48 protein-coding genes are annotated in these 52235 nt (G+C 70.4%); 21 read left to right on the top strand and 27 right to left on the bottom strand.

Going from position 1 to position 52235, the window contains the following annotated elements; all coding sequences use genetic code 11:
- Positions 1-197, top strand: a 197-nt coding sequence (locus KBY47_RS30000; protein WP_247695452.1) for a cell wall metabolism sensor histidine kinase WalK, incomplete at its 5' end; no start/stop codon positions are given.
- Here the strand turns inward: KBY47_RS30000 and KBY47_RS30005 are convergent.
- From KBY47_RS30005 to KBY47_RS30030, 6 genes are all read right to left on the bottom strand, one after another.
- Positions 194-1153, bottom strand: coding sequence for a formylglycine-generating enzyme family protein (locus KBY47_RS30005; protein ID WP_210926613.1), 960 nt, complete (start codon positions 1151-1153; stop codon positions 194-196). The genes KBY47_RS30000 and KBY47_RS30005 overlap by 4 nt on opposite strands.
- Positions 1154-1160: 7 nt before the next feature.
- Entirely contained in the window at positions 1161-2639 is a 1479-nt protein-coding gene (locus KBY47_RS30010) for a sulfatase-like hydrolase/transferase (protein ID WP_247695453.1), read from the bottom strand.
- A 74-nt stretch (positions 2640-2713) separates the two neighbouring features.
- Positions 2714-3715, bottom strand: a complete 1002-nt coding sequence (locus KBY47_RS30015) for an aliphatic sulfonate ABC transporter substrate-binding protein (RefSeq protein ID WP_210926617.1) — start codon at positions 3713-3715, stop codon at positions 2714-2716.
- A gap of 20 nt (positions 3716-3735) precedes the next feature.
- Complete coding sequence (locus tag KBY47_RS30020; protein WP_210926628.1) at positions 3736-4548, bottom strand: ABC transporter ATP-binding protein; 813 nt, start codon at positions 4546-4548, stop codon at positions 3736-3738.
- On the bottom strand, positions 4545-5432 hold the full coding sequence (locus KBY47_RS30025; RefSeq protein WP_210926630.1) for an ABC transporter permease: 888 nt from the start codon (positions 5430-5432) through the stop codon (positions 4545-4547). The genes KBY47_RS30020 and KBY47_RS30025 overlap by 4 nt, the downstream gene beginning before the upstream one ends.
- The gene (locus KBY47_RS30030) at positions 5419-6684 is read right to left on the bottom strand and encodes an ROK family transcriptional regulator (protein ID WP_210926632.1); all 1266 of its coding nucleotides are present in this window, start codon (positions 6682-6684) and stop codon (positions 5419-5421) included. The genes KBY47_RS30025 and KBY47_RS30030 overlap by 14 nt, the downstream gene beginning before the upstream one ends.
- Positions 6685-6988: 304 nt before the next feature.
- Between KBY47_RS30030 and KBY47_RS30035 the strand changes: the two genes are divergently transcribed.
- Entirely contained in the window at positions 6989-8335 is a 1347-nt protein-coding gene (locus KBY47_RS30035) for a family 43 glycosylhydrolase (RefSeq protein WP_210926634.1), read from the top strand.
- Positions 8336-8351: 16 nt separating this feature from the next.
- Here KBY47_RS30035 and KBY47_RS30040 read toward each other — a convergent pair whose 3' ends face one another.
- The 3 genes from KBY47_RS30040 to KBY47_RS30050 form a co-directional block, all read right to left on the bottom strand.
- The gene (locus tag KBY47_RS30040; protein ID WP_374103130.1) at positions 8352-9740 is read right to left on the bottom strand and encodes an MFS transporter; all 1389 of its coding nucleotides are present in this window, start codon (positions 9738-9740) and stop codon (positions 8352-8354) included.
- A complete protein-coding gene (locus KBY47_RS30045) occupies positions 9737-10219 on the bottom strand; it encodes a MarR family winged helix-turn-helix transcriptional regulator (protein WP_210926636.1) in 483 nt (160 codons plus the stop codon). The genes KBY47_RS30040 and KBY47_RS30045 overlap by 4 nt, the downstream gene beginning before the upstream one ends.
- Positions 10220-10306: 87 nt before the next feature.
- Complete coding sequence (locus KBY47_RS30050; protein ID WP_210926637.1) at positions 10307-10630, bottom strand: MmcQ/YjbR family DNA-binding protein; 324 nt, start codon at positions 10628-10630, stop codon at positions 10307-10309.
- A 148-nt stretch (positions 10631-10778) separates the two neighbouring features.
- Between KBY47_RS30050 and KBY47_RS30055 the strand changes: the two genes are divergently transcribed.
- From KBY47_RS30055 to KBY47_RS30065, 3 genes are all read left to right on the top strand, one after another.
- Positions 10779-11447 (top strand): class I SAM-dependent methyltransferase, encoded by a 669-nt coding sequence (locus KBY47_RS30055; protein WP_210926639.1) that lies wholly within the window; start codon positions 10779-10781, stop codon positions 11445-11447.
- Positions 11448-11508: 61 nt separating this feature from the next.
- A complete protein-coding gene (locus tag KBY47_RS30060; protein ID WP_210926641.1) occupies positions 11509-12432 on the top strand; it encodes an alpha/beta hydrolase in 924 nt (307 codons plus the stop codon).
- Between the two features lie 61 nt (positions 12433-12493).
- Positions 12494-13237 carry an SDR family oxidoreductase gene (locus KBY47_RS30065; RefSeq protein ID WP_210926643.1) on the top strand — a complete coding sequence of 248 codons (744 nt, stop codon included), beginning with the start codon at positions 12494-12496 and terminating at the stop codon, positions 13235-13237.
- Positions 13238-13254: 17 nt separating this feature from the next.
- On the opposite strand, the gene KBY47_RS30070 is transcribed toward KBY47_RS30065, so the two are convergent.
- The 3 genes from KBY47_RS30070 to KBY47_RS30080 all read right to left on the bottom strand — a co-directional run bounded on the left by KBY47_RS30070 (position 13255) and on the right by KBY47_RS30080 (position 16451).
- Positions 13255-13659 carry a DUF302 domain-containing protein gene (locus tag KBY47_RS30070; RefSeq protein ID WP_210926645.1) on the bottom strand — a complete coding sequence of 135 codons (405 nt, stop codon included), beginning with the start codon at positions 13657-13659 and terminating at the stop codon, positions 13255-13257.
- Between the two features lie 76 nt (positions 13660-13735).
- Positions 13736-15121, bottom strand: coding sequence for a rhodanese-like domain-containing protein (locus tag KBY47_RS30075; protein ID WP_210926648.1), 1386 nt, complete (start codon positions 15119-15121; stop codon positions 13736-13738).
- A 91-nt stretch (positions 15122-15212) separates the two neighbouring features.
- Positions 15213-16451 (bottom strand): FAD/NAD(P)-binding oxidoreductase, encoded by a 1239-nt coding sequence (locus tag KBY47_RS30080; RefSeq protein WP_210926649.1) that lies wholly within the window; start codon positions 16449-16451, stop codon positions 15213-15215.
- 231 nt (positions 16452-16682) lie between these two features.
- On the opposite strand from KBY47_RS30080, the gene KBY47_RS30085 reads away from it, so the two are divergent.
- The 3 genes from KBY47_RS30085 to KBY47_RS30095 are packed head-to-tail and all read left to right on the top strand — an operon-like array spanning position 16683 to position 18285.
- Positions 16683-16943, top strand: coding sequence for a type B 50S ribosomal protein L31 (locus KBY47_RS30085; protein ID WP_210926652.1), 261 nt, complete (start codon positions 16683-16685; stop codon positions 16941-16943).
- A gap of 44 nt (positions 16944-16987) precedes the next feature.
- Positions 16988-17110, top strand: a complete 123-nt coding sequence (gene ykgO, locus KBY47_RS30090) for a type B 50S ribosomal protein L36 (RefSeq protein ID WP_210926655.1) — start codon at positions 16988-16990, stop codon at positions 17108-17110.
- 59 nt (positions 17111-17169) lie between these two features.
- On the top strand, positions 17170-18285 hold the full coding sequence (locus KBY47_RS30095; protein WP_210926658.1) for a MerR family transcriptional regulator: 1116 nt from the start codon (positions 17170-17172) through the stop codon (positions 18283-18285).
- A 48-nt stretch (positions 18286-18333) separates the two neighbouring features.
- Here KBY47_RS30095 and KBY47_RS30100 read toward each other — a convergent pair whose 3' ends face one another.
- Complete coding sequence (locus tag KBY47_RS30100; protein ID WP_210926660.1) at positions 18334-19524, bottom strand: fumarylacetoacetate hydrolase family protein; 1191 nt, start codon at positions 19522-19524, stop codon at positions 18334-18336.
- Between the two features lie 34 nt (positions 19525-19558).
- Positions 19559-21295 (bottom strand): IlvD/Edd family dehydratase, encoded by a 1737-nt coding sequence (locus KBY47_RS30105; RefSeq protein ID WP_210926662.1) that lies wholly within the window; start codon positions 21293-21295, stop codon positions 19559-19561.
- A gap of 76 nt (positions 21296-21371) precedes the next feature.
- On the opposite strand from KBY47_RS30105, the gene KBY47_RS30110 reads away from it, so the two are divergent.
- Entirely contained in the window at positions 21372-22115 is a 744-nt protein-coding gene (locus KBY47_RS30110) for a FadR/GntR family transcriptional regulator (RefSeq protein ID WP_210926664.1), read from the top strand.
- Here KBY47_RS30110 and KBY47_RS30115 read toward each other — a convergent pair.
- Positions 22086-23120 carry a LacI family DNA-binding transcriptional regulator gene (locus tag KBY47_RS30115; RefSeq protein WP_210926667.1) on the bottom strand — a complete coding sequence of 345 codons (1035 nt, stop codon included), beginning with the start codon at positions 23118-23120 and terminating at the stop codon, positions 22086-22088. The two genes, KBY47_RS30110 and KBY47_RS30115, sit on opposite strands and share 30 nt — an antisense overlap.
- A 299-nt stretch (positions 23121-23419) precedes the next feature.
- On the opposite strand from KBY47_RS30115, the gene KBY47_RS30120 reads away from it, so the two are divergent.
- From KBY47_RS30120 to KBY47_RS30135, 4 genes are read left to right on the top strand one after another with little or no spacing between them, the layout of a single operon-like run.
- Positions 23420-24736, top strand: a complete 1317-nt coding sequence (locus KBY47_RS30120; protein WP_210926669.1) for an extracellular solute-binding protein — start codon at positions 23420-23422, stop codon at positions 24734-24736.
- Positions 24733-25635: a carbohydrate ABC transporter permease gene (locus KBY47_RS30125; protein WP_210926671.1), complete on the top strand. Its 903-nt coding sequence runs from the start codon at positions 24733-24735 to the stop codon at positions 25633-25635. The genes KBY47_RS30120 and KBY47_RS30125 overlap by 4 nt, the downstream gene beginning before the upstream one ends.
- A 1-nt stretch (position 25636) precedes the next feature.
- Positions 25637-26533 (top strand): carbohydrate ABC transporter permease, encoded by an 897-nt coding sequence (locus tag KBY47_RS30130; protein WP_210926674.1) that lies wholly within the window; start codon positions 25637-25639, stop codon positions 26531-26533.
- A 34-nt stretch (positions 26534-26567) separates the two neighbouring features.
- A complete protein-coding gene (locus KBY47_RS30135) occupies positions 26568-28934 on the top strand; it encodes a glycoside hydrolase family 3 N-terminal domain-containing protein (RefSeq protein ID WP_210926677.1) in 2367 nt (788 codons plus the stop codon).
- Positions 28935-28939: 5 nt separating this feature from the next.
- Here the strand turns inward: KBY47_RS30135 and KBY47_RS30140 are convergent, their stop codons facing one another.
- Positions 28940-29770 (bottom strand): alpha/beta fold hydrolase, encoded by an 831-nt coding sequence (locus KBY47_RS30140; RefSeq protein WP_210926679.1) that lies wholly within the window; start codon positions 29768-29770, stop codon positions 28940-28942.
- Positions 29771-30010: 240 nt separating this feature from the next.
- Here KBY47_RS30140 and KBY47_RS30145 point away from each other — a divergent pair, with 240 nt between their 5' ends.
- Entirely contained in the window at positions 30011-30217 is a 207-nt protein-coding gene (locus KBY47_RS30145) for a hypothetical protein (protein WP_210926681.1), read from the top strand.
- A 451-nt stretch (positions 30218-30668) separates the two neighbouring features.
- On the opposite strand, the gene KBY47_RS30150 is transcribed toward KBY47_RS30145, so the two are convergent.
- Complete coding sequence (locus KBY47_RS30150; RefSeq protein ID WP_210926683.1) at positions 30669-31706, bottom strand: M48 family metallopeptidase; 1038 nt, start codon at positions 31704-31706, stop codon at positions 30669-30671.
- Positions 31707-31955: 249 nt separating this feature from the next.
- On the opposite strand from KBY47_RS30150, the gene KBY47_RS30155 reads away from it, so the two are divergent.
- On the top strand, positions 31956-33044 hold the full coding sequence (locus KBY47_RS30155) for a hypothetical protein (RefSeq protein ID WP_247695454.1): 1089 nt from the start codon (positions 31956-31958) through the stop codon (positions 33042-33044).
- A 132-nt stretch (positions 33045-33176) separates the two neighbouring features.
- Here the strand turns inward: KBY47_RS30155 and KBY47_RS30160 are convergent, their stop codons facing one another.
- A complete protein-coding gene (locus tag KBY47_RS30160; protein ID WP_308405341.1) occupies positions 33177-34148 on the bottom strand; it encodes an amidohydrolase family protein in 972 nt (323 codons plus the stop codon).
- Positions 34149-34263: 115 nt separating this feature from the next.
- On the opposite strand from KBY47_RS30160, the gene KBY47_RS30165 reads away from it, so the two are divergent.
- Positions 34264-34899, top strand: a complete 636-nt coding sequence (locus KBY47_RS30165; RefSeq protein WP_210926688.1) for a TetR/AcrR family transcriptional regulator — start codon at positions 34264-34266, stop codon at positions 34897-34899.
- Positions 34900-35004: 105 nt separating this feature from the next.
- On the opposite strand, the gene KBY47_RS30170 is transcribed toward KBY47_RS30165, so the two are convergent.
- The 7 genes from KBY47_RS30170 to KBY47_RS30200 all read right to left on the bottom strand — a co-directional run bounded on the left by KBY47_RS30170 (position 35005) and on the right by KBY47_RS30200 (position 44716).
- Positions 35005-36489: a sulfatase gene (locus KBY47_RS30170; protein ID WP_374103131.1), complete on the bottom strand. Its 1485-nt coding sequence runs from the start codon at positions 36487-36489 to the stop codon at positions 35005-35007.
- Between the two features lie 314 nt (positions 36490-36803).
- Entirely contained in the window at positions 36804-38774 is a 1971-nt protein-coding gene (locus KBY47_RS30175) for an acetoacetate--CoA ligase (protein ID WP_210926690.1), read from the bottom strand.
- Complete coding sequence (locus tag KBY47_RS30180; RefSeq protein ID WP_210926693.1) at positions 38771-40375, bottom strand: bifunctional 3-(3-hydroxy-phenyl)propionate/3-hydroxycinnamic acid hydroxylase; 1605 nt, start codon at positions 40373-40375, stop codon at positions 38771-38773. Before KBY47_RS30180 ends, KBY47_RS30175 begins: the two co-directional genes overlap by 4 nt.
- Before the next feature lie 19 nt (positions 40376-40394).
- The gene (locus KBY47_RS30185; RefSeq protein WP_210926695.1) at positions 40395-41333 is read right to left on the bottom strand and encodes a fumarylacetoacetate hydrolase family protein; all 939 of its coding nucleotides are present in this window, start codon (positions 41331-41333) and stop codon (positions 40395-40397) included.
- Between the two features lie 25 nt (positions 41334-41358).
- Positions 41359-42513, bottom strand: coding sequence for a VOC family protein (locus KBY47_RS30190; protein ID WP_210926697.1), 1155 nt, complete (start codon positions 42511-42513; stop codon positions 41359-41361).
- Positions 42514-42861: 348 nt separating this feature from the next.
- A complete protein-coding gene (locus tag KBY47_RS30195) occupies positions 42862-43875 on the bottom strand; it encodes an amidohydrolase family protein (protein ID WP_247695455.1) in 1014 nt (337 codons plus the stop codon).
- 175 nt (positions 43876-44050) lie between these two features.
- Positions 44051-44716, bottom strand: a complete 666-nt coding sequence (locus KBY47_RS30200) for a GAF and ANTAR domain-containing protein (RefSeq protein ID WP_210926719.1) — start codon at positions 44714-44716, stop codon at positions 44051-44053.
- Between the two features lie 288 nt (positions 44717-45004).
- Here KBY47_RS30200 and KBY47_RS30205 point away from each other — a divergent pair, with 288 nt between their 5' ends.
- On the top strand, positions 45005-45250 hold the full coding sequence (locus KBY47_RS30205; protein WP_210926700.1) for a DUF5133 domain-containing protein: 246 nt from the start codon (positions 45005-45007) through the stop codon (positions 45248-45250).
- An 80-nt stretch (positions 45251-45330) separates the two neighbouring features.
- Here KBY47_RS30205 and KBY47_RS30210 read toward each other — a convergent pair whose 3' ends face one another.
- The gene (locus KBY47_RS30210) at positions 45331-47052 is read right to left on the bottom strand and encodes a SpoIIE family protein phosphatase (RefSeq protein WP_374103132.1); all 1722 of its coding nucleotides are present in this window, start codon (positions 47050-47052) and stop codon (positions 45331-45333) included.
- A gap of 622 nt (positions 47053-47674) precedes the next feature.
- On the opposite strand from KBY47_RS30210, the gene KBY47_RS30215 reads away from it, so the two are divergent.
- Entirely contained in the window at positions 47675-48208 is a 534-nt protein-coding gene (locus KBY47_RS30215; RefSeq protein WP_210926704.1) for a 2'-5' RNA ligase family protein, read from the top strand.
- A gap of 169 nt (positions 48209-48377) precedes the next feature.
- On the opposite strand, the gene KBY47_RS30220 is transcribed toward KBY47_RS30215, so the two are convergent.
- Entirely contained in the window at positions 48378-49142 is a 765-nt protein-coding gene (locus tag KBY47_RS30220; protein ID WP_210926706.1) for an SDR family oxidoreductase, read from the bottom strand.
- Positions 49143-49263: 121 nt separating this feature from the next.
- Here KBY47_RS30220 and KBY47_RS30225 point away from each other — a divergent pair, with 121 nt between their 5' ends.
- The 3 genes from KBY47_RS30225 to KBY47_RS30235 all read left to right on the top strand — a co-directional run.
- A complete protein-coding gene (locus tag KBY47_RS30225; RefSeq protein ID WP_308405344.1) occupies positions 49264-50052 on the top strand; it encodes an HAD family phosphatase in 789 nt (262 codons plus the stop codon).
- 162 nt (positions 50053-50214) lie between these two features.
- A complete protein-coding gene (locus KBY47_RS30230; protein ID WP_210926708.1) occupies positions 50215-50877 on the top strand; it encodes a ScbR family autoregulator-binding transcription factor in 663 nt (220 codons plus the stop codon).
- 518 nt (positions 50878-51395) lie between these two features.
- Positions 51396-52235 (top strand): carboxyl transferase domain-containing protein (locus KBY47_RS30235; RefSeq protein ID WP_374103133.1); only part of this gene is annotated, 840 nt, incomplete at its 3' end.

Consider the following 52235-nt stretch of genomic DNA (forward strand, 5'->3'; position numbering starts at 1 on the left):
TCTCCCCCGAAGACCTGCCCCGCGTCTTCGAACGGTTCTGGCGCGCCGAGGCCAGCCGCAGCCGCACCTACGGCGGCTCCGGCCTCGGCCTGGCCATCGTCGAGGCCATCGTCCACGCCCACCACGGCGAGGTCGGCGTGGCGTCGGAGCCCGGCGCCGGGACCACCGTCACCATCCGGCTGCCGCGCACTTGCTAGACCTGCGGCAGCGCGTCGTTGGCACAGCGGAACCCGAGGTTGCCCGACGACGACTCCGGGGTGTTGGAGGAGCGGGCGGCGACCCGGTAGCGGTTGCAGTAGGAGTCGTGGCAGAGGTAGGAGCCGCCCCGCAGGACCCTGGTGGTGCCGGTCTCCGGGCCGCGCGGGTCGGCCGACGGGGACCGGGCGTAGTAGGTGGGCGAGAACCAGTCGGAGCACCACTCCCACACATTGCCCGCCATGTTCCACAGGCCGAAGCCGTTGGGGCGGTACGACCGCACGGGCGCGGTCGTCACATGGCCGTCCTCGGCGGTGTTGGTGTGCGGGAAGTGGCCCTGCCAGATGTTGCAGCGCCACCGCCCGCCGGGGGTGAGGTCGTCGCCCCAGGCGTAGCGGCGGCCCACGAGTCCGCCGCGTGCCGCGTACTCCCACTCGGCCTCGGTGGGCAGGCGCTTGCCCGCCCACCGGGCGTAGGCGGAGGCGTCGTCGAAGGAGACGTGGACGACGGGGTGGTTCTGCCGACCGTTGATGTCGGAGCGGGCGCCCTCGGGGCGGCGCCAGTGGGCACCGCGCACATTGATCCACCAGGGCGCTCCGGCGGCGTTGCCCAGGACGTCGGCCGAGGGCGCGTCGACCACCAGGTGGAAGACCGCCGAGGAGCCGTACCGTTCGGCGTCGGTGACATGGCCGGTGGCCTTGACGAACGCGGCGAACTGGGCGTTGGTGACAGCCGTCTCGTCGATGTGGAAGGGCTTGAGGCGCACAGGGTGCACGGGTGTCTCGCCGTCGGCCCGGTAGCCCTCGTCGAAGGCGTCGCCCATGGCGAACTCGCCGCCCGGCAGGCGGACCTGCCCGCGTGTCGAGCGCTCGCGCAGGACGGCGGCGGGGGTCGGTGGCGCCACCGTGGAGGGCGCGGCGGCGGCCGGGGTGCAGCAGGGGCGGTGTTCGCCGGTCATGGTGCGCTCAGTCCTCGGCGGAGGTCAGATAGGTGGACTCGTCGAGCCCGCTCAGTGTCGGGTCGTGTCCCACCTGGCCGACGTCGTACATCGATGTCATCCAGTGGTAGAAGTTGTCGCCGCGCGCCCGCAGCACCTCGTACAGGCGGCGCGTCATCCGGGCGCGGACCTCGGCCAGTTCGGGGTGGTCGTGGACGTTCTGGAGTTCGTCGGGGTCGGTCCGCAGGTCGTACAGCTCGTTGACGGAGTCGGGGTTGACGACGAGCTTGTACCGGTCGTCGCGCACCATGCGCTGCGGGTACGGGAAGTGGTGGCCGTGGAACTCGCAGACGATGTCCTCCTCCCACTCCACCTCCTCGCCGCGCACCAGCGGCAGCAGGCTGCGCGAGTCGACCGCGGGCTTGGGGTCGATGCCCGCCAGGTCGAGGATGGTGGCGGTGCAGTCGAGCAGGCTCACGAACTCCGGGCGTACGACGCCGCCGGGCGCGCCGGGGACGCGGAGCAGGCCAGGGGTGCGGTAGATGTCCTCGTACATCGCCGGGCCCTTGTCGTGCAGTCGGTGGGAGCCGGTGAACTCGCCGTGGTCGCAGGTGAAGAACACCGCCGTGTCGTCGACGAGGCCGAGGCGTTCCATGGCCCGCACGACCCGGCCGATCTGCGCGTCGATGAGGGCCACATAGCCCCAGTAGACCGCGATGAGCTTGCGGGTCACCTCGATCGGCATGGTGTCGAAGGTCCAGTGCGCGCTGTAGTTGCGCTGCACCGGCGGTTTGCCGTGGAAGGTCTCCGAGACGGACCGCGGCAGTTCCACGTCCTCGGGGTCGATCAGGTCGAAGTACTCGTCGGGGAGGATGTAAGGCAGGTGCGGTCCGAAGAAGTGCAGCGCCAGGAAGAACGGCCGCTCGTGCTGACGGCTGTCCTCGGCGTACTGCTCCAGCTGTTCGATGGCACGGCTGGCGAGATAGTGCTCGAAGGTAGCCTCGACGGGCTGGTGCAGCCGGGCGGCGAGCAGGTTGCCGGGACCGCCGTTGGGCAGGGTGCCACGGATACGGTCGCTGATCTCGTACGGCGGCAGGTTCCGCTCGGCGAGGTAGGCGAGGTAGTCCGGGTGGTCCACCGGGTTGTGCCAGCCGGGGAGATGAGGGCCGTCGAAGCCGTAGTCGGTCGCGGTCCGGCGGTTGCCGACGTGCCACTTGCCGATGAGGCCGCAGTTGTAGCCGTTCTCGCGGAGCGCCCGCGAGAAGGTGAACTGGTCCTCGGCGAGGTCCTCCAGATAGCCGACGTTGCGTTCGTGGTTGGCGAGCAGTTTGTGTCGGAAGGGTGCCTGTCCGGTGAGCAGGCTGGCGCGGGCCGGGGTGCAGATCGCGGTGGGGGTGTACCAGCGGTCGAAGCGGGTGCCCGTGGCGGCGAGTTCGTCGAGGTGGGGGGTGCGGGCCAGCCGGTTGCCGTAGGCGCCGAGCGTGTCCACCCGGTGCTGGTCGGTCATGAGGAAGAGGATGTTCTTCCTGGACGCGCCGGGCCGGCCGGGCGTACTGGCCCGGCCGGGTGTGCGGGACGAGGTCACTTGCCTGCTCCCGTGAAGAGGTCGCCGGTGTAGTAGGTCTCGGGGTCGACGGGCTCCTTCAGCTTCCCCGTCTCGACGAAGTAGTCGTTCATGCCGGTCAGCCAGGTGGCGATGGTGCCGTCCCGGGTCAGGGAGTCCAGTTCCCCGACGCTGAGCAGCTTGTTGTTGGCGGCGTCGGCCCTGACCTGCTCGACGGGGACGTCGAGCTTGTCGGCCGTGATCTCGATAGCCTCGTCGGTGTGCGTGGAGCGGAAGGCGATGGCCTCGCGCAGCACGGCGAGGACTTTCCCGGCCTTCTCCGGCTGGTCGGCGACCACCTTGTTGCTGGCGACGAACGCGGTGGGGAAGGAGACGTCGTCCTCGAAGTCGGTGTTCTTGGCCAGTTCCCGCATGCCGGGCACCTGCTTCTTGATCGTCGCCGCGGCCGGGTACCAGAAGCCCGCGGCGTCGATCTGCTTGGCGGAGAAGGCGGAGACGATCGTCGACGGGTCCATGGGGACGACCTCGAGGTCGTCCTTGGTCATCCCCGCCTTCTTCAGGGCGAGCGAGAGGATCATGTCGCCGGAGGTGCCCTCGGGAACGGCGACGGTCTTCCCCTTGAGCCCCTGCATCGAGGTGATGCCCGGCTGGGCGATGACCCGGTCGGAATTGCCGAGCGTGTTGATCGCGACGACCTTGGCCTGGCCGGAGGCGGGCAGCCACATGGCGCCCGGGCCTATGTAGCCGAAGTCGAGGTTGTCCGTGCCGAGGGCCTGGATCTGGAGGGGCCCGTTGGTGAAGACCTTGCTCTCCGCGGTGAGACCGTGCTTCTTCCACAGGCCCTTGGCGTCGGCGATGGCGATCAGGCTGGCGCCGTTGAAGTCGTTGATGTAGCCGAAGCGCACCTTCTCGCCCGAGGCGCCGGAGGAGCCTTCGCCTCCGCAGGCGGCCAGGAGCGCCATCGTGGAGAGGCCGACGAGGGCGACGGAATGGTTTCTGCGGGTGGCGCGTGGTGGCATGACGGGGTGTCCCTTCCGGGTCATGTCGTTGCGGGGCTTGCGGCGAGGGCGGTGGCCGTGCGGCCTTCCTGGTGGTAGACGGAGTGCCAGACACGGTTGCGCAGGGCGGCGAACCCGGGGCTGAGGCGGAACTCCTCGTTGCGTTCGACGGCGGGGTCGACCTCGACGACGTCGTAGACGCGCCCGGGGCGGGCCGCCATGACGATCACCCGGTTGGCCAGGAACACGGCCTCGTCCACGTCGTGGGTGATGAACAGCACCGTGCGCTTGTCCCGGCTCCAGGTCTCCAGCAGCTGCTCCTGGAGCTTCACCCGGGTGAGCGCGTCAAGGGCACCGAACGGTTCGTCCATGAGGAGGATCGAGGGATCGACGGCGTAGGCGCGGGCGATGGCGCAGCGCTGGCGCATGCCCCCGGAGAGCGTCTTGGGCAGCGCGTCCGCGAACCGCTCCAGCCCCACCAGTTCGATGAAGTGCTCCGCCCGCGCCCGGCGCTCGGCCCTCGGGACCCCGGTCGTCCGCAGCCCGAACTCCACGTTCTGGCGGACGGTCAACCAGGGGAAGAGGGCGTACTGCTGGAAGATCACCCCGCGTTCGGGGCCCGGCCCGGACACGGGTGCCCCGTCCACCAGGGCACGGCCGGCCGTGGGTATCTCCAGCCCGGCGAGGATGTTCATCAGGGTGCTCTTGCCGCAGCCCGAGGGGCCGACGACGGTGACGAACTCATGGTCCGCGATGTCCATCGACACGTCGTCGAGGGCGGTGAAGGTGTCACGGCCCAGGGCGAAGGTCTTGGTGACGCCCTGGAGGGAGATCTTGGCGGGCTTGCTGGTCATCGGCGTTCCTGCCATCCGGTGAGCTTGCGTTCGGCGAGGAGGAGGACGCGGTCCATGAGCAGACCGAGGACCCCGATCGAGATGAGTCCGACGAAGATGGTCGGCAGGTCGTAGTAGAGCTGGGCGTTCTGCATCCGGTAGCCGAGGCCCTGCTGGGCGGCGATCAGCTCGGCGGCGACCAGCGTGGCCCAGGCCGAGCCGAGCCCGACCCGCATGCCGACCAGGATGAACGGGGTGGAGGCGGGCACGACCACCCGGGCGAAGATCGCCGCGTCCTTGGCGCCCAGCACCCGCGCCGCGTTGATGAGCGTGCGGTCGACGTTCACCACGCCCTGGAAGGTGGAGATCACGCAGGCCAGGAACGCGGCGAGGAAGATCACGAAGATCTTCGGGGTCTCGTCGATCCCCATGACGACCACGGCCAGCGGGATGATCGCCAACGGCGGGATGGTGCGGAAGAACTGGATCCAGGGCTCGATCAGCCCGCGCAGGACGCCGTACCAGCCCATCAGAAACCCGACCGGTACGGCCGCGGCCGTACCGAGGGCGAAGCCGATGAACACACGCGTCAGACTGGCGAGGACGTCCTCGCCGAGCGTGCCGTCCTCGATCAGCGTTCCGGCGCGGGAGACGACCTCGGGCGGGGTCGGCAGCTTGAAGCCCGCGGCGGCCAGCGCCCACCAGATCGCGATGCCCAGGGCGACGGAGACGGCGTTCAGGATCAGGGGGAGCCCGCGCCGCCCCGACCGCGAACGCTCCGGCGTCGTCTTCACGGCCTCCGTGTCGTCTGTGCCGCCCGCGGCGGGCGGACCGGCCGCCGTCCCGGGAGTTTTCTCTGGTACGGGGTGCCCCGCGCGGGCGCCCTTCTTGTCAAGGACGGACATGGGCGGTTCCTTCGGAGAGGGGGTCGCGGGTGCCGGAGTCGCCCTGCGGACCGGCGGTTTCGGGGTACCTCGCCAGCAGCGGCGAGCTGTGGAAGACGGCGGCGAGCGCCCCGATGGCACCGTCGTCGTCGGAGAGCCGTGCCGCCTCGACGACGGGGCCCGCGGACGAGGTCGGGAACAGCTCACCGGCGAGGGTGACGGCGACCTGCTCCACGAGGACCGGCGCCAGCTGCGCGATCTCGCCGCCGATGACGACCTTCGCGGGATTCAGGGCCATCGTCGCCGCTCCGACGACCCGCCCCACCGCCCCGGCGGCCTCCCTCAGCACCCGGTCGGCGACGGGATGCGCGCGGGCCACGGCGTCCGCCAGGTCGCGCAGGCTCTCCAGGCGCAGACCGAACTCCCAGCAGGCCGCGAGGATCGCGGGAACCGAGGCCACCGTCTCCAGGCAGCCGCGTTTGCCGCACCGGCAGGGCCGGCCCGCCGGTTCGACGGTCACATGGCCGAGTTCACCGGCGAGCCCGGCCGAGCCGGTCACCAGATGGCCGCCGACGACCAGCCCGCCGCCGACGCCGTCCGACAGCCGTACGTACACCAGGTCGGCGACGCTCTCGACACCGCTGATCGCCTCGGCGAGGGCGGCGAGCCGGGTGTTGTTGTCGACGATGACCGGTGCGTCGAAGCGCTCGGCGAACGCCACGTCGACGCCTTCCGGCGCCGGGCGGAGCACCGTCCCCACCGAGGTGGCACGCGGCCAGGCCGCCCCCTCGAGGGCCGGGTAGGGGCCCGGTACGCCGATGCCGATGCCCTGGAGCGCCCCGAAGTGGACCCCGGCCTCCGTGGTCAGCCGTTCCACCAGGTCGAGCGCCAGCCCGGTCCGCGTCTGCCAGGACGCGGCATCGTCGTAGCGGACGGACCCCGAGACCATGATCTCGTGGGAGGCGTCGGCCACGACGACGTGAACGCGTCGGTGACCGAAGTCGACCCCCATGAACTGCGCGGACGCCGGGTCGAGCGCCAGCCGCTCGGCGGGGCGGCCACTGCCCTCGCGCCGGGAGGCGTCGGTGTCCACGACGACGATGGCGCCTCGTTGCAGGAGGTTCCCGGTGATCTCGGAGAGGGTGGTGCGGGACAGGCCCACGACACGGGCGATCTCGCCGCGGCTCATGGCACCGTTCTCTTGCAGCGCACGCAGTACGCGCTCCTCATGGGTGCGCCTGACCAGTGCGTGCACTCCGGTGGGCATCTGCATGCCGGTCAACGTAAGGAGGCCGCATTTTTCCGTCAACACTCCGACGGAAAGTTTGGAAAACATGGCTCCGGCGACCCGCCGATGCCCGTGGTCGAGCGTGTCCGATGGCCGCTACTCGTTAACACCGCACGTCAAGCCCGGTGTTATCTGATTGTGACCCTTCGAGGTCGCTGTCAGATCCCCCACCCGACCTGCGAGATTCCCCCTCGCATGGGTCACTCCGTCACCACCCCGAACCCGGATTATTTATTCGGCCTGTTGACGTAAATCGACGGTCGTTCTCATGCTGTGCGGCATGTCACCCATGAGTACCAATGACAGAGCGCTGCGCCGACGGTCCCTGCTGGGCGGAGCCGCCGGTCTGGGAGCGGCGGCGGCCCTGCCCGGGACCGCCGCCCACGCGGCGCCCGTGCCGTCGGAGGCCGCCGCGTCGGCGCGGCGCCACCCGTCCAACTGGCCCGACCCCGAACCGTACGGCGTCGCCGACACCCGGCCGGACCTCTGGCCCCGCGCGGACAACTCCCTCGTCCTGCCCCTGGAGTTGCGGCCACGCGACCGGGAGCGGGGCACGGTGTGGATGCGGGACACCTACGTCAACTGCTTCGTCGTCGACGGCCGCCCCCTCTACGTGGCCACCGGCACCACCCGCGTACCCGGACTCCCCGCCGCCGGTCCGTGGAACGACGGCATCTTCGTCTGGACCTCCCCGTCCCTGAACGGCCCCTGGAGACTGGTCGACACCACCCGCATCCGCCCCGATGCCGAGAAGGGCAAGGTCTGGTCACCGGAGTTCGTCACGGAGAACCGGCCCGGCCGCACGGTCGTGGCCCCCTGGCAGGAGTACTGGCACGACGACCGGTTCGGCAAGCGCGGCCAGGCGTGGGCCCCGGAACTGCACCACTTCAAGGGCAGGTGGTATCTCGTCGCCTGCATGGGCGACCACTCCCGCAAGGTCGGCTCGTTCATGCTGGTGAGCGAGGGCGGGGTCGAGGGCCCCTACCGCCTTGTCGAGGGCAACCTGGGCAAGCCGTTCGGCGAGTCCTTCATCGGCGGGCCGAACTTCATCGAGCCCGGCGCCTACCACCACATCGACGGCGGCCTCTACACCGAGGGCGACGACGCCTGGCTCGTCCTGCACAACGACCTCTACGCCAGGTTCCGCGACGACATGGAGGACATCGTCCCCACGACGGACCTCCCGAGGTTCCAGCAGACGCCGTACGCCCCCGAGCCGTACCTCGAAGGCGCGTACGTGTTCAAACACGGCGGCAGGTACTACCTGCTGCACGCCGCGTGGGACCGGACCTCGGTCGACGCCTACGGCAGTGTCCGCAACGCCTACGACCCGCCCGCGGCGGGGCGGGTGCAGTACCAGTACGACGCGATCGTCGCCGTCTCCGACCGCTTCGAGGGCCCCTACTCCGAGCGGTGGACGCTGGGGGTCGGCGCGGGCCACAACAACATCTTCCGGGACCACCACGGCGACCTCTGGGCGACGTTCTTCCGCAACCCCGCGGCGGGCTACTGGGCGGCACCCTCGCGCGTCGACGAGGCGGCCGTGCCCGGTGTCGTTCGGCTGGAATGGACCGGCCCCGGCAACGACCGCCTGTACGTCAAGCGCCGCGACCCCCGCCACACCACGGACGGCTGACGCCCCCGCGCCCCGCTCATGTGTCGCGGCCGACCCGGCCCAGTGACCGGTCCGCGACGCACGCGAGCAGGAACACCGCCGTCACGCCGACGAGCAGCCAGGCCATGGAGTGCAGTCCCGCACTGGTGGCGCCGTCACGGAAGAACACCGCGTTCGCCGCCGAGGCGAACAGCGCCCCGAGGTACATGAACGTACGCAGCAGTCCGGCCGATGAGCCCATGCGGGCCGGGTCGGCCTGCGCGTACAGCGCGTTCTGGTTGGCCAGTCCGATCAGGCCGTGGGGGATGCCCACGGCCGCGCTGAGCAGGACGAGCAGCCAGACCGGGCTGTCGCCGCCGAGCAGCAGCAGGGCGGCGACGCCCAGGCACTGGCAGACGGCGCCCACGACCAGCTTGCCCCGGACCTGCCCCCGGCGTCCCGTCAGCGCGGTGACACCGATGGCGGTCGCCGACAGCGGCAGCAGAAGCAGACCGGCCTGGGACGCGTTCAGCCCCCGGCCCTCCTGCAACCACTGACTGTAGCCGTAGAAGAAGGCGTACGACGTGGTGTAGGCGAGGAGTTGTCGGGTGAACGTGGCGAGGAGGGGTATGTTGCCGCCGAGGACCCGCAGGTCCATGAACGGCTCGTCCGTGCGGAGTTCACGGCGGACGAACACGGCACCCGTCACCAGGCCGAGCACCGGCAGGTACCAGTGGGCGGCGGCCGGGTCCATCAGGAAGAACATGAACGCCGTCAGGGACCCGGCGAACAGCAGCATGCCCGTGGTGTCGGTGCGTGTCGCCCTGGCCGGGGGAGTGGCGCGCGGCAGCCACAGCGCGCCCAGGACGAGGCAGGCCAGCGACAGCGGCACATTGATGCCGAAGATCAGGTGCCAGCCGCCGGTGCCGATCAGGAGGCCGCCGAGGGCTGGTCCGACGACCGCGAAGACCTGGTTGGAGATCGACAGCGCCGTCAGGACACCGCTGGGGCTCTTCTCGCCGGTGCGCTCGGACTCGGAGCGCAGCAGCGACATCGAGGCCGGGAAGGCCGCCGAGGTCCCGAACCCGAGCAGGACGCGGGAGGCGACCAGCACCCACAGGTTCGGCGCGAGGGTGCCCAGCAGTCCGGCGGCGCCGACCAGGGCGGTGCCCAGCAGATAGAGCCGCCGCGGCCCGAACGTGTCCACGAGCCGGCCGATCACCGGCTGGCCGACTGCCGTCGCGAGGTAGAGGCCCGAGACCAGCCAGGCCGTCTGCGAGGGCGGCGCGTCGAAGGCGCGGCCGATGGGGATCAGCGCGACCGCGAGCATCGAGGAGTTGACCGGGTTCAGGACCGAGCCAAGGATCATGAGCGCGATCAGGCGCCGGTCGAAGCCGCTCCGCTCGCCCTGCCGCGGCCCGTGTGACCGTCGGGCGAGCCGGGTCACGCCTGCGCCACCCTGTCGAGCAGTGCCATGGCGGTGATGACGGCCCGCACCTCGTCCTCGGTGCCGTGCTCCTGGAGGGCCCGGGCGAGCCACTCCTGACGCGCGAGGCGGTCGCCCCGGCGCCGCTCGTACCCGCGTTCGGTGAGCGAGACCAGCTGGCGGCGCCCGTCGTCGGGGTCCTGACTGCGGACGACGAGCCCCGCCTGTTCCAGGGCGAGCACGGTCTTGGCCATCGACTGCGGCCGTACGCCCTCGGCGGCGGCGAGATCACTGGCGGAGGCGGGGCCGTTGCGGGCGAGGCGGCGCAGGACGGAACTCTGCGGCGGAGAGGGCTCCCTGTCCTCGTACCGGCCCGGGTTCACCGCTTCCTCGGCGGCCTCCAGCGCCCGCAGCTTGCGGCGGATCCGGCTCACCACCACCCAGATGTCGGCGGCCGCCTGGAGCGCGGCCTCGGTCAGGGGTTCCTCGTCCGTGGTCATACCCCGAGAGTAGATCGACAGCCCAGGCTGTACAACCTGGGCTGAAGAAATAACGCCGGACGATGCCCCGGCCCAGGCAGGCGGGAATCAGGGCTCTTTCGCGACGAAGACACGAGCCTCGTCGATCAGATCGACCCACAGGGTCTCGTCCCGGTCGCTGACGAGGACCCACTCGCGGAAGGTCCGCCCGGCCGGGGCGAACGGACTGCCGACGCCCGCCTCGATGAGTTCCTGGACGCGCTCGCGGGGGAGCTTGACGATCAGGTCGCCGGAGCGACGGTCGCAGGAGGCGAAGAACCCGCCCGCCACCCGCAGACAGGGAAAACCCATCATCGTGCCGGTGGCCACGTCGGACCGGGCGAGCGCGGACCTGCTGGTGCGGGTGAAGAAGTCGGTGGGGCGGTCATCCATGGGGCTGTCTCCCGTTCGGGTCGGGTGTGCTGCCGGGCCGTGGACCGACCCCATGATGACGGCGCGCCCCGTCGAACGGGCGGTGGCCGGCCTGGCCGTCGCCGAAATTGCCGGGCCCAAGTCCCCCGCACAGCCCTATGGTTGGGCGATGCGCGCACGCCCTGTTGATCGTCCCGCCGATCTCGACGTGGTCCGTGAGTCCTATGACCGCGTGGCCGACAACTACGCCCACATGGTGGAGACGACGGGAATCGGAGACATCCGCCGCCATCCCTGGCACAAGGCCTCGATCGACGCCTTCGCCGACACCGTGGAAGGGCTCGGGCCGGTCCTCGACGTCGGCTGCGGACCCGGAACGGTGACCGCCTACCTCGCCGAACGCGGACTGGACGTGTCCGGCGTCGATCTCTCACCCCGCATGATCGAGAACGCGCGCCGTCTCCATCCGCACTGCCGCTTCAGCGTCGCCTCCGCCACCGACCTCGACCTCGACGAGGCGTCCCTGGGCGGCGTACTCGGATGGTGGTCGCTGTTCAACCTCCCCCGCGACATCCTTCCCCAGGTCCTCGCCCTGTTCGCGCACGCGCTGAAGCCGGGCGGACACCTCATCACCGCGACCCACGTCGGCGACGAGGACGCCCTGCGCACCGAGGCCTACGGGGGCGTGCCCGTTCGCTGGACGACCCACAAATGGCGCCCGGAACGACTCGTCGGCCTGATCGAGAAAGCGGGCCTGGAAGTGGTCGCCGAACTGCGGCTGCCCCCGGAGGAGTACAGCGGGCCGGGCCTCGTCGTCATGGCCAAGCGCCCCGGCTGAGGCGGAGACGCCGCAGGCCGGCGACAGCGTGAACCCGGAAGCCGAGTGATGAGGAGGGCGCGTGCGATTCGCGCTGGACGCACTGTTCGCCGACGTGCCCGCCGAGCAGATCGACGAAGCCCGCGCCTTCTACCGGTCGAGGGCCGCGGGCCGCGGCCCCGGCACGCCGGAGGAGCTGAAGGAGGCACGGGCGCGGCTGTCCGAGTTCCGGCCGGCCGAGCCGCCCGCCACCGAGGAGACGATCGAGGCGCGGGAACGGCGCGTCCCCGTCCGGGTCCTCACCCCTGCCGACGGCCCGCCGCGGGGCGTCTACCTGGACATCCACGGAGGCGGGTTCTACATGGACCGCGCCGCGCGGGGAGACCGGCGCAACCGCGACCTCGCCGACGCCCTGAACGTCGTCGTGGTCAGCGTCGACTACCGGCTGGCCCCCGAGCACCCCTGGCCCGCGGCCCCCGACGACTGCGAGGCGGCGGCGCTCTGGCTCGTCGAAGAAGCCGAAGCCCGCTTCGGGACGTCCCGACTCGCCATCGGCGGAAGGTCCGCGGGCGCCACCCTCGCCCTGACGACCCTGCTCCGGCTGCGCGACAGGGGCGCCGACACCGTCGGCCGGTTCACCGGCGCCGCGCTCGAGTACGGGACGTACGACCTGAGCGCACGGACCCCGGCCGGACGCCGGATCGCGGACGAGTACTTCATCCAGGCGTACGTCGGCCAGGTCGAGGACCGCACCGCCCCCGACATCTCCCCCCTCTACGGCGACCTGCGCGGGCTTCCTGCCACGCTGCTCGTCGTCGGGGCCGCGGACGTGTTGCTGGAGGACAACCTGGCGCTGGCGTGCCGGTTGTCGGCGGCCGGGAACGACGTCGAACTGCGCGTCTACCCCGAGTCGCCCCACGGTTTCACCGGCCACCCCACGGCACTGGCCAGGACGGCCCTCGGCGGCGTCCACACCTGGCTGCGCGACCGGATCACACGGCCGTAGGAACGAAGGTGCGGCCGTTCCCCGAGTTGCCGGGGGGAGAGAGGGGAGCACGATGGGCACCATGAGAGTCGCTGTCGCCGGGGCAACCGGGAACATCGGGGCCCGCACCACCGCCGCACTGGAGCGGAACGGGCACGAGGTCGTGCGCATCAGCCGCCGACTGGGCGTGGACCTGATCACCGGGGAGGGCCTCGACGCCGCGCTGGCCGGAGCCGACGCCGTCGTGGACGCCATGAGCTACGAGGGAGCCGACCGGGACGATGCGGTGGCGTACTTCGGCACCAGCACCCGGAACCTGCTCGCCGCCGAGGAACGGGCGGGCGTCCGTCATCACGTCCTGCTCTCCATCGTCGGCATCCACCGGGTGGACGGCAACGCCCACTACGCGGGCAAGCGCGAGCAGGAGCGCCTCGTGAGCGAGGGGCCGGTGCCGTGGACGATCGTCCCCTTCACCCAGTTCCACGACTTCGCGGCGACGGTCACGGCCTGGACCGAGCAGGACGGTACGGCCACGATCCCACCGCTGCTCGTCCAGCCCATCGCGCCCGACGACGTGGCCGACGTCCTCGCCGAGATCGCCACCGGCACCCCGCGAGGACGCCACCGCGACGTCGCCGGCCCTGAGCCACAGGACCTGGTGGACATGGCCCGCCGCACCAACGACGCGCGCGGCCACACGGTCAAGCTGGTGCCGACATGGTCGACACTGCTCGGCCCGGAGATGGCGGGCAACGTGCTCCTGCCCGACGACGACGCCCGTATCGCGCCCACCACCTTCGACGAGTGGCTCACGGACCCCCGTTAGCCGGCACCGCCGTCGGATCAGCCCTGCGTGTCACCCGAGTCGAGCGCGGCGAGGGCGGCGTCGAGCCGACGGGTGGCCTCCTCGGCCACCGGGCGCAGGGCGTCGAGTTCGGTCAGGGCGACCATGGTGTTCGGATCGAGCGCCTGTACGGCCGTACGGTCGCCGTCGCGGCGGACGACGACGTTGCAGGGCAGCAGCAGACCGATGGAGCGGTCGGTCTCCAGGGCGCGGTGGGCGAGCGGGGGGTTGCAGGCCCCGAGGATGACGTAGTCCTCCATGTCGTGGTCGAGCTTGGCCTTGAGCGTGGCGGTGACATCGATCTCGGTGAGGATGCCGAAGCCCTGGGCGGCGAGGGCGTCGCGGACCCGGCTGACGGTGGTGGCGAAGTCGGAGTCGAGGTGCACGGTGCGGTCGTAGCGCATGATGGTGGCCTGTCCTGGTGGTCGGTCGGCGGGCGGGGGTCGACACCCATGAGTACCCATGAATCGTCGCGCCGGATCAGGCGTCCACCCGTGCGGGCTGGGCGAGCCAGGCGCCGTAGCCGCCGAGCAGGTCGGAGACGTCGGCGAGCCCCTTGTGGCGCAGCAGGCTCGCGGCGATGGACGAGCGGTGCCCACCGGCGCAGTGGACCACGAGCGGCCGGTCGGCCGGGATCTCGTCGATACGGCGGGACAGCTCGGCCAGCGGGATGTGCAGCGAACCCTCAATGAAGCCCTCCTCGCGCTCGCCGCAGTTACGCACGTCCAGCACCAGGGGAGGCTCGGCACCGTCGAGCAACCCGCGCAACTCGTCCACGGTCAGACGGCTCGCCCTCGTCATCTCCTCGGCCAGCGCGGGGAACGCACCCTCGGGTTCGCGCAGATAGCCGCCGACCTTGTCGAAGCCGATCCGCGCGAGGCGGGTGACGACCTCCTCCTCGCGGTCCTGCGGTGCGATCACCACGACCTCCTCGTCGGGGGAGACGACCATGCCCGACTGCTCGGCGAAGCGGCCGTCCGCGGGCACGTTGACCGAGCCGCGCAGGTGTCCGGGTGCGAAGTCCTGCGGCGAGCGGGCGTCGAGCACGACCGCTCCCGCCGCGCGCCGCTCCATGAACTCCCCGACCGACAGGGGCCGCGGCGCGGCGGCCGCGTCGTAGAGGCCGTGCTCCTTGCGGTTGAGGATGGCGTCGTAGACGAAGTAGGCGGGGGCGGACGGCTGACCGGCCGTCACCAGTTCCACGAACCGGTCCCGGCTCATCGGGCGGCAGGCGTAGTTGGTGGCGCGCTGCTCACCGATGGTGGACTGGCGCTGGGTGGAGAGGTTCTTGCCGCAGGCGGACCCGGCGCCGTGCGCGGGGAAGACCCGGACCGGGTCGGGCAGGGCCATCAGCTTGTTGTGCACGGTGTCGTAGAGCATCGTGCCGAGTTCCTCGGCGGTCACCCCGATGGAGGCGAGCAGGTCGGGGCGGCCGACGTCGCCGATGAACAGCGCGTCGCCGGTGAGCACGCCGTAGGGCACGGTGTCGTCCCGGTGCTCGTACACCAGGACGCTGACCGACTCAGGGGTGTGACCGGGGGTTTCGAGGATCTCCAGTGTCACGTCACCGAGGCTGATGCGCTCCCCGTCGGTCAGCTTGCGGATGGGGTACTCGGCCTCGGCGCGCTGCCCGTAGCCGATCCAGGCGCCGGTGCGGTCGGCGAGTTCCAGGTGTCCGGCGAGGAAGTCGGCGTGGAAGTGGGTGTTGACGACGGCCTCGATGGTGAAACCGTGGGTGGCGGCGTCGGTGACGTACTCGGTGACGTCCCGGCGCGGGTCCACGACGACGGCCCTGCCGGTGGTCTCGTCGGCGATCATGTAGGACGCGTGGGAGAGGCAGTCCAGGTAGTACTGGGCGAAGAACATGGTTCGGTGACCTCCGGTGTCGGGAAAGGGGTCGAGACGGCTGGGGGCAATGTGGGCAATACCCACGGGGGTATACGGGAAGGGGTCTGGGTCAGAGGCGGCCGGTCATCATGCCGTGCCAGTACACCGGCGGCAGCACGTACCGCTTGAACACCCACATGTCGCGCCGTTCCTTGAACGTGTTGATCAGCGGGAACGTGGGCGCGGGCCGCAGGTCGTAGTCGAACTCGGCGAGCAGCATCCGGTCGCGGGCCGTCACCAGCGGGCAGGACGTGTAGCCGTCGTACCGGTGCGAGGGGGCGCGCCCCTTCATCACGTCCAGCAGGTTCCCCGCCACCACCGGCGCCTGCTTGCGCACCGCCGCGCCGGTCTTCGACGTGGGCAGGTGGGCCACGTCGCCGACCGCGAAGACGTTCTCGTAGGCCGGGTGACGGAGGGTGTACTTGTCGGTCGCGACGAAACCCTGCGGGCTCGCCGGGTCGGCCAGGGGGCTCGCCTTGATCCAGTCGGGTGCGCTCTGCGGTGGAACGGCGTGCAGGAGGTCGTAGTCGATGATCTCCTCGGTGCCGGTCGTGTGGTCGGTGACGGTCGCCTTGCGGGCGTCGCCGTCGACGGCGGTCATCTCCGAGCGCAGCCGCACCTCGATGCCGTACCGGTCGGCCACCCGCTCCAGGACCCGGGACCAGGCGGGCATCTTGAACAGGGTCGGGTCGGGGATGACGAGGACGATCCGGATGTCGTCGAGCACCTTGTGCCGGCGCCAGTAGTCGGCTGCCAGGTAGGCGATCTTCTGCGGGGCGCCGCCGCACTTGAGAGGGGTCGCCGGGTGGGTGAGGACGGCCGTGCCGGAGCGCAGCCGCCGGATCAGCTCCCAGGTGCGCGGGGCGTACTCGGGCGCGTAGTTGCTGCTCACGCGGTCGTGGCCGACGGCTTCGGACAGGCCCGGGACGCCGTCCCAGTCGAGTTGGAGACCGGGGGCCAGGACCAGGTGGTCGTAGCTGAGTACGTCGCCGCCGGACAGGGCCACCGTACGGGCGTCCGGGTCGACGGCGAGGGCGCGTCGGCGGATCCAGCGGACACCGTCGGGTATGAGCGAGCCTTCGGGGCGGCGTGAGCTGCGCAGGGGTGCCTGGCCGCCGCCGACCAGGGTCCACAGGGGTTGGTACCAGTGTGTGTCAGACGGTTCGATCAGGGTGACGTCGCTGACGCCCGCGCGGCGCAGACGGGCCGCGACGCTGATTCCGGCGGTGCCGCCGCCGACGACGGCGACGCGGTGGCGGCCGGAGTGCGAGGCGCCGGTGGACGAGGGGGTGGCGGTCTCGGGAGCCACTTGGTTGCCTCCTCAAATACCCCGGGGGGTTTCTTGTCGGCGAGCGTACGGTGACTCGGGACGTCTCGTCAAATACCCCCTGGGGTATCAGGGTGGGCGCTCTCGCCATGAGCCGGAAGGCCCGGTCACGGGCTCGGGAATGCCCGGTGGGGTGACGGTGTTCTGAGGGATGTCTGACATGGCTGAGTCAATCGACTCGGATGTGAGACGGTTCCAGAGGAGGGACGTTCCATGAGGTCCGGCATCCACCCCGTCTCCCGCCCCGTCGTCTTCCGCGACCGCGCCTCGGGGTTCCAGCTGCTCACCCGCTCGACGCTCGACAGCCGGCAGACGGTCGAGTGGGAGGACGGCGTCACCTACCCGGTCGTCGACGTCGAGATCTCGTCGGCGAGCCACCCGTTCTACACCGGCAAGTCACGCGTCGTGGACACCGCGGGCCGCGTCCAGCGTTTCGAGCGGCGCTACGGCCCTACGACCGCGGCACGCGGCTGACAGCCGTCCATTCGACCCGTTCGACCTCCCGAGAGGAGACCCTCATGAAGGTGCGCAAGTCGTTGCGTTCGCTGAAGACCCGGCCCGGCGCCCAGGTGGTCCGGCGACGGGGCGTTACCTTCGTCATCAACAAGAAGGACCCCCGCTTCAAGGCCCGCCAGGGCTGATCCCGCGCGCGGGCCGAGCACTTGACCCTCACGCGGCGTCATACGGCATCGTCGGGGACGTGGAGGAACACCTGACCGTGGGACGCGTCGCCGAGCTGGCCGGTGTCAGCGTCCGCACGCTGCACCACTACGACGCCATCGGTCTCGTACGGGCGTCCGCCCGGACCGCGGCCGGATACCGGGCCTACTCGGCGGCCGACGTGGAGCGGCTGCGGGACGTGCTCGCCTACCGGCGGCTGGGCTTCGGGCTGCGCGAGATCGCGGATCTGGTCGACGACCCGGCCACCGACGCGGTCGCCCGCCTGCGCAGGCTGCGCGGCCTGCTCCTGGACCAGCGGGACCGGGCCGCCGCCATGGTCACGGCCATCGACAGGGAACTGGAGGCGCGGGCGATGGGGATCAGGCCGACGTCGGAGGAACGACTGAGAGCGTTCGGACCGCAGTTGTACGACGCCATCGGGCCGGCCTACCCGGCGACCCGCCGCACCGAGCCGCGCATCGCCGCGAGGGTCTGGGAGGCGCTCGGGGACGCCCGGACGGTACTCAACGTCGGGGCGGGCACCGGCTCCTACGAGCCCCTCGACCGCGAAGTGACCGCGGTCGAACCGTCGGCGGTGATGCGGGCGCAGCGTCCCGAGGGCGCCGCCCGGTGCGTGGCCGCCGCCGCGGAGAGCCTTCCGTTCGCGGACCGGTCCTTCGACGCCGCGATGGCCTTCAGCACCGTCCACCACTGGCGGGACCCCATCGCCGGGCTGCGCGAGATGCGGCGCGTCGCCCGCCGCGTGGTGGTGTTCACGCACGACGCCAGCGACACCGGCTGGCGGCACCGGTTCTGGCTCACCCGCGACTACCTGCCCGAGGTCGCCGGGCTGGTGGCCGGCCGTCCGTCGGTGGACCGGCTGGCCCGGGCGATCGGGGCGCGCATCGAGCCGGTCCTCATCCCGTGGGACTGCGCCGACGGCTTCCTGGAGGCGTACTGGCGCCGGCCCGAGGCGTACCTGGACGACCACGTGCGCCGCGCCGTGTCGGTGTGGACCAGGGTCGGGCCCGAGGCCGAGCGGCGGGCGGTGGACGGGCTGCGCCACGACCTCGCCTCGGGCCGGTGGGCCGAACGCAACCGCGACCTCGTCGACCTCGACGCGGCGGAGCTGGGCCTGCGCCTGCTCGTGGCCTGAACGGTCGGGCGACGGGGGTCCGCTCGGCGGGCCGACCGCGCCACGGCGTCACAGCATGCCGCGGCGGGCCAGGCTGCGCATCAGGGCCCGCACGCCGAACGACCACGGCGCCGCCTCCTCGCTGGGCACGACGGTGTTGACCAGGGCGCCGAGCGGCGGGCTGGAGATCCGTACGACGTCGCCGTGCTGGTGGGTGAAGCCCGCGCCGGGTGCGTGCCGGTCCTCGGTGGGCGCGAACAGGGTGCCGGTGAACAGCACGAACCCGTCCGGATACTGGTGGTGCGGGCCGTGTGTCGCGGCCACCAGGTCCAGCACGTCGCGGCTGATCTCGCGCATCGAGCTGCTGCCCTCAAGGACGTATCCGTCCGCGCCGTCGACGCGCAGGCCGATGTCGAGGCCCCGTACGGTGTCGAGGCCGAAGCCGTCGTCGAGCAGCCGCACGAACGGCCCGATCGCGCAGGAGGCGTTGTTGTCCTTGGCGCGGGAGAGCAGCAGCGCGCTGCGTCCCTCGATGTCGCGGAGGTTGACGTCGTTGCCGAGGGTGGCGCCGCGCACCCGGCCCCGGGAGTCGACGACGAGGACGGCCTCGGGCTCGGGGTTGTTCCACACCGAGTCGGCGAGCACGCCGATGTCGGCTCCGGTGCCGACCGCGGACAGCACCGGGGCCTTGGTGAACACCTCCGGGTCCGGCCCGATCCCGACCTCCAGGTACTGCGACCACAGTCCCTCGGCGACCAGCAGTTCCTTGACCTCGACGGCCTCCGGCGTCCCGGGCCGCAGCCCGTCGAGCGCGCCGCCCACCGCCCGCCGGACCCGCTCCCGCACCCGGGCCGCCCGCGCGGGATCGCCGCCGGCGCGCTCCTCGATGACGCGCTCCAGCAGACTCCGGGCGAAGGTGACACCCGCCGCCTTGATCACCTGGAGGTCGATGGGGGCGAGCAGGTGAGGGGTGTCGCGCCGGCCGTTCGCGGTCGCGTCCAGCAGCTCGTCCAGCGGCCAGAGACGGCCGCCGGTGGCCTCCCGGACGACTCTGGCAGCGTCGTCGCGTTCCAGCAGGTCGGAGACGGTGGGCGCGAGCGCGGTCAGGTCCACGACCCGCTCGCCGCGCACCGCGGCCACACACGGCCCGTCCCACTCCGGGTCGTGGACGCGGGCGACGAGTACGGCCCGGTCGGCGTCGTCCGGCAGGACGGAACCGGGCGTGAGGGCGGGACGGGGGCGGGACGCTGCCGATTCCACGCTGGTGGTCTCCGGGGTCGGGGCAGTGGGGGACTCAGTGGGAGTCGCGGGGGACTTCATGGCCGCGGCTGCCGCGCAGGAAACCGAAGTCGGCTCCCTGGTCGGCCTGTTCGACGTGCTCGGTGTAGAGCCAGGTGTAGCCGCTGGTGTACCGCGGCTCGGGCGCCCGCCACTCCTGTCGGCGCCGCCCGAGTTCGGCGTCGGTCACGTCCAGCCGCAGGGTGCGGTTCGGCACGTCGAGGACGATCGGGTCGCCGTCCCGCACCAGGGCCAGGGGGCCGCCGACGGCCGCCTCGGGGGCCACGTGCAGCACCACGGTCCCGTACCCGGTGCCGCTCATCCGGCCGTCGCAGACCCGCACCATGTCCGTCACGCCCGCCTTGAGCAGCTTGGCGGGCAGCGGCACGTTGGAGACCTCGGGCATGCCGGGGTAGCCCTTGGGACCGGCGTTGCGGATGACGATGACGGTGTTCTCGTCGACGTCGAGGTCCGGATCGTCGGCGACCGCGTGGTACGCCTCGGGGGAGTCGAAGACGCGTGCCGGGCCCCGGTGGGTGAGCAGGTGCGGTGAGGCGGCCGACTGTTTGATCACCGCGCCGTCGGGGCACAGGTTGCCGCGCAGCACGGCGGTACCGGTCCCGGCAGGCTGGAACGGGGCGTCGAGGCCCGTGATGACCTCGGGACCGAAGTTCTCGGCGTCCGCGACGTTCTCGGCGACACCGCGGCCGGTGACGGTGATCTGCCCGCCGTGCAGCAGGCCGCCCCGCAGCAGTTCGGCCATGACGGCGGGCAGCCCGCCCGCGTAACAGAAGTCCTCCATCAGGTACGTGCCGCTCGGCATCAGGTTGACCAGCGTCGGCACCGCGCGCGCCAGGTCGTCGAAGTCCTCCAGGCCCAGGCCGACGCCCACGCGTCCGGCGAGGGCGGTGAGGTGGATGATGGCGTTGGTGGAGCCGCCGATGGCCGCGTTGACCCGGATGGCGTTCTCGAAGGCCTCCCGGGTCAGGATGCGCGAGGGGCGCAGGTCCTCCTCCACCATCCGCACGACGCGCTGCCCCGCCGCCTGCGCGGTCTCCATCCGCCGTGCGTCGACGGCGGGCCAGGCCGCCGAGCCGGGGAGCTGCATGCCGAGCGCCTCGGCCACGCACGCCATGGTGGAGGCGGTGCCCATCGTCATGCAGTGGCCGTGGGAACGGGCCATGCAGCCTTCGGCGAAGAAGCACTCCTCGGCTGTCATCCGCCCGGTCTTGAGGTCCTCCTCGAACTTCCACACATGGGTGCCGGAACCGACGTCCTGGCCGCGGTACTTGCCGTTGAGCATCGGCCCGCCGGTGACCATGACGGCGGGCAGGTCGACGCTGGCGGCGCCCATGAGCATGGCGGGCGTGGTCTTGTCGCAGCCGGAGAGCAGGACCACCCCGTCGAGCGGGTTGGCCCGGATCAGTTCCTCGACCTCCATGGCCATGAGGTTGCGGTAGAGCATGGCGGTGGGGCGCATCAGCGTCTCGCCGGTGGCCATGGTCGGGAACTGGAGCGGGAAGCCGCCCGCCTGCCACACACCACGCTTGACCGCTTCGGCGACGCGGGTCAGGTGGGCGTTGCACGGGGCGAGTTCGGAGGCGCTGGTCGCGATGCCGATGACGGGACGCCCGTCGAACACCTCGTGGCCGAAGCCCTGGTTGCGCATCCACGAGCGGTACAGCATCCCGCCGCGGCCCTCCGCGCCGAACCACGCCTGGCTGCGGCGGCCTGTCGTCCTCGCGTCCGTCATCCGGCTTGCTCCTACGGCTCGTGTGCCGACCATGCGTGATGCCGTACCGTAAATCAATCATTAAATGATTCGATGAATGGCGTCCAGGGGGCGAACGAAGATCGTGGTGGGTTTCCGGACCATGCACCAGCGCGTGGTCGACGAACTGGGGCGGCGGATCGTCGGCGGCGCCTGGGCGCCGGGGCGGGCGCTGCCGGTCGAGGACGCGCTCGCCACCGAGATCGGCGTCAGCCGCGGCGCGCTGCGCGAGGCGGTCAAGGCCCTGGTCGCCAAGGGGATGCTGGAGGTACGCCCGCGGACGGGTACGCGCGTACTGGCGCCGGAGCACTGGAACCACCTGGACCGCGACGTGCTGCGCTGGCAACAGGCCGGAGACCCGGCGGCGTTGCTGCGCGACACGGGTGAACTGCGCCGGATCGTCGAGCCGGAGGCCGCCCGGCTCGCCGCCGAACGGGCCCGGCCCGATGACGTACGCGCCCTGTCCGACGCCCTGGCCGCCATGGAGGCCGCGGCGGCGCGACCCGGGCGCGTCGGCTATGTCGAGGCCGACATCGCCTTCCACCGCGCGCTGCTGGACGCGAGCGGCAACCGCCTGCTCGGCTCCCTGGGGCGCGCGGTCGACATCGCGCTGGAACACAGCTTCCACGTCAGCACCCAGACACCCGGCGCCGTGGAGGCCTCGCTGCCCGCCCACCGCGCCATCGTGGACGCGGTGGCGGCCGGTGATCCCGCGGCGGCGTCGGCGGCCGTGCTGTCGGTCATCGAGGCGGCCGCACAGGAGATCGCCGAGTCACCGGGGCTGCCGCGGGCCCCCGGCTGAGCCCGGCGGTGCCGTCGAGGCGCGTACGACGAGTTCGGTGGCGAGTTCGATGTGGTGGGACTCGGTCTTCTCACCGTTGGCCAGTCGCAGGGCGGTGCGCAGGGCGGCACCGCCCATCTCCCGCAGTGGCTGGCGCACCGTGGTCAGGGGTGGCGAGGCCACCTGGGCGAGATGCGTGTCGTCGAAGCCGACCACGCTCAGGTCCTCGGGGATGCGCAGGCCCCGGGCGCGGGCCGTCTCGATGACACCGAGGGCGATCTCGTCATTGCCCGCGAAGACCGCCGTCGGCGGCTCGGCCATGTCCAGCAGCGCCCCGGCACCGAGCACGCCGGACTCGTACGTGAACTCCCCGGGCCGGACGCAGCCGTCCGGTACCGGCGCTCCCGCGGCCTCCATGGCGGCGCGGTAGCCGTGCATGCGGGCCTGGTTGCACACGGCCATGGCCGGCCCGCCGAGGTAGGCGACGCGGCGGTGGCCGAGGGAGAGCAGGTGCTGGGTCGCCGCCAGGCCGCCGGCGAAGTTGGTCGCCCCGACGCTGGTGACCCGGCTGTCCGGCAGGTGCAGCGGGTCCAGTACGACCAACGGCAGCCCGGCCCGGGCCAGTTCCCTCAGATGCGCCGCGGTGTACACGCTGGTGACCGCGATGACGGCACGCCGCCCGGCGGAGACGAGGTCCCGCGCCCAGTGCGGGGCGTGGGCTGTCTTGCTGATCACCACCGAGGCCCCGGCCTGAGCCGCGGCGTCCATGATGCCCTCCAGTGCCTCGGCCACGTACGACCTGAGGCCGCCCTTGAACTGCACCTCGATCGTCGGGCTCCCCGTCGTCTCCGTGTGGCGGAGCACGGGCGCGAGGTAGTCGTGCCGGTGCAGCAGTTCCTGCACCCGGGCGCGGGTGTGCGGGGCCACTTCACCGCGGCCGTTGACCACCTTGGACACGGTCGCGACGGAGACCCCGGCCGCCTGGGCGATGTCCGCCAAGGTGGTGCGCCTGGCGTTCGGTCGCATCGGTTCCTCCCAGCAGTACGTCCACCGGTGCGGTGAGTGTCTTTCGGCCCGGTGACTCAACACCCGAAAGCTTTCGATTCACGGCTCAGACCTCTCGATACCCGTGCTCGGCCGAGACTACGCAGGTGATCGCCGGGTGACGAGGGGTGCGCACATGCCTTGACAGCACATCAGGCCGAAACCTAACTTTCACGCACTGCTCCATGCGTGAGCCCGACCGGGCCCATTCTCGAAACATTTCGAAACGTTTTCACCACTACTCACGAGTAGCCCGAGGCTCTCGAGTGCGGAGAACAAACATGGAGAAATCCCTGTCCCGGCGTACCCTCCTCGGCATCGCCGCCGCCCTGCCCGTCTCCGCGGCGCTGTCGGCCTGCGGCTCGTCCGGTCCCAGCCAGGGCGGCGGCGGAGCCACGTACTGGTACCTCAGCGGACAGCCGCAGGAAGGCGTCAGGGCCGGCGCGGTGGACGCGTTCAACAAGGCCAACCCCGACACGCAGATCAAGGACACCACTTTCCAGAACGACGCCTACAAGACGAAGATCAAGACCGCCCTCGGCGCCGGTCAGGCACCCACCATCATCTGGGGCTGGGGCGGCGGGACGCTGCGCTCCTACGTGGAGGCGGACCAGGTCGAGGACCTCACCTCGTGGTTCGACGAGAACTCCGAGGTCAAGGACCGGCTGCTGCCCGCCTCGTTCGGCGCGGCGACCGTCGACGGCAAGATCTACGCGATGCCGTGCGAGAACGTGCAGCCGATCGTCCTCTTCTACAACCAGGAGGTCTTCGACCGCGTCGGCGTGCAGCCACCGGAGTCCTGGGACGACATCATGGCATTGGTGCCCAAGTTCAACGACGAGGGCATCGCGCCGTTCTCCCTCGGCGGGCAGTCACGGTGGACCAACATGATGTGGCTGGAGTTCCTCTTCGACCGCATCGGCGGCCCCGAAGTGTTCCAGGCCGTCATCGAAGGCGAGAAGGACGCCTGGTCCCACCCGGACGCCCTCACCGCCCTGACCCGGGTGCAGGACCTCGTCAAGGCCGACGGCTTCGTCAAGGGCTTCTCCTCGATCGCCGCGGACACCAACGCCGACCAGGCACTGCTGTACACCGGCAGGGCCGCCATGATGCTGCACGGCGCCTGGTCGTACGGCATCCAGAAGGCCGACGGCGGCGACTTCGTCCCCAGCGGCAAGCTGGGCTTCATGAACTTCCCGCCCGTCGACGGCGGCAAGGGCGACCCGGGCAACGGCGTCGGCAACCCCGCCCAGTACCTGTCCATCTCCTCGAAGGCCAGCGCCGAGGAGAAGGAGATCGCCAAGGACTTCTTCGCCAACGGCGTCCTCCAGGACGAGGAAGTGAAGAAGTGGATCGGCAACGGGTCGGTTCCCGTCCGCCTCGGCACGGAGAAGCTGCTCGCCGCCTCCGACAGCGCCGACTTCCTCCAGCTCACCTACGACATCGCCAGCAACGCCAAGACGTTTCAGCAGTCCTGGGACCAGGCGCTCAGCCCGACGGCCGCCGAGACACTGCTGGACAACATCGCCAAGCTGTTCCAACTGTCCATATCACCACAGCAGTTCGCCTCCAACCTCAACGCGGTCATCGGCACATGAGCGCACTCACCAGCCATCCGCCGCGCCGCGAGCCACGCAGCATCCTGCCCTGGCTGGCAGCGCCGGCGCTGGTCGTCTTCATCGGCTTCGCCGTCATCCCGCTCGTCGGTGTCTTCGTCCTCAGCTTCACCACGTGGGACGGGATCGGCAGCATCCACGCCTCCGGGCTGACCAGCTGGCGTGCGGTGCTCACCGATCCCGGGCTGCCGCACGCCCTGTGGGTCACCTTCCTGGTGATGGCCGTGTCCTGGGCCGTACAGACACCGGCGAGCATCCTCCTCGGCACGTTCCTCGCCGGCCGCCAGCGCTACCGCGCGGTCCTGGGCGTGATCTACTTCGTCCCGCTGCTGCTCAGCTCCGCGGCGATCGCGATCGCGTACAAGGCCCTGCTTGACCCCAACTTCGGGCTCGGCGCCGGACTGAAGATCGGGGCGCTCAGCCAGGACTGGCTCGGGCGGCCCTGGCTCGCCTTCGGCGTCGTCATCTTCGTCGTCTCCTGGCAGTTCATCCCGTTCCACGCGCTGATCTACCAGGGCGGCGTCCAGCAGATCCCCAAGTCCCTCTACGAGGCGGCGCAGCTGGACGGCGCCGGGCGCGTCCGGCAGTTCTTCAGCATCACGCTGCCGCAGCTGAAGTACACCATCATCACCTCCTCCACCCTGATGGTCGTCGGGTCGCTGACCTTCTTCGACCTCATCTTCGTCCTGACCGAGGGCGGCCCCGGGGACGCCACCCGGGTCCTCGCGCTGGACATGTACAAGCGCGGCTTCCAGGCCAACCTGATGGGCCCGGCCAGCGCCATCGCCGTCATCCTCGTCCTGGTGGGTCTCGCCCTCGCCCTGCTGCTGCGCCGACTCGGCGGCCGGGACGCCGGTGACAGCCAACTCGAGGGGGCCTGAGGTGACCACCACGCTGACCGAGCCGCGACGACCGCAGAAGACCACGCACCGCGAGCGCCGGGACCCGTCCCGTCCGGCGTCCCGCCGCCGCAACTGGGCCGGTGGCCTCGCGGGATGGCTCTGGCTCGTCATCGTCGCCGTACCCCTCTACTGGACCCTCATCACCAGCCTCAAGGAGCAGAGCCGCTACTACGCGAGCAACCCGCTGGTGCCGCCGAGCGACCCCACCCTGGACAACTACCAGCTGGTCATCGAGTCGGACTTCGTCCGCTACTTCGTCAACAGCGTCGTGGTCACCGCCGGCGCCGTGGTACCGGCGGTCGTGTTCTCCTTCATGGCCGCCTACGCCATCGTGCGCGGCTGGCGCATGCGGATACTGCGCCGGATGAACTGGCTGTTCCTGATGGGCCTGGCCATCCCGCTCCAGGCGACGGTGATCCCGCTCGACCTGATCATCATCAGACTGCACCTGTACGACAGCCTGCTGGCGCTGATCCTCCCGTCGATCGCGTTCGCCATCCCGCTGTCCGTGCTGATCCTCGCCAACTTCATCCGCGACGTACCCAAGGAACTGTTCGACTCGATGCGGGTCGACGGCGCCACCGAATGGACCACGCTGTGGCGGCTGGCCGCACCGCTGACCCGGCCGGCCCTCCTCACCGTGATCATCTTCAACGCGCTGACCATCTGGAACGGCTTCCTGCTGCCACTGGTCCTCACCCAGAGCCCCGAGCGCCGCACCCTGCCGCTCGCCCTGTGGAGCTTCCAGGGCCAGTACGGCGTCAACGTCCCCGCCGTTCTCGCCGCCGTCGTCCTCACCACCATGCCCATCCTGGTCCTGTACGCGTTCGGCCGCCGTCAGCTGCTCAGCGGACTGACCGCCGGATTCAGCCGGTGACCGCCATCCCGGGACCGCCGGGTGAGGGAGGAAAGTGACCGCCAACGTGGCCGTAGAGCCCACCCCCGAAATCCCCCTCTGGAACGACCCCGCCCTTCCCGTCACCACCAGGGTCGACGCCCTGATCGACGCGATGACCCTCCAGGAGAAGACCGCCCAGCTGTACGGAGTGTGGGCGGGCGCCTCCGACGAGGGCGGCGAAGTGGCCCCGCACCAGCACGACATGGAGGAGGCCGTCGACCTCGAGGCCCTGCTGCCCAACGGGCTGGGACAGCTGACCCGCCCCTTCGGCACCGTCCCCGTCGACCCTGCCGTGGGCGCGCTCTCCCTGGCGCGCACCCAGGCGCGTATCGCCTCGGCGAACCGCTTCGGCATCCCCGCAGTCGCCCACGACGAATGCCTGGCCGGGTTCGCCGCCTGGGGCGCCACCGCCTACCCCGTCCCGCTGTCCTGGGGCGCCACCTTCGACCCGGAGACGGTGCGCCGCATGGCCGCCGCCATCGGACGCGACATGCGCTCCGTCGGCGTCCACCAGGGCCTCGCGCCCGTCCTCGATGTCGTACGCGACGCCCGCTGGGGCCGGGTGGAGGAGACCATCGGCGAGGACCCCTACCTCGTCGGCACCATCGGCACCGCCTACGTGCGGGGCCTCCAGTCCGCCGGGGTCGTCGCCACCCTCAAGCACTTCGTCGGCTACTCCGCCTCCCGCGCCGGACGCAACCTCGCGCCCGCCTCCATGGGCGCCCGCGAACGCGCGGACGTCCTGCTGCCGCCGTTCGAGATGGCCGTCCGCGAGGGCGGCGCCCACTCGGTGATGCACGCCTACACCGACACCGACGGCATTCCCGCCGCCGCCGACGGGCAACTGCTGACCGGACTCCTCCGCGACACCTGGGGCTTCGACGGCACCGTCGTCGCCGACTACTTCGGCATCGCCTTCCTGAAGACCCTGCACGGCATCGCCGCCGACTGGGCCGACGCCGCGGGCACCGCCCTCGCGGCGGGCGTCGACGTCGAACTGCCCAGCGTCAAGACCTTCGGCGACCCCCTCGTGCGGGCCGTGACCCAGGGCCGTGTACCGGAGAGGCTCATCGACCGCGCCCTGCGCCACGTCCTCCTCCAGAAGGCGGCGCTCGGCCTGCTCGACCCCGACTGGAACGCCGTACCGGCCGCACTCGACGGCGCGGACCTCGACGACCCGGCCGCTCTGCGCGGAAAGGTCGACCTGGACAGGCCCGAGAACCGCCAACTGGCCCGGGAGATCGCCGAGAAGGCGGTCGTCCTGCTCTCCAACGACGGCACCCTGCCCCTCACCCGGCCCCGCCGCATCGCCCTGATCGGCCCCAACGCGGCCGAGCCCACCGCGGTGCTGGGCTGCTACTCCTTCCCCCAGCACATCGGCGTCCGCCACCCCGGAACCCCGCTCGGCATCGAACTGCCCACCCTGCGCGACACCCTCGCCGCCGAGTTCCCCGACGCCGAGATCACCGTCGCCCGCGGCACCGGCATCGACGACGGGGACGTCTCCGGCATCCGCGAGGCCGCCCGCGCGGCCCGCCGGGCCGACATCGCCGTGGTGGCGCTCGGCGACCGCGCCGGGCTCTTCGGGCGGGGCACCAGCGGCGAGGGATGCGACGCCGAGGCGCTGGTCCTGCCCGGCGCGCAGCAGCACCTGCTCGACGCCCTGCTCGAAACCGGGACGCCCGTGGTCACCGTGCTGCTCGCGGGACGGCCGTACGCCGTCGGCCGGGCCGTGGACGCGTCCGCCGCGATCGTGCAGTCCTTCTTCCCCGGCGAGGAGGGCACCCACGCGATCGCCGGGGTGCTCAGCGGCCGGGTCAACCCCTCGGGACGTCTCCCCGTGAGCGTGCCGCGCCTGCCGGGTTCCCAGCCGACCACCTACCTCGGCGCCCGCCTCGCGCACGCCAGCGCGGTGTCCAACATCGACCCGACCCCGGCGTTCGCCTTCGGCCACGGCCTGTCCTACACGCGGTTCGACTGGACCGACCTGACCGTGGACGTACACGAGACGCCGACGGACGGCGAGTTCACCCTCGCGCTCACCGTCCGCAACACCGGCGAACGGCCCGGTACCGAGGTCGTCCAGCTCTACCTGCACGACCCCGTCGCCTCCGTCGTCCAGCCGGTGCAGCGCCTCGTCGGCTACACCCGGGTGGACCTGGAACCCGGTGAGGCCCGCCGCCTCCGGGCCACGGTCCCGGCCGACGTCGCCTCCTTCACCGGCCGCGACGGCCGACGCGTCGTCGAACCGGGCGAACTGGAGCTGCGGTTGGCCGCCTCCAGCGCGGATACGCGCCTGACGGCGAGGGTCACGCTGACCGGAGCCGCGCACCACGTGGACCACACGCGGCGCCTGCACGCCACGATCGAGCGGGACTGACGGGGCTAGGACCTGATGAACTCCAGGATGTCGCGGTTGAGGACGTCCGGGTGCGTGGCCAGCATGCCGTGGGGGTAGCCCTCGTACGACTTCAGCGTGCCGTTCTTGAGGAGCTTGACCGTCAGCGGTGCCGAGTCCTCGTAGGGGACGACCTGGTCGTCGGTGCCGTGCGCGACGAGGACCGGGACCTCGATCTTCTTGAGGTCCTCGGTGAAGTCGGTCTCCGAGAACGCCTTGATGCACTCGTAGTGGGCGTTCGCCGCGCCCATCATCCCCTGCCGCCACCAGTTGTCGATCAGGCCCTGGGAGACCTCCGCGCCGGGCCGGTTGAACCCGTAGAACGGGCCCGAGGGCACCTCGATGTAGAACTGCGCGCGGTTGGCGGCGAGGGCCGCGCGGAACTGGTCGAAGACCTCGATCGGCGTACCGCCCGGGTTGCTCTCCGACTTCACCATGACCGGCGGGACCGCGCCGACCAGCACCGCCTTCGCGACCCGGCCCGGCTTGGCGCGCGCGACGTAGTGCGCCACCTCACCACCGCCGGTCGAGTGCCCGATGTGGACGGCCCCTCGCAGGTCCAGCTCGTCGGTCAGTGCCGCCACGTCCGCGGCGTAGGTGTCCATCTCGTGGCCGGTCGGGGTCTGGCTGGAGCGCCCGTGGCCCCGCCGGTCATGGGCGATCACCCGATAGCCCTCGGAGAGGAAGAACAACATCTGGTTGTCCCAGTCGTCGGCGCTGAGCGGCCAGCCGTGGTGGAAGACGATCGGCTGTCCGTCGCGCGGACCCCAGTCCTTGTAGAAGATGGTCGTACCGTCGGAGGTCGTGACCGTGCCCATTGCTAATCCTTCCGCGTGCCTCGCCGAGGTGGCCGGATGATGGGGAAGCGCTGAACCGCGGCACTCACGTTACGCCTAAATCGGACACTCCTCATCCGGTGGAAGCGGCGTGTAATCGTCCCTTTGTGCGATCTGTCCGACTCCTGCCCCAACCAGATCATTCATGCGCTACGTTCCGCGCACCGGAGACCGGCGCGACCGTACGAGGGCAGGGCGCCGTTCCGGGTGAGGGGGGAACTCATGCAAGAGCACACGTTTTCTGCTTCCGGTTCCGGCATGGGCCCCGGCACCGGGGCGGGCCCGGGCCGGACGGCCCCCTACGCGGTGGGCGGCCGGTGGCCGCAGGGCACCCTCATGGTCAGCCTGACGCCCGAGGACCAGCGAGCACTGCTCGGACTGGGCCGCATCGACACCGACTCGACCGCGATGGACGACGACCACTACTGACACCAGGCGCCGTCACACCACCCAGGCATCGCACGCAACCGCAGCGGCACAGGCGACCACCGCCGCACACAACAGCCACATCGCCGACGCGACGGCCCGGTACTTCACCGCCGCGAATCGGGACCGCCGCGGTCACACGGCACGCGGCAGCATCCCCACCCTCGCGCCCCCGGCACCGAAACCCAGCCACCACAGCCACTGCGCCGAGGCGTCCAGGGACCGCGGGGACCACGACCCGGCCAACAGACCACCCGCGAGCGCACCGGCACCGATTCCAGCCCCGGCCCCGGCCCCGGCCAGGAGCATCTGCGCCTTGTTGTCCGCCCTGTCGATCTCACGCCACGGCTCGACGCCATCAAGTACCGCAGAAGGAAGCCATACGCCGGTTCTGCCGCCCCCGGCCCGAGCAGCCGACGCGGTCACCCATCACGACACCGGAATGTGCCACGGTTCAACGCCCCACGCCCACTCCCACTCCGACCCCGTCCCTGATGAACCGCTCCGCGACGGCCTTTTTGGCGGGCTCCAACTCCCGCTCCACCGCCCCGACGGCCACATCGTCGGGCGCCACCATGGCGGGACGCACCTCCGCCTCCCTCAACACCCGGACGCGCATCCCCACGCCGTGGTGGGGGTGAGCCATGTCGCCGGAGACGCCCGCGGCGTGGGCGGCCACCTTCTGCCACAACCCCTCAGCCGCACCGGCCCGGCCGAACGTCCCGGCCTCGACCGCCAGCCGCCGCAACTCGGCGGTCACCACTCCCGACAGGCCACGGCACTCCAGCGCCTGTACGACCGCCTCCGTGGACGCGACACGGGCGGCGAGGGCGTCGGAGCGCAGTTCGGTCTCCTCGGCCAGGGACGCGGCAAGACGGTGAACCAGCCGGGCGAGCTGCCTCTGCGGCCAGGAGACGATCCACAGGCCCCATCGGGAGAGCGCGCTGTCCACGCGGAAGCGGCCGGTGGCCTGGGCCATGTCCTCCGCGAGCCGGCTCCGCGGAGAGGCGGCCATCGCCTGCTCCCGCAGCATCCCGGCCTCGTCGGCCGACGGAGCGACGCCACCGTGCACGAGCGGCAGAACGGTGCGGACCATCAGGTTGTGCCGCACATCGCCGACGGCGAAGTGCCCCAACTCGTGGGCCACACAGGCGATGCGCTGCTGCGGCGTGAGCGACTCCCACAGGGCGAGGCCGATATCGAGCCGCCTCCCACGAAGACCGAAGGGCACCGCGCTGATGGAGAAGTCATGACTCACCCGCACGGCATCGAAGCCCCGGGTGCCCAGGGACTCGGCGATCTCGTCCAGAAGCGCGAACAACCGGGGAGCGTCCTCTCGCCCCAGAACCGGCTGCTCCTGGCTCACCTTGCCGCGAGGGGGCCGCAGCGCCGCGGCCAGACAGATCAGCAGGAGCCCGAGGACGGGCTGGACGACCGTCTCCCACCCCAGGACGATCAACAGCGCGCCGCCGACGGCCAGAGCACCGATCATCAGGTGCACCACCACGGAAACGCCCACCGCGACCGCCACCGTGGCCGCCCCACTCCCTCTGACCAGCCGCACGACGCCCCGCCCCCACGAAACCGGCAACGTTGAAGCGGTCATGGGATACGTCCTGTGAGCAACGTTGACCCCACGGCACGCTCACGATTGCATGCTTGTGGTCCTCCGGTGGGGAGCCGGAGGGGGAACCGTGCCCTGTCTGGGGGGAAGATGAGGAAGAACTCGAACCGGAGCACCATGAGACGCGCCCGGACCGCCCTGAGCGCGGCGGTCGCGGCCTGCGTGGTCACCGTATTACCGAACGGAGCGGCGGCCGAGACCACGGCCGTCGAGGGCGTCGCGGGCGACGCGGGAGCCGGTGTGGAGAGGATCAGCGTCGCGCCCGACGGCACCCAGGCAGACGACCACTCCACCGGCGCCTCGATCACTCCCGACGGCCGCCACATCGTCTTCGCGTCGTCGGCCCAGAACCTCACCTCCGACCCCCCGACGGCAGGCGACAGGGTGTTCGTCCGCGACCAGCGGACGGCGCGGACCAGACAGCTGGGGAACCTGACCCCGCTTCAGCCCCCGGTGATCAGCGGCGACGGCGCGTACCTCGCCTATCCGGTGCAGTGGATCACCAACGTCCGCGTCCGCCTGTACCAGGTGGCCACGGGAGCGACGGCCGCCGTCAACTGCCTGGCCTACAGCTGCAACCAGCCCTCGATGAACGGGGACGGCCGCTACACCGCCCACGTCGTCTACTTCAACAGCCCCTCACCCGGCCAGCGCGTCGAGGTCCAGGACTCGAACACCGGCGCCAAGGAACTGATCGCCACCTTCGGCCACACCGCCTCGTCCAGGCCGTCCATCAGCGGCGACGCCCGCTACGTCGCCTACCAGGACGCCCAGGCGAAGGACGTCTACGTGTGGGACCGCACCACCGCCACCGCCTCCGGCCCGCTCGAAGGCCCCTCCATGGCGGCGACCCTCGTCCAACTCAGCGACGACGGCCGCAAGGTCGTCTACCTCTCGGGCACCGACACCTACGTCCACGACCTGACGGCGGGCACCGCCCAACTCGTACCGAACGTGCGCGGCGTCGCCATCGACCCCACCGGCCGCTACCTCCTGTACGCCCCCCACGACCCGGACGCCCCCTCCCTCACACTGCGCGACCTGCACACAGGCACCGACGAGACCGTCTCGACGCAACCCGCCACAGCCGGAACCGACGCGGTCAGCAGCGGCGGCCGCGACGTCGTCTTCCACTCCACGGCCGACGACATCGTCCCCGACGACACCAACAACAAGTCGGACATCTTCGTCCGCCACTACTACTGATCTCCGCGACCGCGAAATCGGGCAACTTCCCTGTCCTGCCCTTTCACATTTCTTGTGTATCACCATCCAGAAGTTGCGGCTCGTCGACGATAGGAGTAGCGCTCAGAACTGTTCCGCAAAGGATCTCCGTGGTCAGTCGGTGGACGCCAGGCGGGGGAAGAGGGCTGCGGCGGACCGGCGCTGCATCGCCTGTTGCTGTTCGGCTGTGAGCGTCTCGTCACGGGCGAGGGCTTCCGCCAGGCCGTGGACGACCCAGTCCGGCGTGAACGGGTAGTCACTGCCGTAGAGCAGCTGGTCCGTGTCGGTGAAGGTCAGCAGAGCGGGCAGGAGCCGGGGCAGTGCGAAGCCGGCCAGGTCGTAGTGGAGCCGTCGCAAATGGCCCAGCACATCCACGGGTCCGTCACGGACGACGAGCGAGAACACGGCGATCCGGTCGGCGAGCGCGGGCAACGCCGCTCCCGCGTGCGGGACGATGAAGCGGATGCCGGGATACCGGTCGAGAACACCGTTGAGGATCAGGCCCGTGACCGCCCGGGTCGTCTCGAAGGGGAACTCCAGCATGGGCCGGGGGAGGCCCATGCTGGTCGCCTCCCAGCACGGTGGGGACACCGGGTGCAGCAGGACGGCCGCGGCCCGTCGGTCCAGCTCGGCCATCAGCGGTTCGTAGCAGGGGTCCCCGAGGTACCGGCCGTCGTAGTGGGTGTGGAGGGTGATGCCGTCGGCGCCCAGGACGTCGTACGCGTGACGCAGTTCGTCCAGGGCGCCGGGCAGGTCGGGCAGGGGAAGCGAGGCGAGGAGTCCGAAGCGACGCGGATGGGCGCCCACGTGTGCGGCGCCTTCTTCGTTGACCGCGCGGGCCAGTTCACGTGCGGCCGCGTCGTCTCCGAAGTGGACGCCGGGCGAGGAGACCGACAGCAGGGCGGCGGCGATACCGGTGTGGTCCATCGCCTTCAGGGCGGACTCGGGGGTCCAGTCGGGAATGGCGGGCATGCCGTCGGGTCGGCCGTGTCCGGCGGCGTGCATCGCGGCCCGCAGCCGGGGAGTGATGAAGTGGGCATGCACGTCGATGGCATCCACCAGCGGCGACATGGGTTCTGCGGTCACGTACTGTTCCTCTCTCGGGCTACTGCCGACGCCAGGCGGACTGCCCGCCCTCCCCATGGTCCGCCCCGACGATGAAGACAGCCTTCGGGATCAGCCTGGTTGATAGGCTCCCTGCATGCCGAGTGCAGCCTTACCCAGCAACCGCTTCGAGCGGCGTCGTGCCGCGACCAGGCGGGCGCTCGTGCGTGCGGCCCGGGAGATCCTCGCCGACACGGGCGACACGGGTGTGAGCATCCAGGCGATCGCGGAACGGGCGGACGTCGGCTTCGGGTCGTTCTACAACCACTTCGAGTCGAAATCGGAACTCTTCGACGCGGCAGTGGCGGACGCGCTGGAGGAGTTCGGCCGGGCCATCGACGACCGGTTGCACGGGGTGGAGGACCCGGCCGAGCTGGTCGCGGCGGGCTTCCAGCTCAGCGCCCGGATGACCTGCTCGCACCCCGAACTCATGCAGGTCCTGCGCCGCCGCGGACTCGGACACCTGCACTCCGACTTGGGGCTGGCTCCGCGTGCCCTGCGTGACGTGATGCGCGGCATCTCGTCGGGCCGCTTCGCCCCCGTTGATCCCGGCGTCGCGGTGCTGGCGCTGGGCGGCACCCTGCTGGCCCTGGTGGAACTGCGGTTCTCGCGCCCCGACATCGACGGGGATGCCGCCGCCGTCGACATGGCCGATATGGCGCTGCGGATGCTGGGCCTGCCGCCCGAGGAGGCCAACGAGGTCGCCCGGCGCCCGCTGCCCAGCACCGTCTGAACCGCCCACGCCGTCGGCCGGGCCCTCCTCCGCCCGGCCGTGGGAGCCATGACCCGGCGGAGGAGGACGGTTGAGCATTCCACCGTCCCGCAGGCGTCCGCGCTCCTAGAGGGCCGGGTCCGGGTAGGGCAGCAGGGTGGCGTCGATCTTCTCCCAGGCCGCCTTGAGGTCGTTCAACAGGGCGGGTTCCTGAGCCGACTTGTCGGCGCACTCGCTGGGGTCCGCCGCCAGGTCGAACAGGACGTCCTTGCCCTTGTTGGGTGGGATCTTCGGGGCGTCGGAGCGGTGGTACTTCCACTTGCCGCGGCGCAGCGCGCGTTCGCTGCCCTTGCGCCAGAACAGATCCCGCTGCGGAGCGGCTTCGCCGCGCAGGAGGTAGCCGGCGAGGCTCGCGCCGTCGAGCGGAGTGTCCGGGGCCGGGCGTGCGCCTGCCACCTCCAGCAGGGTCGCCGTCCAGTCGGGCGTGAACACGGGAACCCGGCTGACCTGGTGGCTGTTGATACGGGCCGGCCAGCGCAGGATGTTCGGCACCCGGATACCCCCTTCCTGCAAGGTGCCCTTGATTCCCGCGAAGGGCCAGCTGTAGGCGAAGCGCTCGCCGCCGTTGTCGCTGGAGAAGAGGACCATGGTGTCCCTGGCCTGGCCGGAACGGTCCAGCGCCTTCAGGATCTGACCGATCGCTCGGTCCATGCCCTCGATCATCTTGCGATAGGTGTCCAGCGATCCTCCGTCGAGGTGGGCCAGCGCCAGCCTGGCCTTGCTGGGGGGAAGCTCACGCACGAGCTTCTCCAGACGGGCCGCCTCTTCCCGGTCGCCCTCGGCGATGAACGGCCAGTGCGCCGCGGTGAAGTTGAGGTTGAGCAGCCAGGGCCTGTCATGCTTGCGCCGGACGAAGTCGCTGGCCCGTTCGGCCAGGATGTTCGTGTAGTAGCGCAGGTCCTTGACGGTCGTCTCGCCCTCGTAGAGGTCGTAGGAGCCGTTCGTGGTGAGCTTGGAGTAGTACTCCAGGGACCCGCCGAAGTTGCCGAAGAACTCCTGCCAGCCCGACTTCGTGGGCGCGTAGTCGGGCAGAACACCGCAGTGCCACTTGCCGATCATGGCGGTGGTGTACCCGGCGTCCCGCAGCAGCGAGGCCAGTGTGGGATGCGTGGGATCCAGCCCCGTCCTGTCCGTGTCCTCGATGGGCTCTTCCAGGCCCGCCCTGATCCGTCCCGGGTAGCGGCCGGTGTACAGGCTCAGCCGAGTCGGTGAACAACTCGACGATCCGGCGTACCCGTCGGTGAAACGCAGACCCTGCGCGGCGAGCCGGTCCAGGTTCGGCGTACTGATGTGACGCGCGCCGAAGCACGACAGATCGGCGTAGCCCAGGTCATCCGCCAGGATGAACAGGATGTTCGGCCGCTTGGACGTCCGGTGGGTGGCCGCCTTGAAGGCCCGCTCCTCCGGCTCGCCCGATGCCTCCACCGACTGTGCCGGCTGTGCGCCCGACACCGACACCCCGACACCCACGGCGGCGACCGCCGCCCCGGAGCCCACCGCACCCGTGAAGCTCCGACGACTGATCCCTCTGTTTGAACGCGCCACTTCCACTCCTCATTACAGGGGGACCCGGGCATGCCGTGAGACGTGGAGGACACCCGGGTCGCAGGCGGGCACTTCGGCCGGCCCGCATATGGTTCATCGCACCGCGGCTCGTACCAGGTGCGTGGTGTGTGCTGCCGAGGCCCGCTCCCATGGCTGGGCCTCCAGAGCCCGCTCACGGGCAGGACTGATGCGGCTCAGCGAGATGGCGCCCCGGCTTCCCGTTCCGGAGGCGGACTCGCTATTTGTTGATGAAATCATCGATTCTGATTCAGAGTTCAGTCAAGAGGTGTGACTGACGATTTCATCAGGACTTGCTGGAGTCAGCCCTTCGGCCGGTTGCGGCGTTCAGCGCCCAGACGGGTGTAGTAGCCGATGAGGTCGGGGTCGTCGACCGCGGCGGCGCTGACGACCTGCTCGGCCGGTGCGCCCTGGAGGAGGCGCTTGACGGGGACTTCCAGCTTCTTGCCCGTGCGGGTGTGCGGGATGGCCGGGACTTCCAGGATCTCGTCGGGGACGTGGCGGGGGGACGCTCCGGTACGGATCGCCTCCTTGATCCTCTCGCGGAGGTCGTCGTCCAGGCTGACGCCCGCGGCAGGGACCACGAACAGGGGCATCCAGTAGCCGCCGTCGGGTTCCTCCGCTCCGATGACGAGGGCTTCGGTGATCTCAGGGAGGCGCTCGACGGCTTGGTGGATGTCGGCGCTGCCCAGGCGGACGCCGTTGCGGTTCAGCGTGCTGTCGGAGCGGCCGTGGACGATCACCGAGCCATGAGAGGTGAGCGTGATCCAGTCGCCGTGCCGCCACACGCCGGGGTACGACGCGAAGTAGGCCTCGGCGTAGCGGGTGCCGTCGGGGTCGTTCCAGAAGTACAGCGGCATCGACGGCATGGGCCGGGTGACGACGAGTTCGCCCACCTGGTCGACGACCGGCGAGCCTTCGGCGTCGTAGGCCGCCAGCGCCACTCCCAGGTGGGGCGCGGACAGCTCGCCCGCCCACACCGGGGTGCTGGGCGCGCTGCCGGCGAATCCGGACACCACGTCGGTGCCGCCGCTGATGGACGCGAGCAGAGTATGGTCGCCGACGTGGTCGCGGACCCAGGGGTAGGCCGAGGCGGGCAGGGCGGAACCGGTGCAGCCCACCACACGGACGGACGACAGGTCGTGCCCGGAGGGGTCGATGCCGAACTTCGCCATCCCCAGCAGGTACTGGGGACTGGTGCCGAAGACCGTGACGCGGTGACGCGCGGCCAGCTCCCACAGCACGTCGAGCTTGGCGAAGGGTGCCGGGCTGCCGTCGTACGTGCAGGTCGTGGCACCGGTCAGCAGAGTGGAGACGACCAGGTTCCACATCATCCAGTGGGTGGTCGTGTACCACAACAGGCGGTCGCCGGGGCCGAGGTCGGAGTGCAGGCCGAGGGTCTTGAGGTGCTCGAGCAGGACGCCGCCGTGGCCGTGGACGATGCCCTTGGGCAGGCCGGTGGTGCCGGAGGAGAACACGACCCACAGTGGGTGGTCGAACGGCACCGGCACGCAGGTGAGTTCTTCGGTGCGGGTGGCGGCGTCCTCCCACGGCACCACGAGGGACGGGTAGGCCGTCGTCGGGCCGGGCAGGCCCAGATGGTCCACCAGGAGCGCCGCCTTCAACGTCGGCAGTGACGCGGCCAGTTGGAGGGTGGCCTCGCGGCGGTCGTGACGGGCGCCGTTGAAGAGGTAGCCGTCGGCAGCGATCAGGACCGTGGGAGCGAGCTGGGCGAACCGGTCGGCCGCGGCCTGGGGCGCGTAGTCCTGCCCGCACACCGACCACACGGCGCCCAGACTCGCGGCGGCCAGGAAGGAGACGATCGCGTGCGGGGTGTTGGGCAGGTAGCCCACGACCCGGTCCCCCTGCCCGACGCCCAGCTCACGCAGTGTCGCGGCGACCGAGGCGACCTGGGAGCGCAGCTCGCCCCCGGTCACCTCGCCCGCGGCCCCGGTCTCGTCGAGGGAGAGGACGGCCACGCCGTCTTCGGTGAGGTGGCGCAGAGCGTGGTGGGCGTAGTTGAGGGTGGCACCGGTGAACCAGCGGGCGCCCGGCATGGTCTCCGTGGCCAGGACGCGCTCGTACGGGCTGTGCGCCTCGACGTCGAAGTACTCCCACACCGCACCCCAGAAGCCCTCCAGGTCGGTGACCGACCAGCGGTGCAGTGCGGAGTAGTCGGTGCCGTCCACCCCGATGTGACGGGCGAAGTCCGCGATGCGGCTGGCGGCCACGGCCTCCGGATCAAGCAGGAAGAAGGGGTCGGGCGTCTTCATGGGGCGGGACTCCTCAGCGGGCTTGCGGGGGTGGTTCGTCGGGAGGGGAGGGGGGTTCGTGCGGAGTGCAGCAGGGGAGCCCAGGCGGCGGTTGCCGTGAAGTCGCGTCCGCCGGACGGGATGACGTCCATGACCACGCGGTCCGGGCGCAGTATCACGGCATCGGCTCGTCCCTCGCGGAGCCACGTGATGAGTCGGCCGTCGTCGCCGAGGCCGGTGGTGTGAAGGGTGCGGGCGCCGAGGGCGTTGGCGATGGCTTGCAGCGTGGGGGAGGGGGGTGGGACCGTCACGATGGCGAAGGAACTGCCGAGCAGGTCGTCGAGGCGGGTGCGGTGTCCGTGGGCGGTCACCCATGGCTGTGGGCAGTGGCGGCCGACGAGTCTGCGCCCGGCGCCGTGGGTGCGGCGGTGGACTAGAGGTCCGGCGGCGAGGGCGGGGCTGAAGTCGCGGGCGGCCGCCGGGCCCAGCCCGGGGGTGCGCAGGACGGTACTGAGGACCCCTCGTCGGATGGCGGCGGCACTGTCCTGGCCGCCGGTCATGGCCCAGCCCATCGCGACGGCGAGGCGTATGACGTGCCGGGCGTGCGGCTTGCGTTCGCTTTCGTAGGTGTCCAACAGACGTTCGTCGGCGCCTTGTTGGAGTACACGGGCGAGTTTCCAGGTGAGGTTGTAGGCGTCGCGCAGCCCGGCGCAGAGCCCCTGTCCGATGAAAGGCGGGGTGAGGTGGGCGGCGTCGCCTAGCAGGAAGACCCGGCCGAGGCGCCAGCGGTCGGCGACGCGTGCCCGGAAGGTGTACCGGGCCTGTCTGAGCACTTCGAAGTCTGCCGGGCGGGTGCGGTCCACCCAGGGGGCGATCAGTTCCCGCAGCCGTTCGTCGTCCGGTTCCGGGCCGTTCTCCAGCCGGAACTCCCACCGGTAGCGGTCGTCGCCGACCCGCATGAACGTCGCGGGCTGTCGTGGGTCGCAGATCTGGTCGACGCCTTCCCAGCAGCGGACGGGCAGGCTGGTGCGCACGTCGACGACCGTCCATTGCTCCTTGAAGCGCAGGTCCTCCCACACGGCGCCGATGGCGTCACGGGTGAGGCTGTTGGCGCCGTCGCAACCGAGGACGGCGTCCGCGCGCACCAGGTGTTCACCGGTGTCGTCCCGGTAGGTGACGCGGACGGGACCGTCGTCGGTCTGTTCGACGGCCACCACTTCCACCCCGCCGCGCAGGTCGCACTCGGGGGCGCGGGCCAGGGCCCGGCGCAGGATGCGCTCCAGTTCGGGCTGGTCGAACATACTGGTCTGCGGGAAGCCGTGGGCTCCCTGTGCGGTGCGGGGAAACTCGGCCATCACCCGGTGCCGGGCGTCGAGCAGCCGCAGCCCGCGGGCGGGGCGGGCGATCGCGGCGAACTCCTCCTGCACGCCCGCGGCCTGGAGGATGCGGCGTACCTCGTCGTCGGTGGCGACGGCGCGGGGCAGCGGGTAGACGTCGTGATGGCGTTCGAGAATGACGGTCCGCACCCCGCGGCGGGCCAGGAGGAGGGCGGCGGTCACGCCCACCGGTCCGGCTCCCACGATCAGTACGGGTACGTGTGTCGAGTCGTGCTGGGCGGTCATGTGCGGCTCGCTTCGGATGTCAGTGCTCGTCGGCCACGGGCGTGCGCTGGCCGCCCAGGTCGATGCGGCCGTCCGGGGTGGCGATGCTCGTGGTCACCACGTCGCCGGGCCGCAGGTAGTGGGGGTTCTTCGCCTGGCTCTTGAAGAACGCCTTCCACTTCACCGCGGGCGGCAGCAGCGCGCCGATCTTCTCGACCAGCTTGGGCGGGGCCTTGAGCGCGGTGCCACCGGGGGTACCGGTCAGCAGCAGGTCGCCGGGGTCCAGGGTCTGGAAGCGGGCCAGCAGGGTCAGCGCGCGTGCCGGGCGGACGATCATGTCGGCGAGGGTGCGGTCCTGACGCAGCTCGTCGTTCACCGACAACCTCAGCCGCAGGTCCAGCAGATGGGCGAACTCGTCCGCCTCCAGCAGGGTGAGGTACGGCCCGGTCGGTGTGAAGGTGGGGTAGGACTTGCTCTCGTAGAACTGCGTCTTCGGCAGCTGTATGTCACGGGCGCTGACGTCGTTGGTGATCACCAGCCCGGCTACGTACGACGGCAGGTCGCGTTCCTCGACGACGGTGCCGACGGGCAGCGGCGCGCCCATCACCAGGCCCAGTTCCACCTCGTAGTCGAGGAGCTTGACGTGTCCCGGGCGGACGATGTCGTCGTACGGCCCGCTCACGGAGCCGGAAGCCTTGCGGAAGAAGGTGGGCGGGATGTCCCCGGTGAAGCCCGAGTCACGGGCGTGGCTGTGGTAATTGACCATCTGCGCGACCACCCGGCAGGGCACGGTGACCGGGGACAGGGGTGTCAGGTCGGCGACGGGTGTTCCGGCCGCGCGGGAGGCCGCGGCCTCGTCGACGGCGGCCCGGTCGGCAAGTAGCCCGGCGGTGGTGACGGCCTTGGTGTCGACGGGAACGGCGTTGTCCCCGTCCACGACCCACCAGCCGTCGGCGGTACGCAGGACGTTGGTACTCATGGCATGGCCTTCTCTGGAGAGGGGATCAGGAGTGCATGGCCTTCAGCAGGCCCACCAGGCGCGCCGTGTCCATCTCGTTGTCGCCCCGCAGGGCCTGGATGACGTCGCGGACCCGTTGAGGGGAGGGGCTGGCGCCGAGGAAGTCGCGGGTGGCCGGCGGGCCCCACTGGGCCAGGCCGCTGGTCGACATGGGTGCCCAGCCGGGCTCGATGTCACAGGAGAACAGGTCGCCGTCGGCGAAGTGCTCCAGCATGAAGTGGTCGGGGTCGCGCCAGTAGTCGAAGAGCTGGCTGCCCTGGATGTGCCGCCCGATGCCCCAACTGCGCTGGTATCCCCGTTCCTTGAGGTACTCGCCGCCAGCGGCGATCGTGTCCAGGTCGGTCACCTGGTAGGCGGAGTGGACGTACCCGGTGCCCGGTCCCAGGTGCATGGCCAGCGTGTGGTGGTCCACGGCCAGGCTGCCCCGGTCGCAGCGGACGAAGGCCATGGTGGGGCCGCGGTCGCGCTGTCCGTCGAGGAACAGGAAGTCGGACACGATCATGCCCAGCGTGTCCAGGTACCAGTCCAGTGCCTGGGCGAACACCCGGGTCTCCAGGACCACGTGGCCGAGTCGCTGGATGCGGGACGGTTCGCGCGGCGGGCGCTGGGTGGCGTTGACGCGGCGGTGATCGGTGCCGAAGTTGAGGAGCAGCGGCTGCTGTTCGGGCAGAGCGGGCAGTTCCTCGCCACAGTGCACCACACGCACGGGAAAGCCCGAGGGGTCGAGCAGGTCGACCGTCTGGCCGCCGCCCGGCACGTCCACGGGCCGAACGCTCGTCCCCGTCACCCGGGCGAGTCGCTCCAGGTCGGACCGCTCGGCCGCGCGGAACGCCGGGCCGATGAAGCGCGAGGTCCGGCCGCGCCGGATCACCATGCAGGGCGATCCCGCGAAACTGCCGCGCAGCCAGAGAGCGCCGGGTGTGCGCGCGGCGACACCGAATCCGAAATCGCGGGCGAAGACCTCCGCCCGGTCCAGATCGGGCTTCTCGAACTCCAGCCAGGCCAGGTCCGCCACCTTGATCACGGGGTTGCGGGCACGGCCCGGGTGTTCGCCGCGCAGGGCGCCCTCTTCGCTGTGGAGGTCCTGGTGGGCCGTTGTGACGTCTGCTCCGTCGGCTGCGTCGGCGAGGGTTTCGGACATGGTGCCCTCCAAGCAACATCGTCGTAATGAGGAAATCATCAACTTTGACTCTTTGATCGTCAAGGGCTGGCGTCCGGAAAGGGGCGACGGCACTGCATGGAAGGCGGAGCTGCCCGAGGCGACGGTGCGCGCTGGGTGTCATACGGTGGGCGCGCCGTGGCGGAAGGTGACTGCCGTGCCGGTGAGACGGACGCCGGTCCCACCCTCGCGCTCCGGGGCTTCCAGCCGAGCGTGGCCGACGGGTCCTCGTACGGGCTTGCGCGTCGACACCGCTGAAACTGGCGGGTAGGTCAGCCGATCCCCATCTCGCGTCCCTCGCGGCGGCAGCGATCCGCAATCGTCAGTGGTTCACTTGAGCCGGGGGAACAGACGGCGGGCGTTGCCGTGGAACAGTGCCTGCTTGTCCGGCGTTCTGAGCACGCGGGTTTCGGCGAGGGCTTTCGCCTGTGCCGAGGCGCTGGGGGCAGGGGTGAAGGGGTAATCGCTCCCGTACAGCAGGCGGTCGGGGTCGACGAGGTCGAGCAGGGCGGGGAGTGCACGCGGGAGAGGGAACCCGGCGACGTCGTAGTGCAGACGTCCAAGGGCGCCCAGTACGTCTGCGGGTGGTCCGCCGGCGGCAAGGGCGAAGGCCGAGATCCGGTCGGCTACCACCGGCAGCGTGGCTCCGCTGTGCGGAATGATGAACTCGATGCCGGGATACCTGTCCACCACTCGGTTCAGGACGAGTTCGGTGACGGCTCGTGTCGTGTCGAAGAGGAACTCGATCATGGGGCGCGGGTAGCCGAGACTGGTGGACTGTGAGCAGGCGGGCGACGTGGGGTGGAGGAGGACGACCGCCTTACGACGGTGCAGTGCCGCCATGAGGGGTTCGAACGCCGGGCTGCCGACGTAAGTGCCCTGGTAGTTGGTCTCCAGGATGATGCCGTCCGCGCCGAGGTCGTCCAACGCGAACTCGACCTCGCTCACCGCGGCCGGGACGTCTGGCAGGGGGACCGACGCCAGCAGCCCGAAGCGGGCGGGATGTGCGTGGACGATGGCCGCGCCTTCCTTGTTCACCGTGCGCGCGAGGTCACGGTTCGCGGCCGTGTCGCCGAGGGAGATCCCGGGTGAGGACACGGACAGCATGGCGGTCGCGATGCGGTTGGCGTCCATGAAGCGCAGGGCCTGTTCGACGCTCCAGTCGGGGATGCCCGGCATGCCGTCCGGGCGGCTCTGTCCGGCCGCGATCAACGCCGCGCGGTAGGTGGGTGTGACGTAGTGAGCGTGCACATCGATGGCACCGGCGCCTCTGTGCCGCCCCGCGACAGCGGCCGCTGTGCTCATCGCGCCGGTGGCGAGCGTGCCGGCGGCCAGGGACCCCATGCGCAGAAGATGACGACGACTGGTGGACGGCATGGCGGCTCCCGCGGTCGAGAAGAATCGACATCTGACCCGGAGACCATAGATGATGATTTCATCAGAATGAAGGGATGTCGCGAGAGTGGCGGCCGTGGAAAGGAGACGGGCCGTAAGTCGCGTGGGACCGTAACCCGGCTGATCAGGTGGGGTCGGTGCGTTCGGTCCGGACCCGCTGGGCCACGTCGCGGAGTTTGACGTTGTGGTGCTGGGAGATGCTGCGCAGCACCTGGAAGGCGTCGTCTTCGCTCAACCGGTGGCGTTCCATCAAGATGCCCATGGCCTCGCCGATGGCGTGCCGCGTGTCCATGGCGTGCTCGAGCTGGTCGATGGTGCGGGCGTCGGCCAGGGCGACGGCGGCGTGCGAGGCCAGCAGCCAGACCGCGGTCTCGATGTCCTTCCCGAAGGTCCCGGGCCGGTGGGCATACAGGTTGAGCGCTCCGAAGTCCTCGTTGTCGGCGTAGAGCAGGATGCCGGTCATGCTCCCGATGCCCAGTTCACGCGCTCCCGAGGCGAACCGCTCCCAGCCGGGCTGCGGCTGGGACAGGTCCGCGATCGGGTACGCCCGCTCGCTGCCCTTGTGCCGGGCAAGATCGAAGCAGGGTCCTTCACCGAGTTCACCCTGGAGACGGTCGGACTCCCGCACCATGTCGCCACAGGCCGCCAGAGTCACGGCCCGGCCCTTGCGCACCGCCAGGATCCCGGCCGCGTCGCAGCCGTCCACCAGCTCGACCGCGGCCGCCGCGACCTTGTCCAGCGTCGCCTGTACCGAGTCCTGGGCCAGCAGATCCCGCGCAAGCAGGGCCATCTGCTCGGCGTACGCACGCCAATCCACCGCCACCACCCACCTCGATCAAGGTACAGCCACAGTATCGCCAGTTCTCCACGTCGAGGTCAGCAGCGCCGGCTGCCGCGTCGGACGAACTGCTCTGCTCGCCAGCGGGCCCAGCGGGCGCGCTGGCATGGACCTCCCGGTGCGGGGCACTTGAGGGCTGCCTGACGTGCGCGGCGGTACTCCGTGCCGATCAGAGCCTGCGTACAGCGAGGCGCGGCGATGTCGGCCGCCTTGCGGAGGGGTTCGAGGAGAGGGAGCTACGTGATCATTCCGGCGGAGAAGGAACTGCGCGCCGTACTGGCCCGGTTCGCTCAGGCGAGGATCGAACATGACGTGTGCCCCACCGGCCGCACCAGTCGCAATCTTGAGGACTCCGCGTACACGCTGTGCGTGATCACCGGAGCCCGTACTGTCGAGCAGGCCCTGCTCGCGGCCGATGCGCTGTTGGAGCAGTACGGCGCGGCCCGGGGCGGCATCGGTCAACGGGACGAAACGCTGGCCGCGTAGGACGTCTCCTTTCTTCCCCGCTCTGCCCTGTCACCCTGTCCGCCGACGCTGGCGCCTGCGCGCCCGCCGCAGAATTCGCTTCATGCTGCGGTGGGAGTGCGCAGGGCGAACAGGACGATGTCGTCGTCGGTGTCGGTGGGGCGGACCCGGTGCAGTAGCTGGTCGGTGAAGGCCGGCAGGGGGCGGTGGACGAGGGCTGCGGCGTGCCGGCGCAGTCGATGCAGGCCCTCGTCGAGGGAGCGGCCAGGGGCTTCGATGAGACCGTCGGTGTAGAGCAGGAGGGTCGATCCGGGCGGGAGGGAGGCCACGGCGTCGGGACGCGACTGATCGGTTCCGGTGCCCAGGAGAATACCGTGCCCGTCGCTGAGGTAGTGGGCCAGGCCTTCCTGGGTGACGAGCAGGGGTGGCGGATGGCCTGCGTTGGTCCAGGACAGGTGCCACCGGCCGCGGCCCATCTCTTCGATCCGGCCGAAGATCAAGGTGGCCATGGGGACGTCGGCGATGTGCGTGACCGCTTGGTCGAGCCGCTTGACGATGCGGCTGGGAGGTTCTTGCTGGGCCCATGCGTAGGCGCGGAGGATATTGCGCAGCTGGGCCATTCCGGCCGCGGCGTCCAGGTCATGCCCGACGACGTCTCCGACAGCGAGGGCGGTGGCGCCGTCGGCGAGGGTGAAGGCGTCGTACCAGTCACCGCCGACCTGCGAGGCGTCGGGTGCGGGCAGGTAGCGGGCGGTCATCTGGAGCCCGGGCACCTGTGGCAGCTGGGGCAGCAGATGCCGTTGCATGGTCTCGGCGACCGTGCGCTGGCGCTGGTAGAGCCGGGCGTTGTCCAGGGCGAGACCGGCGCGGCGGGCGATGTCCTCCAGCAGGGCAAGATCGGCCGGGGTGAAGGGCTGCGGGGTCTGGGAGCGGCCCAGGGTCACCGCGCCCAGGACCTCGCGGGTGCTGCGCAGCGGCGCGATGGCCGCGGAGTGGATGCCAGTGGTCTCGAACAGACGGCGCTGTTCTGCCGTGATACCGGAATCCGGTGGCTTTTGGTAGGTCTGCGGGCTGGTGAGGGTGGAAGCGGCACCGCGCAGGGCCCGTGACAGGGGCATGGAGGAGTGCTGCGGCACCGGCGGCATGGGGCCCTGGAGGTCTTCGTGATACGTGACGGCGCCGTTCTCGGCATGGGCCACGACGACCCGCCACACCTCGTCGCGTTCGCGGATCAGGTCGACGACCACCCAGTCCGCCAGCCGCGGCACCACCAGGGACACGAGCCTGTGCACCGTCTCGTCGGCGTCCAGGGTGGAGGTCAGCTGCGTGGTGGTCTCGGCCAGCAGCGCCAGCCGCTCCAGCTCCGGCAGCGGCTGCGCCACCTGGCCCGACGGCCTACTCGGGGATTCGACGACCTCGGGGGTGTGGAAGATGACCAGCGTCGCCCTCTCGTGGTCACCGGAGCCGCTCAGGTTGAGAGGGGAGGTCAGCCAGGAGATGGGCAACGGGCTGCCGTCCCCGCGCGCGAACCACTCCCGGTCCGCCTGGGCCGTTCTACCCGCGAGAAACGCCGGCCGCATCGCGCACTGGGCCCTTGGCAGCGGCTGACCATGCGCGTCGCGGTGCAGCAGGTCGTGCGCGCCGTGGCCGACGAGTTCCGTCGCGGCCCGGGCGAGCATGCGCTCGGCGAGGGCGTTGACGGCGATGATGCAGCCCTGCTCATCCACCGCGTAGGCAGCCGTCTCGAGAGCGGCCAGAACCATGGCGACCGTCTCTCCCGGGGGCTGCCCCGACGCACTGCCCGTGGAATCCCATCCCGTCACCTGCCTCGCCTCCTCCCGCACTCGCCGGTCATCGCCTGCCCTCTCGTCCTGCATCCTGTCTCGGATGCCCACTGAACGCGAAGCGAGGCATCCACAGCGCGTCCCATCGGTTCATGGTGCCTTCCTCCGGCCCACCAGGGGCGACCGCCGAGCCCATCTGTTCCTTCAGTGTCAGGCAGCGGACTCCGACAGTGTGCACGCCCCGTCACGATCATGATCAGACACAGTCACGACCTCCATGCCGGTGCGGTGGGCCTCCGTCGTTTCTGCCGAACGACGTCGAAGCGGTGTGGGAGGTCGCCGAGCACCGCTTCGTATACACCGGTGCGGGGCCCGGACCCGCAACCGCTCGCCGGGGCATCGACCCCACCAGGCGCGAGACATACGAGGACGGCGTCACCAAGGTGACCTGCCGAGCCCCGCACGGCACTGAGATCAGCTTGGGCGGCACGTCAGGCTGACGCCCCCCCGACACCGAAGGTTACGCAACATCGCGTCGCGTGAGGGCATGCGACCGGACGGCCATCTGTTGAAGGCGCACGCCGTCGCGCCCTTTCCTCCGCTTCCTCTGCCGATCGATCCAGTCGACGGCGGAGCCGCAGGTCGCCGGTAGGCTGAGGCGGTGCGCACGGTCGAACTCCTGTTGGATGAGGCGGCGGAGCTGGCGGTCCGGGAGGCTTGGCGGCGGCTGGCGGACGCGGGGCTGCCCAGCCAGGCGCGGCACCACTCACCGACTAACCGCCCACACCTCACCCTGGCCGCTTGCCCGGAGCTGACCGGCCCGATCCGCTGGGAGCTCGCTGAGGTGGCCGCCTCTCTGCCGCTGCCAGTCCGGTGCACCGGTGTGGTCCGCTTCGAGCGGCCCACCTCGGTACTGGCTTGGGCACTGGACCCGGACTCCGCGCTGGTCGGTTTGCACCGCCGGGTGTGGGAGGCGGTGACCTCCGACAGCCCGTCCGGAACCCTCAACCCCTTCCACGCCCCCGACCGCTGGAGCCCGCACATCACCCTGGGGCGGACTCGGCGGGTAGGCGCTTTCACCGACCGGCGAATTCCCGAACTGCTGCCGTCGCCGCCGCTGCCGTTCCACCTCATCACCCTGCGAAGCTACGACACCGAGACAGGCGCCCTGGAGGTGCTGGAGCCCCGCCCTTGAGCGCCCTCGCCCGCGGAGCCGACGGGGGGAAGCCGGACCGCCTGTGGTTGCCCGTGCCTCCAGCGAGCGGTTGAGGATCTCGTCGTGCACCTGGCCGCCGTACGCGTGGGACGGGTGTCGCTCAGGACGCGGGCTAGTCGGCATGGACCAGGGCTGTGGCAGGGCGGCGCTACAGGTGCGTGCCGCCGCTTGCGTCGATGGTCTGGCCTGTGATCCAGCGGGAGTCGTGGGAGGCGAGGAAGGCCGTGACGTCCGCGATGTCGCTGGGGTCGGCGATGCGGTTGAAGACGGAGTGGCCGGCGGTTTTGGCCTCCTCCTCAGGGGTGTCCCAGCGGTGGCGGTTGAGGTCGGTCTTTGTGTAGCCGGGGGCGACGTTGTTGATGGTGATGCGTCGATGGCCGAGATCCCTGGCCAGGGCTTGGGTGAGGCTTTGGAGGGCGGCTTTGGCCATCGTGTAAGCGAGGGCGGTGGGGTGGGCGATGCGAGTGGTGACGGAAGTGATGTTGATGATGCGGCCACCAGAAGGCATTCGAGGGAGGGCATGTTGGATGAGGAAGAGAGGAGTACGGGCGTGGATGTCGATGAGTCGGTCGAAGTCGTCGGGGGTGATGTCGCTGATAGTGCCCGGGATGTGGAAGCCGGCGTTGTTGACAAGTATGTGGAGGGTGGGAGGCTCCCCGAACTGGGACAGCTGGGTGTCGAGTTCTGCGTAAAGGCCGCTGATGGAGTGGGAGGCGCCGAGAGGAGCGTGGAGAGGGAAGGCGCGCCCTCCGTTGGTGATGATGTGGTCAGTGGTCTCTTGGGCCGCGGCGTGGTTGGTGCCGTAGTGGACGGCGACGAGGGCGCCGTCGGCGGCTAGCCGTTGGGCGATGGCGCGGCCGATGCCGCGGGACGCACCGGTGACGAGGGCGGTTTTTCCGGTGAGTGAGCCCATAACCTGGTTTTCCCCCGAAATGGCGTGGCGTTGGTAGGTTGGTCGTTGTTCAATTCGGATGTGCGGTTGGCGCTTTGCGTGCGGGGGGTTTGTCGTGAGGTTTGCGAGTGATTTGCGGCGTGTGCAGCTGGTCGCGCTGAATCTTGACGGGGTGTTGCTGGACGATTCCTTCGGCCCGGTAATTCATCGGTTCGTGGTGGAGCGTGGGTTGACCTGGTCGCCGCAAGCGGAGCAGGTCGTTTTGTCGCAGTCGCCGTCGGGCGCGGTCGAGGCGTTGGGGCTGGGAGGTTCACCGACGGACGTAGTGGGGGAGTTCTTCCGGATGCGGGAGGCGTGGGTGCGTGAGCATCCGGTGCGGGTGGCAGGAGGAGTAGGAGCGCTGTTGGGGCGGTTGAGGGCGTTGGGGGTGCAAGTGGTGTGTTACGGGGGCTTGGGGCGTCAGCATTTCGATCGTTATCTGTCAGGGTTCGCGGGATTGTTCGATGGACCGGGCTATGTCTGTACGGCGGATTTCCGCCCAGGATTGAGGGAGATCGCCGAGGAGGTGTTCTCGATCGGAGGTGAGCACGTTCTGTTCATTGATGACGTGGCACGGGTGGCGGAGGCGGCCAGGGGCCTTGGGGCGGCGTTCATCGGACGTCCGTCGTCGTCCGAGCACTCTTTCCAGCGGGAGTTGATGGTGCGGGCGGGAGTGAGGCACATGGTGGACTCACTGGAGGAGATCGACGGGCGGCTGCTCAGGCGGGTGGACGAGGAGGCGGCCGACGGTCGACTGTGGCCCGCCTCCACGGCCTCGGCTGCCGGGTACACCGACGTCCCGCTCCCCCCGGAGACCACCTCGGATACGGCTCCGCCGGATGGCCTGGGTGTCAAGGGCCTTTCGGCCGTAGCCGACACGGCTGGTTGCTGAGAGCCTCTGCGGTGGGAGTCTGCGCTGGTGGCGAGGGGTCGCGTGGAAAACGCGTGCTGTCGTTTGCGTTCGGTTAACGATAAGGTACCTCCTGGACGGTTTGTTTCTGGCTGCTCCGGTGGGTGGTGGGGGTGCGGAGTGAGTCAGGGTAAGGAGAGTGCGGTGGCCCGGCAGGAACGAGCGGTGCGGACTCGTCGTGCTGTCCTGGAAGCCGCGGCAGCGGTGTTCGCGGAGCACGGCTACACGGCGGCGACCGTGGCGGACATCCTGAGGACCGCCGGGGTGACCAAGGGCGCGCTTTACTTCCATTTCGATTCCAAGGAATCGCTGGCGCGAGGGGTTCTGGAGGTCCAGACGGACCAGGTGCTTCCCCCGCGTGACATCAAGCTCCAGGAAGTGGTCGATCTCGCGATGACGGTCGCGCACCGGTTGCGGAACGATCCACTGTTGCGGGCGGGTGCCCGGCTGTCGGCTGATCCGGCGGGACGTCGACAGTACGGCAGTGCATGGCCGCTGTGGGTCGAGGTGCTGAGCGGAGTGATGGGGGAAGCACACCGGCGCGGGGAGACCCTGGCGCATGTGATTCCGGCGGAAGTCGCTGAGTTGTTGGTGAGTTCTTTCAACGGGGTGCAGTTGTATTCTCAGCTCGAGAACGGGCTGAGTGATGTGGAGCATCGAGTGTCGGTGCTGTTGAAGCATCTGCTGCCGTCGATCGCTTCGCCTGCCGTACTGATGCGGCTGGACGTGGCGGAGGACCGAGGGGCTCGAGTGCTTGCCGAGGTCACCCAGAGCGAGGCCCAGGGGCAGGTCCCGGTTTCGGCCTGAGGGCCCCGATGGGGCACGTTTCACTGCTCGGCGATCTGAGTCTCCCGCGCGGTGCCGGAAGGCCTCCTGGCCGACGGGTCCTTGAGGCCTGTCTCCGTGTGTTCTGCCATCTGCGCGCGGTGCTGCTCGGCATGGGTGCTCCTGGATATCTCAGACGGGTGATGGGCCGGGGCTCCATGGGGCGCTAGGAAGATACATACCATCCGGTTTACGCTCCAGCGGTATGAGGCGTTCCGGCTTGTGGTGTGCGGAGGATTTTGCTCCGTTTCGCGGTGTGGGCTGGTGTGTTGACCTGAGTGAGGGTGTGGCCGAGTGGGTGCTTCTCGAGTGGTTCTCGAGCGGCACGCCTGACGATGGCCTGGTCCGGTGATCGGCATCAGGACCCAGCCGGGATCAGCTCACGGGTCAAGAACAGAACGACCAGGGCGATTCAACGCGAGAGTTGGTGAACCCACTCGGGCGGTGGTCCGTGTCTTTCACTGTTGTGTGATGACTGGGCCGGTCTCGGTGGTGTGCGTGTGCTGAACGGGGTGGAAGCAGTTGGCGTGGGCCGCCATCCGGCCGGATTGGTTGAAACCCGTACGTGGGCCTTGGCCGATCCCAGCGGTGAGGTGCCGACGGCGCAGCAGGCCAAGGGCGAGTTGACGGCCCGGGAACGGATCACTCTGTTATTCGACGCGGGTTTCTTCTATGAGACGGAGAAGTTACGTCGGCACCGTGCGCTCGGGTTCGGTGCGCTCGGGTTCGGTCTCGACGCCGGGAAGCCGTACGCGGACGGAGCCGTGCACGTGGCCGTCCCGGCGGCTGCGCCGTTGGCGGCCCTGAACGATGGTGCGGCTCACAACCCGGCCCCGAGGGACTTCGTGTCCACGGTTCGTGAGCCCTCCCCGACGCTCGTCACCCTCATCCAGAACGGCTTGAGTGGCGCGGACATCAAGGCACCGGAACAGGCCGCTCGGTTCGTGCAGATGTGTGACGCCTTCAATGTCCCGTTGGCGACGCTGTCGGATGGGCCTGGTTCCCTTCCGGGCGTGGGTCCGGAGCGCAGGGTGATCAGCCGGCACGGGGCGAAGCGCCTGTGCGTGTATGGCGAGGTGACGGTGTCACGGACCTCGCTGATCCGGCGTGGGGCGTATGGCGGTGCGCACGTCGTCATGGACGAACAGTCGATCGGTGCGGATCTGACGTTTGTGTGGCCGCGGCTCGGCCGACGCCCGCGACGCCCTCAACAGGTCGATCGGAATGCTCCACGCCAGCACGTCGTTTTGTTGGGTGTGTGGGGGTGGGTGAACGGCGGGGTTGGTTGGTTTGTGGGTGGGTTGGTTGGCTTGTTTTTGGGGTGGGTGCCGGTTTGTGGG

Origin of the sequence: Streptomyces sp. B93 (genome assembly GCF_018070565.1) — a bacterium.
GTDB lineage: Bacteria > Actinomycetota > Actinomycetes > Streptomycetales > Streptomycetaceae > Streptomyces.

Bases quoted from the DNA above. Each gene is read 5' to 3' on its own strand.
- ykgO (WP_210926655.1), top strand. From the start codon at position 16,988: ATGAAGGTGCGCAAGTCGTTGCGTTCGCTGAAGACCCGGCCCGGCGCC.
- KBY47_RS30145 (WP_210926681.1), top strand. From the start codon at position 30,011: ATGCAAGAGCACACGTTTTCTGCTTCCGGTTCCGGCATGGGCCCCGGC.
- KBY47_RS30195 (WP_247695455.1), bottom strand. From the start codon at position 43,875: ATGGGGTCCCTGGCCGCCGGCACGCTCGCCACCGGCGCGATGAGCACA.
- KBY47_RS30175 (WP_210926690.1), bottom strand. From the start codon at position 38,774: ATGAAGACGCCCGACCCCTTCTTCCTGCTTGATCCGGAGGCCGTGGCC.
- KBY47_RS30120 (WP_210926669.1), top strand. From the start codon at position 23,420: ATGGAGAAATCCCTGTCCCGGCGTACCCTCCTCGGCATCGCCGCCGCC.
- KBY47_RS30065 (WP_210926643.1), top strand. From the start codon at position 12,494: ATGAGAGTCGCTGTCGCCGGGGCAACCGGGAACATCGGGGCCCGCACC.
- KBY47_RS30125 (WP_210926671.1), top strand. From the start codon at position 24,733: ATGAGCGCACTCACCAGCCATCCGCCGCGCCGCGAGCCACGCAGCATC.
- KBY47_RS30140 (WP_210926679.1), bottom strand. From the start codon at position 29,770: ATGGGCACGGTCACGACCTCCGACGGTACGACCATCTTCTACAAGGAC.
- KBY47_RS30110 (WP_210926664.1), top strand. From the start codon at position 21,372: ATGGCGTCCAGGGGGCGAACGAAGATCGTGGTGGGTTTCCGGACCATG.
- KBY47_RS30085 (WP_210926652.1), top strand. From the start codon at position 16,683: ATGAGGTCCGGCATCCACCCCGTCTCCCGCCCCGTCGTCTTCCGCGAC.
- KBY47_RS30010 (WP_247695453.1), bottom strand. From the start codon at position 2,639: ATGACCGACCAGCACCGGGTGGACACGCTCGGCGCCTACGGCAACCGG.
- KBY47_RS30200 (WP_210926719.1), bottom strand. From the start codon at position 44,716: ATGGCCCTGCTTGCGCGGGATCTGCTGGCCCAGGACTCGGTACAGGCG.
- KBY47_RS30005 (WP_210926613.1), bottom strand. From the start codon at position 1,153: ATGACCGGCGAACACCGCCCCTGCTGCACCCCGGCCGCCGCCGCGCCC.
- KBY47_RS30105 (WP_210926662.1), bottom strand. From the start codon at position 21,295: ATGACGGACGCGAGGACGACAGGCCGCCGCAGCCAGGCGTGGTTCGGC.
- KBY47_RS30045 (WP_210926636.1), bottom strand. From the start codon at position 10,219: ATGACCACGGACGAGGAACCCCTGACCGAGGCCGCGCTCCAGGCGGCC.
- KBY47_RS30035 (WP_210926634.1), top strand. From the start codon at position 6,989: ATGAGTACCAATGACAGAGCGCTGCGCCGACGGTCCCTGCTGGGCGGA.
- KBY47_RS30050 (WP_210926637.1), bottom strand. From the start codon at position 10,630: ATGGATGACCGCCCCACCGACTTCTTCACCCGCACCAGCAGGTCCGCG.
- KBY47_RS30185 (WP_210926695.1), bottom strand. From the start codon at position 41,333: ATGAGTACCAACGTCCTGCGTACCGCCGACGGCTGGTGGGTCGTGGAC.
- KBY47_RS30070 (WP_210926645.1), bottom strand. From the start codon at position 13,659: ATGCGCTACGACCGCACCGTGCACCTCGACTCCGACTTCGCCACCACC.
- KBY47_RS30155 (WP_247695454.1), top strand. From the start codon at position 31,956: ATGAGACGCGCCCGGACCGCCCTGAGCGCGGCGGTCGCGGCCTGCGTG.
- KBY47_RS30075 (WP_210926648.1), bottom strand. From the start codon at position 15,121: ATGTTCTTCGCCCAGTACTACCTGGACTGCCTCTCCCACGCGTCCTAC.
- KBY47_RS30150 (WP_210926683.1), bottom strand. From the start codon at position 31,706: ATGATCGGTGCTCTGGCCGTCGGCGGCGCGCTGTTGATCGTCCTGGGG.
- KBY47_RS30180 (WP_210926693.1), bottom strand. From the start codon at position 40,375: ATGACCGCCCAGCACGACTCGACACACGTACCCGTACTGATCGTGGGA.
- KBY47_RS30115 (WP_210926667.1), bottom strand. From the start codon at position 23,120: ATGCGACCGAACGCCAGGCGCACCACCTTGGCGGACATCGCCCAGGCG.
- KBY47_RS30020 (WP_210926628.1), bottom strand. From the start codon at position 4,548: ATGACCAGCAAGCCCGCCAAGATCTCCCTCCAGGGCGTCACCAAGACC.
- KBY47_RS30055 (WP_210926639.1), top strand. From the start codon at position 10,779: ATGCGCGCACGCCCTGTTGATCGTCCCGCCGATCTCGACGTGGTCCGT.
- KBY47_RS30030 (WP_210926632.1), bottom strand. From the start codon at position 6,684: ATGCAGATGCCCACCGGAGTGCACGCACTGGTCAGGCGCACCCATGAG.
- KBY47_RS30015 (WP_210926617.1), bottom strand. From the start codon at position 3,715: ATGCCACCACGCGCCACCCGCAGAAACCATTCCGTCGCCCTCGTCGGC.
- KBY47_RS30025 (WP_210926630.1), bottom strand. From the start codon at position 5,432: ATGTCCGTCCTTGACAAGAAGGGCGCCCGCGCGGGGCACCCCGTACCA.
- KBY47_RS30220 (WP_210926706.1), bottom strand. From the start codon at position 49,142: ATGGGCTCACTCACCGGAAAAACCGCCCTCGTCACCGGTGCGTCCCGC.
- KBY47_RS30190 (WP_210926697.1), bottom strand. From the start codon at position 42,513: ATGTCCGAAACCCTCGCCGACGCAGCCGACGGAGCAGACGTCACAACG.
- KBY47_RS30165 (WP_210926688.1), top strand. From the start codon at position 34,264: ATGCCGAGTGCAGCCTTACCCAGCAACCGCTTCGAGCGGCGTCGTGCC.